The organism is Limisphaerales bacterium (assembly GCA_014382585.1).
In the GTDB taxonomy this organism is placed as follows: Bacteria; Verrucomicrobiota; Verrucomicrobiia; order Limisphaerales; family UBA1100; genus JACNJL01.
In genome coordinates this window covers 1-57671 of sequence record JACNJL010000058.1, presented here as the reverse complement: position 1 = coordinate 57671, position 57671 = coordinate 1, and the positions used below count along the sequence as shown (strand labels likewise).

The 57671-nt window shown below is 55.5% G+C and carries 52 protein-coding genes, 2 tRNA genes and 1 pseudogene (1 of these 55 running past the window's edge); 32 read left to right on the top strand and 23 right to left on the bottom strand.

Translation table 11 applies throughout. The features are described 5' to 3' along the window. On the bottom strand, window positions 1–289 hold the start of the coding sequence (locus H8E27_13450; protein ID MBC8326619.1) for a VCBS repeat-containing protein. The gene continues 1292 nt to the left of window position 1, outside the view; the window shows 289 of its 1581 coding nt (coding positions 1–289); it begins with the start codon at window positions 287–289; its stop codon lies off the left edge, out of view. Window positions 290–361: 72 nt separating this feature from the next. On the opposite strand from H8E27_13450, the gene H8E27_13445 reads away from it, so the two are divergent. After that, window positions 362–3379: a PDZ domain-containing protein gene (locus H8E27_13445; protein ID MBC8326618.1), complete on the top strand. Its 3018-nt coding sequence runs from the start codon at window positions 362–364 to the stop codon at window positions 3377–3379. 123 nt (window positions 3380–3502) lie between these two features. On the opposite strand, the gene H8E27_13440 is transcribed toward H8E27_13445, so the two are convergent. Then, a complete protein-coding gene (locus tag H8E27_13440; GenBank protein ID MBC8326617.1) occupies window positions 3503–3808 on the bottom strand; it encodes a hypothetical protein in 306 nt (101 codons plus the stop codon). 123 nt (window positions 3809–3931) lie between these two features. On the opposite strand from H8E27_13440, the gene H8E27_13435 reads away from it, so the two are divergent. Together H8E27_13435 and H8E27_13430 are read left to right on the top strand one after the other, a co-directional pair. Further along, window positions 3932–4612, top strand: coding sequence for a sigma-70 family RNA polymerase sigma factor (locus H8E27_13435; GenBank protein MBC8326616.1), 681 nt, complete (start codon window positions 3932–3934; stop codon window positions 4610–4612). A gap of 229 nt (window positions 4613–4841) precedes the next feature. Continuing rightward, the gene (locus H8E27_13430; GenBank protein MBC8326615.1) at window positions 4842–6404 is read left to right on the top strand and encodes a protein kinase; all 1563 of its coding nucleotides are present in this window, start codon (window positions 4842–4844) and stop codon (window positions 6402–6404) included. Window positions 6405–6469: 65 nt separating this feature from the next. Here the strand turns inward: H8E27_13430 and H8E27_13425 are convergent, their stop codons facing one another. From H8E27_13425 to pckA, 4 genes and pseudogenes are all read right to left on the bottom strand, one after another. Beyond that, entirely contained in the window at window positions 6470–6946 is a 477-nt protein-coding gene (locus H8E27_13425) for a hypothetical protein (GenBank protein MBC8326614.1), read from the bottom strand. Between the two features lie 13 nt (window positions 6947–6959). Continuing rightward, a complete protein-coding gene (locus tag H8E27_13420; GenBank protein ID MBC8326613.1) occupies window positions 6960–7595 on the bottom strand; it encodes a hypothetical protein in 636 nt (211 codons plus the stop codon). An 808-nt stretch (window positions 7596–8403) separates the two neighbouring features. Next, a pseudogene (locus tag H8E27_13415) lies at window positions 8404–8505 on the bottom strand (prepilin-type N-terminal cleavage/methylation domain-containing protein). 220 nt (window positions 8506–8725) lie between these two features. Further along, the gene (pckA, locus tag H8E27_13410; GenBank protein MBC8326612.1) at window positions 8726–10366 is read right to left on the bottom strand and encodes a phosphoenolpyruvate carboxykinase (ATP); all 1641 of its coding nucleotides are present in this window, start codon (window positions 10364–10366) and stop codon (window positions 8726–8728) included. Window positions 10367–10553: 187 nt separating this feature from the next. Between pckA and H8E27_13405 the strand changes: the two genes are divergently transcribed. The 3 genes from H8E27_13405 to H8E27_13395 are packed head-to-tail and all read left to right on the top strand — an operon-like array spanning window position 10554 to window position 14285. After that, a complete protein-coding gene (locus H8E27_13405) occupies window positions 10554–12128 on the top strand; it encodes a hypothetical protein (GenBank protein ID MBC8326611.1) in 1575 nt (524 codons plus the stop codon). A gap of 3 nt (window positions 12129–12131) precedes the next feature. Next, window positions 12132–13172: a DUF3500 domain-containing protein gene (locus tag H8E27_13400; GenBank protein ID MBC8326610.1), complete on the top strand. Its 1041-nt coding sequence runs from the start codon at window positions 12132–12134 to the stop codon at window positions 13170–13172. A 12-nt stretch (window positions 13173–13184) separates the two neighbouring features. Next, entirely contained in the window at window positions 13185–14285 is a 1101-nt protein-coding gene (locus H8E27_13395; protein MBC8326609.1) for an exo-alpha-sialidase, read from the top strand. A 134-nt stretch (window positions 14286–14419) separates the two neighbouring features. Here H8E27_13395 and H8E27_13390 read toward each other — a convergent pair whose 3' ends face one another. Genes H8E27_13390 through H8E27_13380 form a run of 3 tightly spaced genes read right to left on the bottom strand, consistent with a single transcriptional unit; the run spans window position 14420 to window position 19195 of the window. After that, window positions 14420–15820 carry a DUF1501 domain-containing protein gene (locus H8E27_13390; protein ID MBC8326608.1) on the bottom strand — a complete coding sequence of 467 codons (1401 nt, stop codon included), beginning with the start codon at window positions 15818–15820 and terminating at the stop codon, window positions 14420–14422. Between the two features lies 1 nt (window position 15821). Continuing rightward, complete coding sequence (locus H8E27_13385) at window positions 15822–18587, bottom strand: PSD1 domain-containing protein (protein MBC8326607.1); 2766 nt, start codon at window positions 18585–18587, stop codon at window positions 15822–15824. Further along, entirely contained in the window at window positions 18587–19195 is a 609-nt protein-coding gene (locus tag H8E27_13380; protein ID MBC8326606.1) for a GntR family transcriptional regulator, read from the bottom strand. The genes H8E27_13385 and H8E27_13380 overlap by 1 nt, the downstream gene beginning before the upstream one ends. A gap of 106 nt (window positions 19196–19301) precedes the next feature. Here H8E27_13380 and H8E27_13375 point away from each other — a divergent pair, with 106 nt between their 5' ends. Genes H8E27_13375 through H8E27_13355 form a run of 5 tightly spaced genes read left to right on the top strand, consistent with a single transcriptional unit; the run spans window position 19302 to window position 24222 of the window. Then, complete coding sequence (locus H8E27_13375; GenBank protein MBC8326605.1) at window positions 19302–20546, top strand: hypothetical protein; 1245 nt, start codon at window positions 19302–19304, stop codon at window positions 20544–20546. Then, entirely contained in the window at window positions 20543–21358 is an 816-nt protein-coding gene (locus H8E27_13370; GenBank protein ID MBC8326604.1) for a sugar phosphate isomerase/epimerase, read from the top strand. Before H8E27_13375 ends, H8E27_13370 begins: the two co-directional genes overlap by 4 nt. 1 nt (window position 21359) lies before the next feature. Then, window positions 21360–22289, top strand: a complete 930-nt coding sequence (locus H8E27_13365; protein MBC8326603.1) for an aldo/keto reductase — start codon at window positions 21360–21362, stop codon at window positions 22287–22289. Between the two features lie 6 nt (window positions 22290–22295). Continuing rightward, entirely contained in the window at window positions 22296–23321 is a 1026-nt protein-coding gene (locus H8E27_13360) for a zinc-binding alcohol dehydrogenase family protein (protein MBC8326602.1), read from the top strand. Between the two features lie 49 nt (window positions 23322–23370). Further along, window positions 23371–24222 (top strand): dienelactone hydrolase family protein, encoded by an 852-nt coding sequence (locus H8E27_13355; protein MBC8326601.1) that lies wholly within the window; start codon window positions 23371–23373, stop codon window positions 24220–24222. A gap of 8 nt (window positions 24223–24230) precedes the next feature. Here the strand turns inward: H8E27_13355 and H8E27_13350 are convergent, their stop codons facing one another. From H8E27_13350 to H8E27_13330, 5 genes are all read right to left on the bottom strand, one after another. Next, window positions 24231–25565: a sulfatase-like hydrolase/transferase gene (locus tag H8E27_13350; protein ID MBC8326600.1), complete on the bottom strand. Its 1335-nt coding sequence runs from the start codon at window positions 25563–25565 to the stop codon at window positions 24231–24233. A gap of 86 nt (window positions 25566–25651) precedes the next feature. Continuing rightward, complete coding sequence (locus H8E27_13345) at window positions 25652–25975, bottom strand: 30S ribosomal protein S20 (GenBank protein ID MBC8326599.1); 324 nt, start codon at window positions 25973–25975, stop codon at window positions 25652–25654. Window positions 25976–26027: 52 nt separating this feature from the next. Then, window positions 26028–26645, bottom strand: coding sequence for a dTMP kinase (gene tmk / locus H8E27_13340; GenBank protein ID MBC8326598.1), 618 nt, complete (start codon window positions 26643–26645; stop codon window positions 26028–26030). Window positions 26646–26773: 128 nt separating this feature from the next. Then, on the bottom strand, window positions 26774–28186 hold the full coding sequence (locus tag H8E27_13335; GenBank protein ID MBC8326597.1) for a cysteine--tRNA ligase: 1413 nt from the start codon (window positions 28184–28186) through the stop codon (window positions 26774–26776). A 228-nt stretch (window positions 28187–28414) separates the two neighbouring features. Then, window positions 28415–31573 carry a c-type cytochrome gene (locus H8E27_13330; protein MBC8326596.1) on the bottom strand — a complete coding sequence of 1053 codons (3159 nt, stop codon included), beginning with the start codon at window positions 31571–31573 and terminating at the stop codon, window positions 28415–28417. 164 nt (window positions 31574–31737) lie between these two features. Between H8E27_13330 and H8E27_13325 the strand changes: the two genes are divergently transcribed. The 5 genes from H8E27_13325 (at window position 31738) to H8E27_13305 (ending at window position 37852) form a co-directional block, all read left to right on the top strand. Then, window positions 31738–31953 (top strand): hypothetical protein, encoded by a 216-nt coding sequence (locus H8E27_13325; protein ID MBC8326595.1) that lies wholly within the window; start codon window positions 31738–31740, stop codon window positions 31951–31953. Window positions 31954–32031: 78 nt separating this feature from the next. Next, a complete protein-coding gene (locus H8E27_13320) occupies window positions 32032–33594 on the top strand; it encodes a citramalate synthase (GenBank protein MBC8326594.1) in 1563 nt (520 codons plus the stop codon). A 4-nt stretch (window positions 33595–33598) separates the two neighbouring features. Then, on the top strand, window positions 33599–36268 hold the full coding sequence (locus H8E27_13315) for a valine--tRNA ligase (GenBank protein ID MBC8326593.1): 2670 nt from the start codon (window positions 33599–33601) through the stop codon (window positions 36266–36268). Window position 36269: 1 nt separating this feature from the next. Further along, on the top strand, window positions 36270–37055 hold the full coding sequence (locus H8E27_13310; protein MBC8326592.1) for a YdcF family protein: 786 nt from the start codon (window positions 36270–36272) through the stop codon (window positions 37053–37055). Beyond that, window positions 37052–37852, top strand: coding sequence for an inositol monophosphatase (locus H8E27_13305; GenBank protein MBC8326591.1), 801 nt, complete (start codon window positions 37052–37054; stop codon window positions 37850–37852). The genes H8E27_13310 and H8E27_13305 overlap by 4 nt, the downstream gene beginning before the upstream one ends. Here H8E27_13305 and H8E27_13300 read toward each other — a convergent pair. The 5 genes from H8E27_13300 to H8E27_13280 all read right to left on the bottom strand — a co-directional run bounded on the left by H8E27_13300 (window position 37849) and on the right by H8E27_13280 (window position 40514). Then, window positions 37849–38601, bottom strand: a complete 753-nt coding sequence (locus H8E27_13300; GenBank protein ID MBC8326590.1) for a gamma-glutamyl-gamma-aminobutyrate hydrolase family protein — start codon at window positions 38599–38601, stop codon at window positions 37849–37851. The genes H8E27_13305 and H8E27_13300 overlap by 4 nt on opposite strands. Continuing rightward, window positions 38598–38870 (bottom strand): hypothetical protein, encoded by a 273-nt coding sequence (locus H8E27_13295; GenBank protein ID MBC8326589.1) that lies wholly within the window; start codon window positions 38868–38870, stop codon window positions 38598–38600. The genes H8E27_13300 and H8E27_13295 overlap by 4 nt, the downstream gene beginning before the upstream one ends. A 1-nt stretch (window position 38871) precedes the next feature. Then, window positions 38872–39351: a 2-C-methyl-D-erythritol 2,4-cyclodiphosphate synthase gene (locus tag H8E27_13290; GenBank protein ID MBC8326588.1), complete on the bottom strand. Its 480-nt coding sequence runs from the start codon at window positions 39349–39351 to the stop codon at window positions 38872–38874. A 31-nt stretch (window positions 39352–39382) separates the two neighbouring features. Next, the gene (locus tag H8E27_13285) at window positions 39383–40432 is read right to left on the bottom strand and encodes an NAD(P)-dependent oxidoreductase (GenBank protein MBC8326587.1); all 1050 of its coding nucleotides are present in this window, start codon (window positions 40430–40432) and stop codon (window positions 39383–39385) included. Window positions 40433–40437: 5 nt separating this feature from the next. Next, window positions 40438–40514: transfer RNA gene (locus H8E27_13280), tRNA-Pro, on the bottom strand. 88 nt (window positions 40515–40602) lie between these two features. On the opposite strand from H8E27_13280, the gene H8E27_13275 reads away from it, so the two are divergent. Next, window positions 40603–41841: a DEAD/DEAH box helicase gene (locus H8E27_13275; protein MBC8326586.1), complete on the top strand. Its 1239-nt coding sequence runs from the start codon at window positions 40603–40605 to the stop codon at window positions 41839–41841. Here the strand turns inward: H8E27_13275 and polX are convergent. Next, window positions 41838–43583 carry a DNA polymerase/3'-5' exonuclease PolX gene (gene polX / locus H8E27_13270; protein MBC8326585.1) on the bottom strand — a complete coding sequence of 582 codons (1746 nt, stop codon included), beginning with the start codon at window positions 43581–43583 and terminating at the stop codon, window positions 41838–41840. The two genes, H8E27_13275 and polX, sit on opposite strands and share 4 nt — an antisense overlap. Window positions 43584–43800: 217 nt before the next feature. On the opposite strand from polX, the gene thiD reads away from it, so the two are divergent. From thiD to H8E27_13210, 12 genes are all read left to right on the top strand, one after another. After that, on the top strand, window positions 43801–44544 hold the full coding sequence (gene thiD, locus H8E27_13265; protein ID MBC8326584.1) for a bifunctional hydroxymethylpyrimidine kinase/phosphomethylpyrimidine kinase: 744 nt from the start codon (window positions 43801–43803) through the stop codon (window positions 44542–44544). 95 nt (window positions 44545–44639) lie between these two features. Then, window positions 44640–45551 carry a diacylglycerol kinase family lipid kinase gene (locus H8E27_13260; protein MBC8326583.1) on the top strand — a complete coding sequence of 304 codons (912 nt, stop codon included), beginning with the start codon at window positions 44640–44642 and terminating at the stop codon, window positions 45549–45551. Between the two features lie 115 nt (window positions 45552–45666). Then, window positions 45667–46092: a 30S ribosomal protein S16 gene (gene rpsP, locus H8E27_13255; protein MBC8326582.1), complete on the top strand. Its 426-nt coding sequence runs from the start codon at window positions 45667–45669 to the stop codon at window positions 46090–46092. A 19-nt stretch (window positions 46093–46111) separates the two neighbouring features. Next, complete coding sequence (locus H8E27_13250; protein MBC8326581.1) at window positions 46112–46357, top strand: KH domain-containing protein; 246 nt, start codon at window positions 46112–46114, stop codon at window positions 46355–46357. Window positions 46358–46387: 30 nt separating this feature from the next. Next, the gene (trmD, locus tag H8E27_13245) at window positions 46388–47056 is read left to right on the top strand and encodes a tRNA (guanosine(37)-N1)-methyltransferase TrmD (GenBank protein MBC8326580.1); all 669 of its coding nucleotides are present in this window, start codon (window positions 46388–46390) and stop codon (window positions 47054–47056) included. 35 nt (window positions 47057–47091) lie between these two features. Continuing rightward, window positions 47092–47442, top strand: a complete 351-nt coding sequence (gene rplS / locus H8E27_13240; GenBank protein ID MBC8326579.1) for a 50S ribosomal protein L19 — start codon at window positions 47092–47094, stop codon at window positions 47440–47442. A 127-nt stretch (window positions 47443–47569) separates the two neighbouring features. After that, entirely contained in the window at window positions 47570–47776 is a 207-nt protein-coding gene (locus H8E27_13235) for a hypothetical protein (protein ID MBC8326578.1), read from the top strand. Then, window positions 47773–48036: a hypothetical protein gene (locus tag H8E27_13230; GenBank protein MBC8326577.1), complete on the top strand. Its 264-nt coding sequence runs from the start codon at window positions 47773–47775 to the stop codon at window positions 48034–48036. Before H8E27_13235 ends, H8E27_13230 begins: the two co-directional genes overlap by 4 nt. A gap of 169 nt (window positions 48037–48205) precedes the next feature. Continuing rightward, window positions 48206–48853, top strand: a complete 648-nt coding sequence (locus H8E27_13225) for a ribonuclease HII (GenBank protein MBC8326576.1) — start codon at window positions 48206–48208, stop codon at window positions 48851–48853. Window positions 48854–49023: 170 nt separating this feature from the next. Further along, window positions 49024–49416, top strand: coding sequence for a YraN family protein (locus H8E27_13220; GenBank protein MBC8326575.1), 393 nt, complete (start codon window positions 49024–49026; stop codon window positions 49414–49416). A gap of 41 nt (window positions 49417–49457) precedes the next feature. Then, complete coding sequence (mutM, locus tag H8E27_13215) at window positions 49458–50306, top strand: bifunctional DNA-formamidopyrimidine glycosylase/DNA-(apurinic or apyrimidinic site) lyase (protein ID MBC8326574.1); 849 nt, start codon at window positions 49458–49460, stop codon at window positions 50304–50306. A gap of 47 nt (window positions 50307–50353) precedes the next feature. After that, a tRNA-Asn gene (locus H8E27_13210) sits at window positions 50354–50428 on the top strand. 8 nt (window positions 50429–50436) lie between these two features. Here the strand turns inward: H8E27_13210 and H8E27_13205 are convergent. Continuing rightward, the gene (locus H8E27_13205; protein ID MBC8326573.1) at window positions 50437–52221 is read right to left on the bottom strand and encodes a trypsin-like peptidase domain-containing protein; all 1785 of its coding nucleotides are present in this window, start codon (window positions 52219–52221) and stop codon (window positions 50437–50439) included. 192 nt (window positions 52222–52413) lie between these two features. Further along, entirely contained in the window at window positions 52414–53199 is a 786-nt protein-coding gene (locus H8E27_13200; GenBank protein MBC8326572.1) for an SDR family oxidoreductase, read from the bottom strand. A 185-nt stretch (window positions 53200–53384) separates the two neighbouring features. On the opposite strand from H8E27_13200, the gene H8E27_13195 reads away from it, so the two are divergent. Continuing rightward, a complete protein-coding gene (locus H8E27_13195) occupies window positions 53385–53993 on the top strand; it encodes an SOS response-associated peptidase (protein ID MBC8326571.1) in 609 nt (202 codons plus the stop codon). A gap of 263 nt (window positions 53994–54256) precedes the next feature. On the opposite strand, the gene H8E27_13190 is transcribed toward H8E27_13195, so the two are convergent. Continuing rightward, window positions 54257–54448: a hypothetical protein gene (locus H8E27_13190; GenBank protein ID MBC8326570.1), complete on the bottom strand. Its 192-nt coding sequence runs from the start codon at window positions 54446–54448 to the stop codon at window positions 54257–54259. Window positions 54449–55126: 678 nt separating this feature from the next. On the opposite strand from H8E27_13190, the gene H8E27_13185 reads away from it, so the two are divergent. Both H8E27_13185 and H8E27_13180 read left to right on the top strand, forming a co-directional pair. Then, on the top strand, window positions 55127–55762 hold the full coding sequence (locus H8E27_13185; GenBank protein MBC8326569.1) for a sigma-70 family RNA polymerase sigma factor: 636 nt from the start codon (window positions 55127–55129) through the stop codon (window positions 55760–55762). A 22-nt stretch (window positions 55763–55784) separates the two neighbouring features. Continuing rightward, window positions 55785–57671 (top strand): protein kinase (locus H8E27_13180; GenBank protein ID MBC8326568.1); only part of this gene is annotated, 1887 nt, incomplete at its 3' end.

The window sequence follows — 57671 nt, the reverse complement described above, 5'->3', positions numbered from 1 at the left end:
GCGGCACCAAGCCCACCCATGGTAACATTCGGGCAAGCGTCAAATCCCACGCGCCGCGATCGAGCATTTCCGGCGTGGGCAGCGTGTGGCACGCGACGCAATGCTGCTGAGTGAGCACCTCCCCGCGCGCGAGCAATTGTTCCACGCGTTCATCCAAATTCGCGGGTTGTTTTTCCGGCACCTCCGGCTCAGTTAAATCGTGAATCGCTTCTCGTTGGGTCCAGAGAACCATTGTTACGGTCGCGATGCCGAAAATAATCACGATGTATTTTTGCAGTCGGTCGCTCATGATGGGTTGAGGCGGGGAACAGGTTAAGCCCTTTTACTTTGCCCCCCCGGAGGCGAATGCTACACTCGCTGTATGCAAAGTAAAGCATGGCTGATGCTGCCGCTGTTGGCCTGCGCCGCGATGGCTCAGGATGAAAATAAAACCGATGCCCCGATTGCTTCGGAACCGGTGAGATTTGAGGAGGCGTGGGTGGCGCAAATGCAATGGCGGTCGATTGGGCCGGCGAGTATGGGCGGGCGGATTGTGGATTTGGAGGTGCTGCCGGATGATCCGTTTACATTTTATTTGGCGACCGCTTCGGGCGGGCTCTTCAAGACCACTAATAATGGCACAACGTTTACGCCGGTTTTTGAAAAACAATCCACCGTGTCCATCGGCGATGTGGCGGTGTCGCGGAGTAATCCGAAAGTCATCTGGGTGGGCACCGGCGAACACAACGCCCGCAACTCGGTGAGCTGGGGCGATGGCGTTTATAAATCCACCGACGGCGGCAAAACGTGGGCCAATATGGGTTTGAAAAAATCCTTTCAAATCGGGCGCATCGCCATTCATCCAAACAATCCGGATATCGTTTACGTGGGTGCACTCGGTCGTTTATGGGGGCCGAATGAGGAACGCGGCGTTTACAAAACCACCAACGGCGGCAAGACGTGGAACAAGGTTTTACACGTCGATAACAAAACCGGCTGCGTGGAATTAAAGATGCATCCGACCAATCCCGACACGCTCATCGTGGCGATGTACGAACGCGAGCGGGACGGCTTTGACTCCAACGATCCCGCCAAGCGTTGGGGCCCCGGCAGCGGCATTTACAAGACCACCGACGCCGGCGCGAATTGGACGAAGCTGCAAAAGGGCTTGCCGACACGACCGCTCGGCCGCGTGGGCATTGCGTTTTATGAAAAAAATCCTGCCGTGGTTTACGCCATCGTCGAGACGGATAAAATTGGCGACGGCCCCGCCACGGCGTTCATGGGCATCAGCGGCGGCAACCGCGTGAGGGAAGCACTCATTCAAGGCGTGACCCAAGATGGCCCCTCAGCTAAGGCGGGCATCCAAGCCGGTGATCTTGTTTTGCAGGTGGACGGGAAAAAAGTGAACAGCTATAACGACCTCATCGTCGCCATTCGCGCCCACAAGCCGAAGGATAAAGTGAAAGTGAAACTCAAGCGCGATGACGGGGAATTGGAAGTCGAACTCACCTTTGGCAAACGGGGCGGCGACAGCAGCCGGCCTTTCGCCAGCTACCTCGGCGGCCAGCGCGCCAACGCGATGAAAGAGCAGGGCGCGGTGGGGAACGAAACGGGCGGCATTTATCGCAGCGAAGATGGCGGCGAAACTTGGAAGCGCATCAACAGCCTCAACCCGCGTCCGTTTTATTACAGCCAAATTTTCGTGGATCCCACTGACGACAATTTCATTTACGTGATGGGCATCCAATTTCACACCTCCACCGATCGAGGCAAAACCTTCAAGGCCGGCGCGCGCGGCGTGCATCCGGATCACCACGCGCTGTGGATCAATCCTCGCGACGGTCGCCATCTCATCCTCGGCTGCGACGGCGGCTTGTACATCACGCACGATCGCGGCGTCACGTGGGATTTCCATAACGTGATGGACATCGGCCAGTTTTATGATATCGGCGTGGACACCCGCGCACCCTATTGGGTGTACGGCGGTTTACAGGACAACGGCTCCTGGGGTGCGCCTAATCGCAAACGCGGAACGCGCGGAACGGTCAATAGCGATTGGCTGCGCATCGGTGGCGGCGATGGGTTTTTATGCCGGGCCGATCCCGAAGATCCATTCACCGTCTACTGCGAAATGCAGGGCGGCCGCATCTGGCGCGTCAATATGAAAACCGGCGAGCGCTACACACTCCGCCCGCCGGGTAAGGACGTGAAGTTTAACTGGAAAACGCCGTTCACACTGAGCCCGCATAACTCGCGCATTTTTTACAGCGCGGGAAACTACGCCTTTCGTTCACTCAATCGTGGTGAAAATCTTCAGCGCATTTCGCCCAAGCTCGGCCTCACCGATCGCGGTACGGCCACCGCTCTTGCAGAATCACCCCGCAAATCCGGTGTGCTGTGGGTAGGCACCGATGACGGCGCGCTGTGGCTCACGCGCGATGGTGGACAGGCATGGACGAATCTTGTCAAACAAGTTGGTCTGGCAAAACCCTTTCACGTGGCCAGCATCGAGGCTTCGCGCTTTGCCGAAGGCCGCGCCTATGTGGCTTTCGATGGCCATCGATCCAACAACGACGCGCCGCATATTTATGCGACCGAAGATTTCGGCGCCACGTGGAAATCGTTAGTGGCGAATTTGCCGAAGGGCAGCACGCGTTGTTTGCGCGAGGATGTGGTGAACGAAAATCTGCTCTATTGCGGCACGGAGTTCGGCGTATTCGCCAGCGTGGATCGGGGCAAAAGTTGGCTTCGCCTGAAGAATAATTTCCCCACTGTGGCGGTGCACGAGATTGCAGTGCATCCTACCGCGGGCGAAATTGTCGCGGGCACCCACGGCCGCAGCGCGTGGATTTTGGAGATCACTCCGCTGCGTCAGTTCACCCAAAAAGTGGCGGCGGCCACAGCACATTTGTTTCAACCGCGCGAAGGCGTTTTGTGGGGGGGCGCGCTCGGGTTTTCACGCTCGGGCCATCGGAATTTTGCTGGTACAAATCCGGCTTTCGGCAGCCGGATTTTTTATCACCTTGGTGAAAACGCAAAAACGGCGTCACTGGAAATTCGCAATGCCCGCGGCCAAGCCATTCGGCGGTTGCCCGTGGAAAAATCTAAAGGCCTCCACGCCGTTCGCTGGGATTTGCGCGCCGCCGCCCGTCCTCCCGCCCCGCGCCCCGCACCCGGCAAAGGGACAGCCGGCGGCCGTCCCGGCCGTCCCGCGCCCAACCTCACTCGCCCCGGCGCATCGGCCGGCGCGGGCACCTTCATCGTCATCCTAACGGTGGATGGCAAAGAATTCGTCCAGGAAATCAAAGTCACCGCCGACCCGGAATTTCCAACCGCACTATTGCAGGAAGAATTAGAAGCCGAAACCGCAAAGCAACGCCAGGAAGTGATTGAGTAGCGGAGCGGCCTTTGGCCGCGGTTGATAGTTGAGGGTTGATGGGGAGATGTAGCCCGGGCCGGTGGCCCGGGGGGGTGATGGGTGACGATTGGTTTTGATTCGTAAATCGTAAATCTGAATTCGTCATTTCAAAAGAATCCAACCCGCCAGCGCCAGCAATCCCGTCACCAATCCAATTAGCCACGGTAATTGTTTCCTTCGCGCCTGCCATTTTGTGTAGTGGGCCAGCTTACATTTTTTGCAGCGTTCGGGGCTTTTGTGCTGCACTTCATCCGGCATCTCCATGTGCAGCCGTGTATTGCCCGGCGCAAGGGGCTTGGACGCTTTCCCTGTAAAAGGTGCCGGCGAAAACTCCACCGGCCGCCCGCAGTCCACACAATTTCCGTGCACCACAATGTGCGAGGGGAGGGGGTTTGAGGGTGTGGTCACAGGTTGAAGATAGCTCAACAGCCCAAAAACCGGAAGGATGGATTTGGTTTTGAGCTTTCGCCAGATCAGCGCATAATGACCGCCAGTACATTTCTCAATCTTTCCTCAACTATTTTGTAAGAAATGAATCCGCGCCACGTATTCCTGTTGAGAGAAGTTATGGAGGAGGCCGGTTCGAAGAATGCCACCCACGTCGTTAATGCCACGCGCAGCTCGTTGCTCGAGCGCTTGCGGGAGTTGGACGATGATGAATCGTGGTCGGAATTTTTCAATCTCTACTGGAAACTCATTTACAGCACCGCACGCAAATCCGGCCTTGCGGATGCTGAGGCGCAGGATGTCGTGCAGGAAACGCTCATCACCGTGGCGCGGCATATCCGGGATTTTGAATACGACCGAGCGCGCGGCAGTTTCAAGGGTTGGCTGCTCACCCTCACTCGTTCGCGTATCACTGATCACATCCGCCACCGCCAACGCCGCGCTGTGGTGGATAACGCCCTCGGCGGCGAGCTTGCCGAGGAATTAGAAAATTTTCCCGACCCCACCGTTATTTTGCCCGACGCACAATGGGATGCCGACTGGCACAAAAACCTCGCCGACACGGCCATGCAACGCGTGCAACAAAATGTTTCCGCCAAGCATTTTCAGATTTTCCATTGTTACGTTATCGAGAAATGGAGTGTCGCGGAGATAAGCCGCGCGTTGCGCGTGAGCGCGGGGCTCGTGTACGTCACCAAACACCGCCTCGGCCGGATGTTTGAGCGCGAGCTGGAAACCCTTCGGCGCGAAGAGGATAGCCGATGATTGAATGCCCCGCTAATTGGATTCGATGTTTGGCGTGCCGATGGTTCGCGATCCGATGCGTTCAAGCCTTTGCCCAACACCCACCCCGCCGCGGTCACGACCGCCTGCGCCGCAAACTCTGGCATCGCTTCCGCGCAACCCTGCACAAGGAGGCGATATGAAAATAGTTGAGGAAACGACGCGCACCAATGTAGCCCGGCTCACCGAGCCGGGCTACAAATAAAATCCAATGACCGATTCACTCGAACCCAATCAGCCAACCATCCCCGAGCACACACTCCTGCGCTGCATCGCCAGCGGCAGCTACGGCGATGTGTGGCTCGCGCGTAATGCCACCGGCACTTGGCGCGCGGTCAAAATTGTCCGGCGCGATCGCTTCGAGCACGACCGCCCGTTCGAGCGTGAGTACGAAGGCATCCAATCTTTTGAACCCGTTTCCCGCGAACACCCCGGCCTCGTTAACGTCCTCCAAGTCGGCCGTGTGGAAGGCGATGCCGGTTACTATTGCGTGATGGAACTCGCCGATCCACGCGAAGGAGATCGTGAAGACATCGCCCCCAAAACCTACGCCCCCCGCACTTTACAGGACGACATCGACGCCCACGGCGCGCTCACCCTGTCCGACACTCTCAATCACGCCCGACGCCTTGCCGAGGCACTTGCTCATTTGCACGCCGCCGGTCTCGTCCATCGCGACCTCAAACCCGCCAACATCATATTTGTAAAAGGTGCCCCCAAGCTCGCCGACATTGGCCTCGTCGCCCCCCTTAATAGCTCCCGCTCCGTGATGGGCACCCACGGCTACATCCCCCGCGAAGGCCTCGGCCAACCCCCCGCGGACGTCTACGCAATGGGCAAAGTGCTGTACGAAATGATCACCGGCCACGACCGCCACGCCTTCCCCTCACCCCCGCCTGCCCTGCGCGATCCCGCCTGCCCGCCCGAACTACACGCCCTAAACACCCTCATCCTCCAAGCCTGTGACCCCGACCCCGCCACCCGCCCCACCGCCGAAGATTTCGCCCAAATCCTCGAAGCCATCCTCCAAGGGCAAATCCAAACGCCCCATCGCAATCCTGTCCTCGCGTGGGTTGCCGGGTTGGGAATTGTGCTGCTTGTTCTTTGGGTTGGCTTCGGTAAACCCTCTTCTCAGCCGGCCACGCTACCGCAGGTGGATTTGGAGGCCGGCCTCATTTGTCGTTTTGATTTTAACGGAAACACCCGCGACCAGTCGCCTTACAGAAATCACGCCGAGGCTCGCGGGGAAATTACTTTTGGTCCGGGGCGCAAGGGGAAGCTCGGCCAAGCCTGCATTTTTGATGGTAACCAAACCCATCTTATCGTCGCGCCCTCAAAAAGTCTGGAGACGTTAACCAATCTAACGATTACCGCGTGGATTAACATTGCTGATGTGTCACGCAGTCTTGAGCAAGAAGATTTTGGCGGTCTGGTGGATCGTATTCCTGAGCCTGGCTTTGCTTTTTTTAGGTTGTGGAATGACCAGCTCGATTTTGGTAGCAACACGCCATATCACCAGATTAAACATTTGCACGCCCTTCAGCGAGGCGAATGGCATCACGTCGCGGCCGTGTACAATGGCGAGACAAAGCTGCTGTATCTTGATGGAATTGAAATAGAGAGGGAAAACGTGGGCCCCGGAAAACTCGCCTGGGGTTCCTCCGGCCTCCGCATCGGCCATGAGGCAGCGGGAAGTTTTGTGGGAGCGATGGATTCCCTGCGGATTTACAATCGTGGATTGACAGGCGTGGAGATAAAGATTCTCAGCCACTGAAAATATTTTTCCGAGATTATCAGAAGAAGCACGATTAACTGAACGAATATCATTCCCATCTGAAATTAACGGATTTTAACAAACGTTTTCTGTGAAGATGGATTCAATTTAGTTCGTTTTTCTCCAATAATCATTCCAATACATTTTAACCCGCTGGGAACCGTATTGTATATCATTGAAATGTTTAGAAATTTTATCGAGTTTTTCTCTTCGGTGGTCGCATTGCTGGATGCAGTTGGAGTGAAGTGAATCTCATTTCCATAAATTCTCCATTTACCATGGGTGCCTGATGCAGTTTCCCTCATGCCAAATGAATGGGATTCAACTGTGCCGTTTCCAAGGAAAACAAGTGTCAGATTGGGGAAGGTGGGGTTTTGATATGTGCCGATGACGTCACGTGGACTGATGGAATTTAGAATTCCGGAATAAGGCCTGCCGCCGGGTACAGCACAGCCGAAGATCAGGAGGCTCAGTGATACTGAAATTAGAGGCAATATGATTGAGTGCTCAACTTTATGCTTTTGCTTCAGTGGGTTATGCATAATAATTAGCGTGTCAATTATTAATAACTGGATTGTTTCTGGTTTCCTGCCTGATGACATCGGGTAACAATACTTGGACCAATACCTTGACGTACTCGTTTAATTCCTTCATGTGCATAAAACTGGTTGAAGAATCGAAACCTTTGGGAAATTTAGAAGGATGCGTAAACCGCCGCATACGAGTGTTTTCTGAAATGACTTGGCCTGTGCTTGGATTTCGCCATCGAAACCTGAGTTCAACGAAGAAAGTGAGATGATTATTTTTAGCGAATCCCGTGCTCGATTCCCGGCAGCTAAACTGTAGAATATCACATTCAAGAATTACTTGAGGCTTGTGCGAGGCTGTTGGGTGTTGGATAATCATCATCCCGAATTTCCTAAGCTCGACTCTGAGTGCCTTGGCTACAATATCGGAAACGGGCACATTGAATTTGGCTTTGAACGGGTCGCGATCATTTATAAAAAACACCTCTGGGTCAGCGTTGCCGCGATTGTCGGTGATTTCCGAAATTTGTACCGCATGAGTAGATTTTTTTGTGTAGTACACGGGGGAAATCGGGCTGTAAAATGGTGCAGGCAGTGTGGAGGAACACCCAATGCCCATTTGTAAAATGATCACGATGGGGCAGAATCGGATAAGTTTCTTCATTGCAATTAATTTAATGAATCTGGTCAAAAACTTAGAGGGTTTGGAACATCGCAGATTTTAGGCTGGGCGATCAATCAAGTCCAACTCCGCGCATAGTAATCATACTCGTATCGCCCATAGCCACTCCACCGGAGCAACCCCAAGAGAGACGGGTGATTTTGCCTTTATCCCCGAAATCTGCATCGGTGGATTGTCTGGCGCTGCCGTCCATCATTACCAATTGGCCCTGCGAGGCATTCAGGCCCGCCATCGTCCTACGGTTGCTCGAATCTGAGTCGGCCCCCAGCCAATACGTGCCGGTGGAGGTTAGGTTGTTGTGGGATCGGTTTCGGGTGACTGCCAAAGGGGCGGACGGGCGTTGAGTGTCAGCGCCGCGCACTAAGTTATAGCTGGAGCCTTTGCCCACCTCGGCACTTGGGCCTTTGGTCTTGGTGTCATACGTGGCCCAATTATTTTGCACGACTTCATTGGCTGCTTCCCGGGTGGGGTCGCAGGGGGACAAAATAATTTTTGGGGTTTGCAGTTCCTGTTTCATCGCCGCGATGGTGTACACGCCGGCGGTGTGGAGTGATTTGACATGAGCGTGCAATTCATTGACAGCCACGTTGACATAAGGGCCTGCGATTTTAGCACCAAATCGGTTTGCTGGGGTGGTGCTGGAGTCCAAGTGGTTTTGAACACCTCTAGAGGTGAGCTGCCATGGCATACGTTCATCGTTATTTTGGGCGAATCCAAGGTGCGCCTTGTAGATGCTGGACAAGTTGTTAACGCATTTAATGCGCCGTGCCTTCGCCTTTGCCCGGGCAAGTGCTGGCAATAGCATCGCAGCCAAAATGCCAATAATGGCGATGACGACGAGGAGTTCGATGAGGGTGAACCCTCGTTTTTGGATTGGATCGGGTGTTTTCATATTTTGTCCTTTTTTGCTGGGTAGGTAATTTGAGTTTCAGGGTGGAGCGCACTTTTGCCGCTAACAGGGTTACGCCTGAAAAGTGGGATTCTTACAAAAAGAATAGATAATAATTTAAGCTAAACTGGAGGCGGAGGAGGGAGTGATATGGATTTCACAAATTCACACGGATAACGTGTTCATCCGTGTGAATCGGCGGAATCCGTATCTTTTAACTGTTTTAGGACTGGGACAAGGTAGAGCTCGTCCCTGCCGGCCCGGCGTTGCGGATGGGGGCGGGGGTGTCGGGGGCGTATTGTTGGAAGTTGTCGCGGAACATTTGGGCGAGGTGGTCGGCTTGGGTGTCGTAGGCGGTGGGGGATTCCCAGGTGTCGCGGGGGGGCAGGATTTCGCTTGGGACGTCGGGGCACGCTTGCGGAATTTGGAAGCCGAAGCGGTTATCGGTTTTGTAATCGACGTTGGCGAGGTGGCCTTCTAATGCGGCGTTGAGGAGGGCGCGGGTCCACTTGATTTTGATGCGGTCGCTTTGGCCATAGCCGCCGGCGATCCATCCGGTGTTGAGTAGCCAGCATTGGGACTGATGCCGGGCGATTTTTTCGGTGAGGAGCTTGGCATAAACTCCGGGGTGCCGGGGCATGAAGGGGGCGCCGAAACAGGTGGAGAAGGTGGCGGTGGGGGTGACGATATCCATCTCGGTGCCGGCGACTTTGGCGGTGTAGCCGCTGATGAAATGGTAGGCGGCTTGCTCGGGCGTGAGGCGGGCGATGGGGGGAAGCACGCCAAAGGCGTCGCACGTGAGGAAGACGATGTTTTGCGGATGACCGGCAGTGCCGCTGGGTTCTCGGTTTTCGATGTACTCAATGGGGTAGGCGGCGCGGGTGTTGGCGGTGAGTGAATCGTTGGTGAAATCGGGCGTGTCATCGGGGCCGAGGATGACGTTTTCCATAATGGTGCCGGGCATTCGGGTGGTGGCGAAAATAGCAGGCTCATCTTTTTCTTTGAGGTTGATGAGCTTGGCGTAGCAGCCGCCTTCGAAATTGAATATGCCGTGGTCGGTCCAGCCGTGTTCGTCATCCCCCACGAGGCGGCGGTTGGGGTCGGCGGAGAGGGTGGTTTTGCCGGTGCCGGAAAGGCCGAAGAAGACGGCGGTGTTGTCCCCCGTTGTGTTGCACGAACAATGCATCGGCAGCTGACCGGTGGCGGGCAGCAGATAGTTCATTATGGAAAACAAAGATTTTTTGATTTCCCCAGCGTATTGCGTGCCGCCGATGAGAACGAGCTTGTGTTTGAGCGAAAGTAAAATGAAAGCGTTGGAGTCGAGGCCGTCCACGCTGTCGGGATCGGCCAAGAGATATGGCGTGTGCAGCACGGTGTATTCCGGCTCGTGCGTGGCGAGTTGGTCGGCGGTGGGGCGGATCATCATCGTGCGCGCAAAGGCGGCGTGCCACGCGCTTTCGGTGACCACCCTCAGGCTGATGCGATTTGCCCCATCGGCCGCATCAGCCCCACAAAAAAGATCCTGCACAAACAGCTCCTCGCGATGCGAAAGAAACCACTGTGCGTGACCGAGCATTTTATCAAACAACTCCGGCTCGCACGGCTGATTGATTTTGCCCCACCAAATGGTGTCCTCGCTGACGTCATCGCACACGGTGAATTTGTCCTTGGGCGAGCGGCCCGTGCGCGCGCCGGTACGGCTGGTGAAGACGCCGTGCGCAGAAAGATCGCCTTCGCCGCGGCGCATCGCGTGCTGTTGTAGCTCGGGCGTCTCGTAATTCCAACGCACCGTGCCGCGCGGTTCCAATCCGTGCGCTTCCAGCCCGGTGGGGCCGTGCAAATCGGCGGTGCCCAGCAGCGGCAGCGGAAACTCTTTTTCAGTAAGCGACACAGTCTTCACACGCAGAACTCTTGCGCCAAAAAGCCCGCCGATTCAAACCAAAATCAGGGGCTGACACGGGAAAATCCCCGCCATCGGCAGCCAAACTTTTTGGTGGCGTACTTTCGTTTGTGGCGTACACTTTATGGCAAGCACTCCAAACGAAAGGAAAATGATGACACAATCCACACCCCTCACTCAAACCCATCGCCGTGAATTTCTATCAAACGTTGGTCAAGGCATGTTGGTCGCCAGTCTCGGCACTTCGTTGGCCGGGGAGCTTGGCGTGTCCACGGCATTTGCCGCTGAGGAAGATCCGCGCCTTTCTTTTGGCAAGCTCGAGCCATTGGTCGGGTTGATGCAGGAAACGCCCACCGCGAAAATTTTGTCTATGCTTGTTGGCAAGCTCAACGCGGGCGTGCCGTTGCGCCAATTGGTGGCCGCCGGGACGTTGGCCAATGCGCGCACATTTGGCGGTGAAAACTATCACGGCTTTCATACCTTTATGGCGCTTGCACCGGCGTTTGATATGTCGCGCGAAATGCCGAAAGGCCAGGAGGCGTTGCCGGTTTTGAAAGTGCTTTATCGCAACTCATTTTATACGGAAAAAAACGGCCTCCACGGGAAGGATGTGCTCAAGCCATTGAAGGCGGCGAAGTTGTCTGAAAATTCAAAGGCCGCGCAAGCGTTGCACGCTGCCACGCTCGCGGGCGATAAGGCGAAGGCCGAGCAGTTGCTTGCCGCGCTCGCCGGGCAAACGATTGAGACGGCGCTCAACGGTGTGCTGCATCACGTGGAAGATAACCACAACGTCCACACCGTGGTGATGCCGTGGCGCGCGTACGATGTGCTGGAGCTCACCGGCAAGGAACACGCGCTCACGTTGCTCCGGCAATCCATCCGCCAATGCGCGGGCGGGAAATCGCGGTCCTCGCAAGTGCCGAAGTTGCTTGAAAAATATAAATTGCTCAGTCGTCCCGTCGGTACGCGCAAGGCCGATGACACGTGGGTGGAAACATTCGCGCTCAATTTGCTGACGCTCAACCGCCCCCAAGCCAGCGAGGCAGCGGCAGCGGCGTTGGCGGAAGGCATTCTGCCCGAGCACGTGGGCGAAGCCATTTCGCTCGCGGCTAATCAACTCATCCTGCGCCAAGTGGAAGTTTGGAAGGGTAACTATTATGGACGGCGCACGCACGGCGATTCAGCGGGCGTGCATGCCAGTGATATGGTGAACGCGTGGCGCAACATCGCCCGCGTGAGCAGTCGCCGACACGCGATGGCCGGCCTGATTTTAGCCGCCGGCAACGTCGCCCAAAGCCACAGCAAAGAAGGCCACAAACCAAAACCATTCCCCGAGCCCGTGCAACTCGAGCGCGTTAAAGCCACCACGCCCAAAGCGTTGCTCACCGAGTTGGACGCCGCGATCCGCGAGAACAACCAACTCCGCGCCTGCGCGCTCACTCATCGTTACGGCGCGCTCGGCCATCCGCAACGCGCGCTGCTGGATTTGCTCATTCAATACGGCACCAGCGAAGATGGCCGTTTGCACGCGGAGAAATATTACCGCACCGCCAACGAAGAATTCGCCACGATGCGCAAGGCCTTCCGCTGGCGGCAAATGGTTTCGCTCGCCCGCGTCACCGCCAGTTGCTACGGCTACACCGTCAACGACAAACGCGGCCAAGGCCCCGGCCACCGTGCGCCGGGTTATGAAGAGGCCAAGCGATTATTGAAAGTGAAAGTGTAACCTATGATCAAAAACCAACCAGAAATCAACCGACGCAATTTTCTCCAAATCACCGGCGCAGCAGCACTCGCGGGGACAGCATTGCCGGCACTCGCCGCGCGCAAGGCCACTTCGGAGTCGCTGGTGAAAACGCTGTACAAGACCTTTGACGTCAAGCAACGCAAGGCGGTTTGTTTTCCGTGGGATTACAAAAATCACAATGGCCTGTTGCGTAAACATATCTCGAACAATTGGCTTATCACCAAGCCGCTCATTCGCAGTGAGTTTTTCACGAACGACCAACAGGATATCATTCGCGCCATTTGGGAGGGATTGCTGAATCCCGATTGGATTGACCGCTTCGACCTCCAGCTCAAGCACGACATGAAAGGCTGGGGAAAACGTCAGGCCATCGCCATCTTCGGCGAGCCGGGCTCGGGCAAATTTGAGTTTGTGCAGAGCGGTCGGCACGGTACCTTGCGCTGCGATGGCGACTCCGCCGATCACGTCGCCTTTGCCGGCCCCATTATGTATGGCGACGAAGGCTCCAGCGGTTATTTTGAAAAGGCCGATCATCCCGACAACATTTTTTGGCATCAAGCGCTGGAGGCCAATAAGCTGCACAAAATGCTCGATGGGAAATTGCGCCAACAAGCGATGCTGAAGGAAGCGCCCGACGAGGGGGAGATTGCTTTCCGCGGACCGAAAGGCCAATTCACCGGCGCGCCCGTGGCCAATATGGCGCGCGATCAAAAGGCGCACCTGCAAAACATTCTGCGCCTGTTGCTCGAACCTTTCCGCCAAAGCGATCGGGACGAAGCGGTGGCCGCGCTGAAAAAGAACGGCGGCCTCGACTCATGTCACCTCACCTTTTACCAACGCGACGACCTGGGCCGCGACGGCATTTACGACAACTGGCGTCTCGAAGGCCCGGCGTTCGTTTGGCATTGGCGCGGTGCGCCTCACGTGCACGTGTGGGTGCACGTGGCCGATTCGCCCGATGTGGAGCTGAATTCCCGCAACCGTTCCGGCTTGCTGCGGCGCAAAGGCGACACGGGGCTTTAGGCTTTCACTTTGTTGCGGCAACGGTTAAATCGCGGGATGAAGCTGTTGCTCGCATTGCTCTTGAGTTCCATTTTTTCATCCGCTGCCGGGTTGGTTCAAACGCCGGTGTTCGTCAGCGGCAAGGATGGTTATCACACGTACCGCATCCCGGCACTCATTGTGACCAAGAAGGGCACGCTGCTTGCCTTTTGCGAAGGCCGTAAAACCGGGCGGGGCGATCACGGCGATTTGGATTTGCTTGTGAAACGCTCATCCGATTTCGGCAAAACGTGGAGCCCGCAATCCATCGTGTACGAAGAAGGCGGCGACGCAAAAGTCACCATTGGCAATCCGTGTCCTGTGGTCGATCAATCCACTGGGTTCATTTGGATGAGCCTATGTCGCGATAACAAAAAAGTGTTCATCACCCACAGCAAAGACGACGGCCGAACGTGGTCCAAACCAAAAGACATTTCTAATGTGGCCATTAAGCCAAATTGGACATGGGTGGCCACTGGTCCGGGCAATGGCATTCAGCTCACTGGAGGCAAACACGCTGGTCGCCTCGTGATGCCGTGCGACCACCGGCGTGGCGGGCGCAACACCTATAACACCAACGGTCATTCCCACAGCCTCTACTCCGATGACCACGGCAAAACGTGGAAAATGGGCCAGCCCACCGATCGCGGTATGAACGAATGCGCCGTGGTGGAATTGGCCGATGGACGCTTAATGATGAATATGCGAAGCTATCGCGGAAAAAATCTTCGCGCCATCGCCATCAGCAAAGATGGCGGCGAAACGTGGGGGCGTTCCGTCGACGACGCCACGCTCATCGAGCCGGTTTGTCAGGCTAGTTTCATACGGTTCGATGGAAATCGGTTGCTGTTCTCCAACCCAGCCAGTCAGTCGCGCAATCGAATGACCGTGCGGCTCAGCCGCGACGAAGGCAAAACGTGGCCCGTCAGCCGTCAGCTTTATGCCGGTCCCGCCGCATATTCGAATCTTACCGTGATGTTGGATAATTCGATCGGCATCATTTACGAACGCGGTGAAACGAGTGCGTACGAGACAATCACCTTCGCGCGCTTCACGCTGGGGTGGTTGACGGGCGGGAAGCGAAACCGGAGATAAAATTCAATTCGCGTGCGTGGGTTTGTGGGTTCAATTCGTCACCGTCAACGACGAACCCGGCCAAAGCGCTGGCTATAGCGCGCTCGGCTACGAGGAGGCCTAAAGTTTTGCGTTTGAGAAGAACAGTTCGCAAATCACGCGATTAGTTCCTTAATGACCTTCCCGCCGAATTGGCTGAGTTGTTTGTAGCGGCCGGCGTGGAAGTAGGTGAGCTTGTTGTCGTCGAGTCCAAGCAGATGGAGCAGCGTCACGTGCAGGTTGCGGATGGGGTGAACGACCTCCGAGGCCTTCGCGCCAATCTCGTCGGTGGCACCAACGACTGAGCCTTTTTTTGTGCCGCCGCCTGCCATCAGCATCGTCATTGCATCGATGTTGTGGCCGCGGCCGAGTGCGTAGACGCCGCCCCGACGGTTGTTGTCGGGGGTGCGGCCAAACTCGCCGGTCCACACGACTAACGTGTCGTCGAGCATACCGCGTTGCTTTAAGTCTTTGATGAGGGCGGTTATTGGTTGATCCACGCTTTTGATGCGCGAGGCGTGGCCGCGTTCCAGATAGTCGTGGCTGTCCCAGCCGCCTGAAAAAACCTGCACGAAGCGAACACCTTTCTCAACGAGGCGACGGGCCATTAAACATTGGCGGCCGAATTCCGCTGTCTCCTTTTGATTCATGCCGTAAGCTTCGCGGATGTGTTCGGGCTCGCTCGTGAGATCAATAACGCCCGGCACTTCCATCTGCATGCGATAGGCCAGCTCGTAGCTTTCCATGCGCGCAGCAAGGTCGGCGTGTTCCGGATGTTTTTTTGCGTGGCGTTGATTCAGAAATGCCAGCTCATCAAGTGCCTTGCGTTGGTGGTCGCGGGTTTTGTGTTTTGGCGCGTGTAGATCCAGAATTGGGGAACCGCTTGGCCGTAGGCGTGTGCCTTGATAATGCGCAGGTAAAAAACCGTTGCCCCAATTGCGCGCCCCTCCCTGTGGCATGGCCAGCTCGGTCATCACAACGTAGCCAGGCAGGTTTTGATTCTCAGTGCCGAGCCCATAATTCACCCACGACCCCAAAGCAGGATCGCCGCCCAGTCGGCTGCCGGTATTCATATGGAAAAGCGCCTCCGGATGATTCAGTGACTCTGCCTGGCAACCCCGATAGTTACAAAGTTCATCGGCAACCTCCGGCAAATGCACCCACGGATCACTCATATCCAATCCCGACTGGCCGACCTTGCGTGACTTGAATGGACTGCCAACATAAAAACGAAACCCATTTGCAAGCCCCGCCGTGCGTTTGGATTCTGTTTTATGTTTCGCGTTCAAAGCGGGTTTCGGATCAAATGTATCCACCTGACTCGGCCCGCCCTCCATGAAAAGCATAATCACTGCCTTGGCTTTGGGCGCGTGCATCGGCTTCTTGGGTGTTAATGGGCCCGTGGCTTCTTTGGCCAAAAGGTCGGTCATTGCCAGCGCACCTAATGATGAGCCGAGGCCATAAAGGAAATCACGGCGGCGGAGTGAGGCTGTGTTCAGCGAGAAGGGTGCGTTCATATCAGTAAACGTAAATAAATTCGTTTGAGTTGAAAAGCAATAGACACAAATCGGCGAGGGCGCGGGTGTTTGCGTTTACGTTGGCAGGTTTTTTGTCCGGCACATAGTTTTCAAAAACGGGTAAAATTTCTTCGTACCTGAAGGGTTGTCCGGTGAGTTCTTCAACGAGTGAACGTGTGATGCGGGTGGGATATTTCACCGGCTCGGGTTGTTGTTTCGCGTGGTAGGCGCGCATTTTGAGAATGTATTGTTCGAGGCGTTGCTGTTCCACTTTGTCTGGCACGCGTCCGAAGGTCAGTTGAACAGCGTGCTTTATTTGCAGCTGCAGCGTGGCCATTTCTTTCTCTACGCGCAGGGCCAAGGCAATGGCTCGGTCGCTCATCACGTCGCTGTTGAGCAATGTGAGAGCCTGTGGCGTGACGGCAGCCGCATCGCGTTCTTCGCAAGAGCTGTTGGAATTGGGTTGATTGAACAATTCAAGGAACGGATCGGACTGGCCGCGGACGCGGTAGGCATAAATGGTACGCCGGTTGCGCTCGGGCGGTGTTCGCGAGGGCTGATACGCCGGCGCGATAGAGAACTGGATCATGCGCGGTTGGAGTGCAACCTCCATGTTAATCTCCGGCATAACCGGCAGGCCGCCGATGGTAGGATTCAATTCACCTGTGACCATTAGCAAACTATCGCGTAGCTCCTCAGCCGTAAGGCGGCGCGGTGGATGGTAGGCAAAAAGGTCATTGTTCGGATCCTCGGTTTGCAGTTTCTCCAATAGCGGATGACGGCCGGATTGCCGATAGGTTTTCGAAAGCATGATCATCCGGTGCAACCGCTTGAATTTCCAGCCGTGCTCCACGAAGTCCGCCGCCAACCAGTCGAGCAATTCCGGATGGGTCGGCTTGGCACCTTTGGCTCCGAAATTGTTCGGGTTGCCCGCGAGCGGTTTGCCAAAATGATGCTGCCACACGCGATTTACGATAGAGCGCGCCGTGAGCGGGTTTTTCGGATTCGCAATCCATTTGGCCAATGCCAACCGCGGGCGCTGCAGCGGTTGATCACCCGAGGTGGAGACTGGGATGCCCGTGGCACTTAACCCGCCTGGATTCACTTTCTGGCCCGGTGCCTGCAAAGAGCCTCCCATGTAAATGTGGCTGTCTGGCCGCCAGTTGCCATTGGGCGTGGCTTTTGAGCGCAATTTCCGCGCGTTCAAATATTTCGGGTCGGGCCCGTTGTAAACACTCTGCACCATCGGCTGAAAACGTTCCAACCGACGCTCCCAAATCCAGGAATCTTGCTCGCGCACTTTCAGGCGGCCTTGTTCCATTGGATCGAGCCCCACGTGGCGCGGCGGTTTTTTCTCATCCGCAAAACTCTTTCGTTTTTCAAGCGGGACATAATCCAACCCGGATTTTTTGTACCACGCAGCGGCCGCCGCCTCGCGTTTGTCAGTGAGCTCCTTTGTTTTCTCTTTCGCAAAACTCAAGAGGCCCTGCACGTGTTTTTTCTGCTCGGCAAATCGGTCGAGATTTTCATTCTTCAAAAACGGCGCGGGACGTTCAGCCATCTGCGTGCCGGCGAAGGTCGCGTACATTCGGTAATAGTCGCGTGTGGGCAACGGATCAAACTTGTGATCGTGACATTTGAAACATCGCATCGTGGTGCTGAGAAAAGTCTGCCCAACGGAATTCACAACGTCATCGAGAAAAATTTGGCGCGCTTCGGGCACCTTCACCATCGCCGGATCCCATGGCCCCATGCGCAGGAAACCGGTGGCCACCAGCAATGCCGAATCACGTTTTCCTATTGGCGCTTGCTCCCACAGCTCGTCGCCTGCGATTTGTTCAATCACAAATTCATTGTACGGCTTGTCTTCATTGAAGGCGCGGATGACATAATCACGGTACCGCCAAGCATTGGAACGCTCGTAATCGTTGGAGTAACCGCCCGTGTCGGCGTAGCGGGCGACGTCCAGCCAATGCTGCCCCCAGCGCTCGCCGTAATGCGGGCTGGCCAACAGTTCGTCGATGAGCGTGCTCCACGCCTTGTCGGGATCCTTATCCCACGCTTGGCGGAATTTAAGAATTTCAATCGGTGTCGGTGGCAGGCCGGTGAGATCGTAATTCGCGCGCTTCAGCAACGTGCGAAAATCCGCCGCCGGCGCGGCAGCAAAACCGTCTGCTTTTAGCTTGCGACCGACGAACGCATCAATGGGATTCACCGCGCCCTTCGGCACCGCCGGTTTTTTCAATGGCTGAATAGCCCACACATCCTCCGGTTGATAGCGGCGAAAGGTCCAGTCCTCCGACAGCCCGCCGCTGGTTTTGATTAGCACGCCTTCGTCGGTCATCGGCTTGGCGCGTTCCTCGGCGATGTAGCGCGCCTGCGTCTTGGCATTTGGCCACGGCGCGCCCAATTCAATCCAACGTTTGAGTGCGGCCAACTGCGCCGCCGAAAGTTTGTCGTTCTCCTTCGGCGGCATGGCGGACCAATCATCTTCATGCGCCCGTGTGGATGCCAGGTAAAGTGGGCTGGCCAACGGTTTGCCGGGCACGATGGAGGGTGTTTCACTCTCACCGCCTTTCAACATTGCCGCACGCGAGGACAGGTTCAGTTCGCCTTTCAGCTTGTTCGTCTCCGCGCCGTGGCACGCAATACATTTGGAATTGATTATCCCGCGTACTTTCAGCGCAAATAATCGATCTCCTTCGCGGTTGTCTGCAAAGGCAACCGCGGTCGTGAGGCAGATAAAAATGAATGTCAGTCGTCGCATTAAATGATGTTCGCGTGGAGCGCTTTTTGGGCGGCCTTGAGATTGCGTTTTTTTACCGCGCGCACAATTGCCTCGTGTTCGGCCACGATTTGATCGAGGCGTTCAATGCGCGAATAATCCATCAGCAAACGCGAGGCGATGCTTTGCCACACTCCTTCCAATTCACGCGAAGCGCGCCGCACGAGGTAACGGTGTAGCGCTAAATCGCAATCGGCAATGGCACTGAGATCAGCGCGTTCGCACACGCGGTAAAGTTCGGCCAGAATGCCTTCAAGCTGATTATCGTCCGCCTCAGTCAAATGCTCGATGCATTGGCCGATGCAAAATGTCTCCATCTCACGCCGCATTGATTGCAGCAATAGCCGCTCAGCCTCGGCGGGCGGTGTGTTGACGCGCACGCCTTTGTTCGGCGAATACACCAACACGCCTTCTTGCGAAAGCTGCAGCAGCGCATCGCGAATCGGCCCGCGACTCACGCCAAACCGCTCAGCCAACGCGTGTTCGCGCATCGGCACCTCATTCGTCCACACACCCGCCAGCACTTCCGACCGCAGTACATTAGTAATCTGCTCCCGCAATGAGCGAACGGGTTTGTTGATAATCATCACCGGCAAATTGTTGCCCCACCTCTAAACCGCGTCAATCACAATTGTTAACAATTTACAAAGAGATGCTTGCTTCTGTTTCGCGTTCCGCTAAATTCCGCCCTTCGGTATGTTGACTCTTGAAAAATACACCATCGGTGTGGGCGATCGCTTTGCTCATCAGGCAAAAGCGCAATTACAAGCCTGCGTGAAGCTCGCGGAAAATGGCATCGACGTGATTCCGGTTTGGAACAAATCCAACCGCGAACACAACTTCATCGGCTCTGAACCACAAAGTGTTTTCGACGCCGCGAAGGCTGCAGTGGGGGCACTCGGCTGGGTTAAAGGATGGCATGTGGATGCTGATCACATCAACATGGACACGGTCGACAAGTATCTCGACTGCTCTGATTTTTTCACCATCGACGTGGCCGATTCCATCGGCCATGCGCCCGAAGGCGATGCGGTGGCGGTGTTTATTGGGAAACATCCCGAGTTGATCGGCAGCGTGACCCTCGCGGGCATTGACGAGCCAATCGAAATCACCCGCGAGTACGTGGAAAAAGTCGCCGCCAAATATCTCTCCGCAGTTGCCGAGGCGGCGAAAATTTATCGCCACATTGAATCGAAGAAAGGCGAGTTCATCGCCGAGGTTTCGATGGACGAAACTGACGCGCCACAGACGCCGCCTGAGCTATTGATCATCCTCGCCGCGCTCGCCGATGAAGGCGTGCAGCTGCAGACCATCGCGCCAAAATTCACGGGCCGTTTTAATAAGGGCGTTGATTACGTCGGTGACCTTGCGCAGTTCGAGAAGGAATTCAATGATGACCTCGCCGTCATCGCGCACGCGATTGCGAATTATGGTTTGCCAGAAAACCTAAAGCTCAGTGTGCATAGCGGCAGCGATAAGTTTTCCATTTACCCGATCATCGGCAACGCCCTCCGCCGCACTGGCGCGGGCGTTCACGTAAAAACTGCGGGCACCACTTGGCTCGAAGAACTCATCGGCCTTGCCGAAGCCGGCGGCGAAGGCCTCACGTTGTCCAAAGAGATTTACGCCAAGGCACTGGAGAATGTGGACGCGATGTGCGCGCCGTACGCCTCGGTAATTGACATTGATTCTGCCAAGCTACCCACCGCCGAGGCAGTCAATGGCTGGGCCGGTGACCAATACGCCAACGCGCTGCGGCACGTGCAGGAGCATCCGGAGTACAACCAACACTTCCGCCAGTTACTGCATATTGCCTTCAAGCTCGCCGCTAAAGAGGGCGCGCGCTACACCGATTTACTGAAAGCCAACGCTGAAGTCGTTGGTAAAAATGTCACCGAAAATCTTTATGACCGCCACTTCAAGCGGTTATTTGTCGCATGATCAAATCCGCAGTCACCATCTCACTCGTCAAGGAAGCCGAAGGCGGCCCGTTCATTTTCTGGCACGATCTCGCCGCCGGTTGCGCCAAAGCCGCTGAGTTGGGCTACGATGCCGTCGAGGTATTCGCGCCCAATGCCGATGCGATTCCCGTCGATGAACTCCGCGCGCTCACCGCGCAGCATAATCTCAACGTCGCCGCCGTGGGCACGGGCGGCGGATGGGTCATCCACAAATGGCACCTTTGTCAGCCGGACGCCGCCTCGCGCGACAACGCCAAAAATTTCATCTGCGCCATCATCGACGCCGGGGCAAAGCTCGGCGCGCCCGCCATCATCGGTTCAATGCAAGGCCGCTTCGAAGGTGACGTGAGCAAAGTGCAAGCGCACGATTTTCTGCGCACTGCACTCAACGAACTCGGCGAACACGCCAAAGCCGCGGGCGTGCCTTTAATTTACGAACCGCTCAACCGCTATGAAAGTAATCTGCTCAATCGCGCCGAAGACACCGTGGATTTTCTCGGCACACTCGACACCGACAACATCGTCATCCTCGCCGATCTCTTCCACATGAATATCGAGGAAATCAACATCGCCGACGCGTTGCGCACTTATGGCAAACACATCGGTCACGTACATTTTGTGGACAGTAACCGCCGCCCCGCCGGGTGCGCTCACATGGACTATGCGCCAATCGCTGCTGCTTTGAAAGAAATCGGCTACGATCAGTACGCCTCCGCCGAGGCCTTCCCGTGGCCGAATTCCGATGAAGCGGCCAAGGCCACCCTCGACGCTTTTAAAAAACACCTCGCCTGATATGAAGCGCCGCAAGCTGGGCAACACGGATCTTGAATTGCCGGTCATCTCGTATGGCGCGTCGTCATTGGGGCAGGAGTTTCGGCGGGTGACGATTGAAGAGGCATTGCGGTCTTGTCGCGTAGCGCTGGATTTGGGGATGAACTTCATTGACACCTCGCCGTTTTACGGGCGCGGTATGAGTGAGGTGTTGCTTGGGCAGGTGTTGCGTGATTTGCCGCGTGAAGAGTTTATACTCGGCACAAAGCTGGGCCGGTACGATTTGGCGCATTTCGATTTCTCCGCCAAGCGCGTGGTGGAAAGTATTGACGTTAGTCTTCACCGTATGGGAATTGATCATCTCGACATCATTCTTTGCCACGACATTGAATTTGTGGACTTGCAACAGATCGTCGACGAAACCATTCCCGCGATTCAAAAAGTCCGCGATGCGGGCAAGGTGCGCTACATTGGCTTCTCCGGGTATCCAATGAAAATTTTCCCGTTCATCCTCGACCAAATCGATGTGGACGTGGTGCTCTCTTATAATAATTATCATTTGCAAAACACCCGCTTCGCCGAGCACTTCGATTATCTCAAACAAAAGAAAGTCGGCATCATGAACGCCGGCCCTTTTTGCGCGCGGCTGCTCACGAATGCGACCTTGCCCGCGTGGCACAAAGAGCCGGAAGAAGTCCGTGCCGCCTGCAAACAGGCTGCCGACCACTGCGCCAGCAAAGGCGTGGATATCGCGCAGCTCGCCGTCCAATTCTGCGTGGCCAACAAAAACATCACCACCACCATCGCCGGCAGCGCCAACCCCGATAACGTTCGTAACTGGGCCAAATGGGCGGCGTCTCCGATGGATGAAGAGCTGCTCACCGAAGTGCTGGCCATTATTGAACCAGTCAAAGACATTGGGCACATTGAGGGCTTGCCGAACAATAACTAGATTTTTATGAAAGCAATTATTCTTGAAAAGCCTGAGCAATTCACCACTGCAATTATTGATGAACCGGAATTGCCGCGCTCGTGCGAGGCGTTGGTGGAGGTGTCCCGGGTGGGGATTTGTGGTACGGATGTGTCGGGGTACCTTGGAAAGATGCCGTTTTATACGTATCCGGTGATTCCCGGACATGAGTTGGGGGTGACGGTGTTGGCGGTGGGAGAAGGAGTGCACAATGTGCAGGAGGGCGATCACTGCGCGGTGGAGCCTTATATGAATTGTGGCGAGTGTTTTGCCTGTCGCAAGGGCGCGACGAATTGTTGTGAATCGTTGGAAGTCATTGGCGTGCATAAGAATGGCGGGATGTGTGAGCGGTTTATTTTGCCGGCGCGGAAATTGCATCCATCAAAAAAAATGACGATGGATCAGTTGGCGCTGGTGGAAACGCTGGCGATTGGTTGCAACTGTGTAAATCGTGCGGCTTCCAGCAAAGGCGACAAAGTTTTGGTGATTGGCGCGGGGCCAATTGGAATGGCGGTGATTGAGTTTTTGAAAGTGGCCCAAACCGAAATCACAGTAATGGATATGAACGAAACGCGTCTGCAGTTTTGCAAGGGCAAGCTCGGCGTGGATCACACGGTGATTTTCAAAAATGATGGCACCGAGGTCGAGCGATTACGGGAAGTGAACGGCGGGGAGTTGCCGACCACGGTCATCGACGCCACGGGCAGTCACGTCTCGATGTCCAACGCATTTCAATTTTGCGCGTTCACGGGGCAGGTGTTGTACGTGGGCATCACCACGCAGGAGTTGAGTTTCAAACATGTGACCATTCACCGGCCTGAAATCACTATCAAAGCATCGCGCAATGCGTTGCCAGGCGATTTCCAGCGCATCATCGGCCTCATCGAAGAGGGCGTCATAGACACCGATCCATGGCTCTCGCATCAAGCCAGTTACGACGATTTCATCGGTGAGTTCCCCAACTGGCTTAAGCCGGAAACAGGGGTGATCAAGGCCGTGCTGCATATGAATTAAATGCACGGGCAATGTAACCCTTATCCGAGAATTGCCGTATTTTAATCCAATGATGAAACACATCTTTGTTGCTCTGCTAATTGCCGCCTCTTTTTCTTTGAAGGCGGCAGCCCCCCTCAAGCCCGCTGAAGCAGCTTGGAAGAATACGCGCGATTACAAAATCATCACGCCCAAGAATTACGATCCGAAGAAAAAATATCCCTTCATCCTGTCGCTACACGGATTCACCTCTAACGGTCGTGGTCAGGCGGCATTTTTCCCACTGGCAGACTTGGCGGAGAAATACGGGTTTCTTTATTGCTTTCCCAGCGGGTTAGACCGCAGTTGGAATGCGACCAATGCCTGTTGTGACTTTAGGAATAAACATGACGATTCAGCCTATCTGCGTGACCTGATCCTATGGGCCCGGAAAGAATACAGTATTGATAAGAAGAAAGTGTATGTGACGGGTTTATCCAATGGCGGGTTTATGAGCTACCGAATGGCTCAGGATCATGCAGATCTGATTACCGCGATTGTTCCTTTCGCCGGGGTAGGCTTCAAAAAATGGCCAAAGCAACCGAACAATCCGTTGAGCGTGTTGCATATTCATGGAACAAAAGACAGCACGATCAAGTGGAAAGGCGGAAGTATAATTGCTCGTGCCTACCCCTCTGCGGAAGAGAATTTTGAGAATTGGCGCCGGTTCAACAAATGTGACAAGGCTGTGGACGCCAGTAAGGAAAAGATTGATTTGGCAAGGCGGGTACTTGGAAAAGAGACGACCATAACGCGGTTTACCAACAAGGATGAGACTGTAACCACTGAGCTTTGGAAGGTGAATGGGGGGGGGCATGTGACCCCACCAACTGCCGAAGCGCGTGAACGCATTATCCAGTGGATGCTGGCACAGTCGAAGTAGTGTCTAATTTACTTTGTGTTATTATTCGCCCAGTCGTCGTGAAGTTTTTTCAGGCGTTGGGTAATGTCCGGGTGATTCGCTGCCAGATTTTTCATCTCGCTCACACTTTCCCTTAAATTTACGAGGAAGAGTTGGTCTTTTGCCGTTAAGGGTGCCTTGTTGCTAGTGTCTTGCGGGTTGCCGATTAGTTTCCAGTCACCCTGACGTACTGCCCAGCGCGGCTGTTTTCCACGTCCTGTCTGCCAATGCAACACATCATGCGGTGTCTTGGCTTGATCATTTTTGATTACACTCACAATGCTTTTGCCGTCGATATCCTTTTGTAACAGCTTGGACCCTGTAAGCTCAGCAATGGTTGGTAGCCAGTCGCAGCTATGGGCTATCTGATTTCGCACTGCACCTTCCGGTAAACTTCCCGGCCAGCTGATGATTGCAGGCACACGTAAGCCTCCTTCAAACATGGAAAATTTTGCCCCGCGATACGGGCCTGAACTTCCCCCTCCAAAATGAGCGCGTTCCTCGTGACTATGGCCATGATCGCTTTGGAAAATAATGATCGTATTCTTACGCAGTCCAAGCCGATCCACCGTGCCGACCAGTTGGCCTATCGCCTCATCCTGCGTGGATAGAAACGCGGCGTAAAGATTGCGGGGGGAGGGGAGATTTTTGTATTGCTTGAGCCATGTTGCATATCCCTGATATGGGTAATGTGGCGTATTCAAGGCAAAATACATAAAGAAAGGTTTGTCTTGGTTTTGCTGGATAAACTTCCCCGCTTCCGCAGCCATAAGTTCGGGAAAGAATTTACCGTCCTCAAAAACTTCTTTACCGTTACGCCAGAGATCATGCCGGTTAGGGCCTTGCCAATAAAAGAAATGGGAATAATTGTCGATGCAGCCACCCATGTGCCCGAACGAATAATCAAAGCCCTGATTGTTTGGCATCGTTTCAGGAGTGTAACCCAGATGCCACTTGCCAATGTGGGCTGTTCTGTAACCGTCTGCTTTCATAGTCTCAGCGATCGTGACTTCACTGGCGGCGAGGCCGGCTTTGCCTTTAGTAGAGCCGGCATTGCCTGGCATGCCCGCGCGCAACGGATAACGGCCCGTTAAAAGTCCGGCTCGTGAAGGGGAGCATACCGGTGCTGACGCATAAAATTGTGTAAAACGCACACCGCGCTTAGCCAGCTCATCCATGTGCGGCGTGACAAGGTCTTTCGAGCCGTAGCAATTCAAGTCTACCGATCCCTGATCATCAGTATAAATAATGATGACATTCGGTTTACGCGCAGCAGCTGTTAGAGAAAGTGCACAGAGGGTCAGGGCAAACAAAGTGATTCGCATAAACGAAACTTACCACGCCACAGAATTTGGACGATAAAAAAACGCCCGACTGTTCATCGGGCGTTTGAATTTTTTTTGCTAACCGGTTACGCAGTTTTCAGCGCGGCCACGCTTTTGCTGAGGCGACTCTTGCGGCGGGCAGCGGTGCGCTTGTGCATCACGCCCACCTTCGCGGCTTTGTCCAGCGCGCTCTGCAATTTCTGCAGCGTCTCGGTTGCCTTGGCTTGGTCGCCATTGGCGGTCACTTGACGCAGCGTGCGGCGGAGGTTGGAGATGTTCTCTTTCACGCGCAAATTGTGCTCGGTCTTGCGGCCGGTTTTGCGTGAAAGATAATCGCGCCGCCAAGCGAGGCGTTCCTCGGATTTGAGGTCTTTGACCTTCTTGATTTTAATGTTTACCTGATTAGCCATACGAAAAGGGAGCGGGAAATTAGCGGAACTAGCGGGAATGTCAACGGCTTTCTCAACTTTTCAGTAAACTGGAAACCGTCGTCCAAATGTCCGCTTGCACGGCATTGAGCGGTCGATCGGCGTTAATAGTGTGGATGCGCTCCGGTTCGGATTTCGCCAGCGCGGCATAACCGGCCTCGATTCGCTGGAAAAATTCCCGATTTGCGGACTCAAACCGATCGGTGCCTTGCCGATTGGCGCGGCGTTTTTCGCTGATTTCCAGCGGAATTTGCAGAAAAATCGTCAAATTCGGTCGTGTTTCGCCCACGGCAAAATCGATAATCGCCTGCACCTGCGCCGCATCCAGCCCGCGCCCCGCGCCTTGATAAACGGTGGTGGAATCATAAAATCGATCGCACAAAACTACCTCTCCCGCCGCCAATGCGGAGCGGATGACTTCCCGCACCAACTGTGCGCGACTGGCGTTCATCAGCAATAGCTCAGCCTCGGCGGTGAGATTTTTCGGGCCGTGCTTGAGCAGTTTACGGATTTGTTCGCCACTCTCTGTACCGCCCGGCTCGCGCACGACGCGCACCGTGTGCCCCGCCGCCTGCAAGCGCTCAGTGAGCTTGTGAATGTGCGTCGATTTGCCGCAGCCTTCGGTGCCTTCGAATGTGATGAAAAGAGACATTTTTTAATTCCCAATGAGCAATGAGCAATGACCAAGGAATGCCCAATGAATCAATGCCCAAATTTTCCCTCCGTCAATTGGGATTTGGGTTTTGGTTTTTCCTTGGGATTTGGTCATTGGAGGCTTGGTCATTTTGCCCGCTTCAGTTTCGCTCCCTTTGCCGTATCCTCAATTGCCCATCCCTGTTCTGCCAACTCATTACGAATCGCATCCGCGCGTGCGAAATCTTTTGCCGTGCGCGCTTCGGCGCGTTCTTCGAGCAGGGCGGTGAGTTCCGCTGGTGCTTCCTCTTCGGCTTTGCCCACAGCGAGGACGGTGTCGATGCTTTCCCACGCGGCCAATTCGGCGGCGGCGGTGGTGGCGTCCATTTGGTTTTCGGCAAGGCGGCGGTTGCAGTCGCGCACCCAATCGAACACCACGCCCCACGCGCTGGAAACATTGAGGTCGTCGTCGAGTGCAGTGGTGAATTTTTTGATGACTTCCGGTGCGGCATTCGCAGTAGCACCCTCAGCCAGCTCATGGAGTTTGCTGACGCATTCGTCGATGCGATTCATCGCCGTGCGCGCGCCGTCGAGGCCGGACATTGTGAAATTGAATGTCTCGCGATAGTGCGCACTGATCATTAGTTGGCGCACCTCGCGGCCGTCGTAGCCTTTATCGATGAGATCGCGCAGCGTGTAAAAGTTGCCGAGGCTTTTGCTCATCTTTTTGCCTTCCACCAAAAGGTGCGCGCCGTGCAGCCAATGCTTCACGAACGGCTTGCCTTCCTCCTGAACGCCCGCGCCTTCGCTTTGGGCAATTTCATCCTCGTGATGCGGGAAGGCCAAATCCTCGCCGCCGAGGTGCAAATCAAAACTTGTGCCGAGCAATTTCATGCTCATCGCGCTGCACTCAATGTGCCATCCCGGACGGCCTTCGCCCCATGGGCTGGGCCAATAAACGTCGCCATCATCCGGCACCCGCGCTTTCCATAGGGCGAAGTCCGCCAGCGATTCCTTTTCGTATTCGTCATCGCTCACGCGCTCGCCTTGCCGCATTTCGTCAAAGTTGAGATTCACCAGCCGCCCGTATTGGCAGCCGCAACTCTGATAATTTTCGATGGAAAAATAAATCGACTGATCCGCCGCTTGATACGCAATGCCACGCTCCATGAGTTTACTAATGAGATCGATCATCTCCGGAATGTGATCGGTCGCCTTTGGAATGTGGTGTGCCTCGGTGCAGTTAAGCACTTTGAGGTCAGCAAAAAATGCCTCCTGATATTTCGTGGTGTATTCGGCAAGCGTGGTGTTTTGCTCGCGCACACGCCGGATGATTTTATCTTCCACATCCGTGATGTTCATCACGTGGTTCACTTCGTATCCTCGGAATTCGAGGTAACGTCTCACCAGATCGGCAAACACAAATGTCCGGAAATTCCCAATGTGCGCGAAGTCATGAACCGTTGGCCCACAGCAATACATTCCGACCGCGCCGTTGGGGTTCAACGGTTCAAACGGGTTCACCTTTCGCGAAAGAGTATTATGCAAGTGCAATGCCATACGCGCGGCAACCTAGCGGGGCAGGGGGGAAAGCGAAAGAGAAATTCAATTCGAGCCCGGATTGCGCTCTGTTCCATTAACCGTGATCTTGATCAATCGATCCAACGTCCGGTGAATGTCCCCAAGCGCCTGTGCGTATCCACGTTGCCACGTCCTGTCTTCGCCCTTCACGGCCACGTTGAGGGCCACAAGGGTTGCGTGGTTTTTGGGCTCAAACCTAATGAAGATCTATTTGTTGTGGGGATGTTCCTTCAGTAAATCGGCCGGATTATAGAGTCCCCTCATATCCTTTACCGAATTGCGTACACGAGATACCTGCGCAGGGCTGATCACTGAGGCTTCATTCCCATAGGAATTACGAACAAAGGTAAGCACGGCAGCGATTTCATTATCATTCAATAGCGATTCAAAGGGGGTCATCGGCACCTGGCCGGGATATTTTTTGCCCTTCACTTCAATCGGCCCAAGTAATCCCTTGAGAGTTAGTTTAATTAACCGTTCCGGATCTCCATTGGACCATAATGTGCCAGCCAATGGGGGGAATCCCGATTCCGGCAAGCCTTTGCCATTGGGTTGGTGACAGGTGGCGCAGTGGGCATCCCGATTATAAATTTCCTCGCCCAGGACATAGAGTTTTGCCTCCGCCTTGGAGAGATGCGCGGGGGGTTGGAGCCGTGACCTATGAACGGCAGGAGGTACGGGGGTGTTTTCAAGGACGCCTTTGGCGAAATCCATAGTTTGCTTGTAGGTGGGAGCAATCCCTTTGGGCTCGGCCGCTGCCAAAACTTCTAGGCCATCTTTTTTGCCAAGGAAGGATGCGGCAACCGTCGCCTCTATGCGTACCCGACCGTGGGAATCGGTTGCCGCCTTGGTGAGTAGTTCCTTGTGATTCTTTACCTGCTTGAGGTTGAAGCGCAATACGCGGACTGCTGCGGAACGAACGCGGTGATCTCCAGAGCCAAGTAATTGTTTTAGGAGTGCTACATCAATTTGCCCGGCACCCCATGTGACCCACAGGGCTTCCAGCTTCAGGCGTTCATCTGCATCTTTCGGCAAGTTCTTTACCCAGGCACGCGTGGCTTTGACCACCGAGTCCGCATCTCTGCCGCGCAACTCCCTTCGCGTCCGGTAACGCGAACGGTACTCGTGGAGCTTTAGGTTTTCCAGTAACTGGGGGATGGCTGCCCCGGCAATTTTTGCCGGCTTAACTAAAGGGCGGGATGGGTAGGTGATACGGTAAACACGACCATGAGCGTGGTCACGATTGGGATCCCGCGCACTATGCTGCATGTGTCCGATCAATGCATTGTGCCAATCGACCACGTAAAGTGAACCATCCGGAGCGAATTCCAAGTCCGTGGGGCGAAAGTTCAGGTCCTTGGAAACAAACAGGTCGTGTCGGAACTCCGTTGTGAAGCCCGGATCCGTATCGATTATCTTGTGCTGCTTGGCCCCGAGAAAGCCAATGTTGTTGTTGATTAAAACGTCGCCTTGAACTTCTTCAGGGAAATGCCGGCTGGAAACAAATTCCACACCGGAGGTCGGGCGAACATTATTTGAAGTAATGATATTGGGGGCTTTTAAATTAGCTCCATACCGTGCCTTGACTGACCCGGGAAGCATCCAGGACAAGCTTGTGCCTGATGTATGAAGGAAAAGATCCTGCCCATAGTTGTCAAAGGCAACGCCCCAAGGGTTGGGGATACTGAACTGAGAGTAGCGGATGATTGTCTTGCGCTGCGGACTGTACCGGAAAAATCCGCCATTGGTTCCGCGTTGCGGACCAAATACCGACTCCACATTGCTGTGAAGAAACACGCCTTCACACATGATAAAGGCACCGGAAGGGTCGGCGCAGAACGCTGAGATGGCGTGGTGGGTGTCGTGATCATCAAACCCGGAAAGCACCACCTCCCGAGTATCATAGCGGTCGTCGCCGTTGGTGTCTTTATACCGCACAAGGCTTCCGCTTTGGGACACGTAAACTCCGTCGTGAGAGATTTCAAAACCGATGGGGATATGCAGATCATCGGCAAAATTAATCTGCTTGTCGGCTTTGCCATCATTATTGGTATCCTCAAAAATGATCAGCTTATCCTTGGGGCGCGGATCCCCAATTCGGTAATGCGGATAACTGGCCATGGTCGCAACCCAGAGCCGGCCCTTGTTATCAAAGGCCATTTGTACGGGGTTAGCCAAATCCGGGAATCGCCCTTCATCGGCGAAGAGCTCTATCTTATATCCTTCAGCAACCTGAATCTTGGTTTGAGTTACTTTGCCGGGATTATAGTTAACATTACCATTTTTGCCTCCCGGACGGTAGTTACTTTGCACTGCCGGTAATTTTGATGTCTTGGCATCTGCAGCGTTCACATCAAAAGCCTGCCCTTTAAGCGTCGCCCAGATCGCCTGATCGCGAATTTCAGTCATCTCGCGAGTCTTCTTGAGCTCAAAGGGATAATTCTTTGGGCCAAAGGGATTATAACGACGCCCATATACGTGGACGCCATTGGGGATCTTAAAATCATTTTGCCAATAGAAGTTTTTATCCATGACGGCTTTGTGAACGGCCGAACGCAGATTTTCTGATGGGTTTTCTTCCTGAAAAAGAGCCTTAACCAGAAGGCTCGCCAGTTTGCGATATCCCAACCCGTTTAGTAGAGCTCCATCGACAGTGTGAGCTTCACCGGCCGAGTACCATTGGCTGGACGGACTAAAGGCATCCACGAACAGCACGTTGTTTTCGCGGGCCACCGCACGCATCGCCTCAGTGTAAAGAATGAGGTTGGTGTTTTGCTGGACTCCATCGGTAACCCCCTTGGTGGACTGCACCGCCGTGGGAGAAACCAAGACCAGACGAGGAGCGCTCTTCCCATTGTATTTCTGCGCCAGCGTGTGTTTTAAGAATGCATCAAGCTCCTTCTTAAACCGACCCAGCTCGCCAGCGCCGTCAAAGGAAGAATTAAAACCAAAGAAGGCAATAATCACATCAGTCTTTAAACGGGTTAGCCATTGGTCGGGCGTTTCAAAATGGCCGTTAGGGCCGGATCTTGCCTTTAGTTTTTGGCTGATCATTTCCTGTGCCCCCGGGAAGGCATACTGGCCTCCTTGCCCTCGACCAGGATGCGGGCGAAACCCCGGAGTATTTCCTTCATCACACAAGTTCCGGATCGTTAAGTCTTTTAAAGGGAACCGCAGATAAAGTTCTGTTTCAAGATGCCCATAGTGAATCATACGAGAACCCATACCCGCGCCTACCAACGTAATGCGGTCGCCTTTCTTTAATGAAAGATTTGCCGGAGCCGCCTCCACCTTGGGCACAATAACGACAGGGATAAGGGGCCAAATTACGGATAAACAAAATCGGATGAATTTATGGGGAAACATTTCTTTGAGCGTTTTAATTTTTAATGACTAAGACAAAGGCGGGTTTTATTCCATGCCGGACGGCGAATCAACGTATTTGAGAATTAATTTCATATAGGACAGTAAATGTCCCATGTTCGTGAGATCCTGTTTGCAGAGTTTGAACACAAACCAAGGAGAACAAAATGTACAATGAACTAAATGAACAACTGGAGCTGGGTTTTGATCGCAATGTGATTCGCGCGGAAGTACCGCGCACGCGTCGGCGGGTGGCGCGGGCCGGGTGGTGGTTCGATCAAATCCGCAAGATGATTGATGCAGATGAGGTGTTGCCTACGCCACGGGTGGTGCAGGGGCGATTGGAGTTTTCGCCCACGCGGACGGTCTCCTTTCCGGCGTAAATTGCCGGAAACAAGCCGTTTGGGGTTTGCAAGGCAAGTGCCTTTGGCGTAGAACTCGCCTCCCGCTTGGCGGGAGTGATGAGCAAGGAACTGGTTGAAATCTATGACACGACGCTGCGCGATGGCACGCAGGGCGAAGGTGTGAGCTTTTCGGTCGCGGACAAGCTTCGCGTGGCCGAGCGGCTTGATGCCTTTGGCGTGCATTACGTGGAGGGCGGTTGGCCGGGGAGCAATCCGAAGGACATCGAGTTTTTCAAACAAGCGGCCAAGCGCAAATGGAAGCACGCGCAGATCGCGGCCTTTGGCTCCACGCGCCGGAAGAAAGTTTCGGCGAAAGATGATCCGCAAGTGAAATTGCTGATCGATGCCAAGACGCCGGTGGTCACTATTTTTGGCAAGACGTGGCTGTTGCACGTGAAGGAAGTGCTGCGCACCACACCGGACGAAAACATCGCGATGATCGCCGACACGATTGCGTTTCTGAAAAAAAACAAACGCAAAGTCATCTACGACGCCGAGCACGCGCTCGATGGGTTTAAGGACGACCCCGAATACGCGATGGCCACTTGGAAAGCAGCCGAAGCGGCAGGCGCGGATTTCGTGGTGTTGTGCGATACCAACGGCGGCACGCTGCCCAGCGAAGTGGCGGCCATCACCGCGGCGGCGCGCAAAGAACTTTCGTGCCCGATCGGCATCCACACGCACAACGACATCGGGCTCGGCGTGGCGAACGCCTTGGTGGCGGTGGAGCAGGGTGCCACACAGGTACAAGGCACCATCAATGGCTACGGCGAGCGCACGGGCAATTGCAATCTCACCAGCGCGATTCCAAATATCGCATTGAAGATGGGACGACGCTCGATGCCGAAAGCGCGTTTGAAAAAGTTGCGCGAGGTTTCGCGTTTCGTCGATGAAGTGGCCAACCTCGTTCCCGATCGCCACCAGCCGTGGGTGGGCGGAACGGCCTTCGCCCACAAAGGCGGGATGCACGTGAACGCCGTGCAAAAAGTGGCGTCCAGTTTTGAACACACCAATCCGGAAGTGGTCGGCAATGCGCGGCGCATTCTGGTGAGCGATCTCGCCGGGCGCAGCAACATCGTGATGAAGGCGCAGGAGATGGGGATCCGCATTGCCAATGATGCGCCGGAGCTTAAAGACATTCTTGCGCGTGTGAAAGAGCAGGAACATCTCGGCTACGATTACGAAGGCGCGGAAGGTTCGCTGGCGCTGCTCATCCGCAAAGCGCTCGGTCGCGTGGAGCCGGCATTTGATTTGGAAGCGTATCACGTCTCGATGCGCGGCGATGCAGCGGATCACGTTTGCGAAGCGACGGTGAAAGTGCGCGTCGGCGACAAATCCGCCCACACCGTAGCCGATGGCGATGGCCCCGTGAACGCGCTCGATCAAGCGCTGCGCAATGCGTTACGTGGATTTTATCCGGCGCTCAAGCAAGTGCGGTTGACGGATTATAAAGTGCGAATACTCAACAGCACCACCGGCACCGCCGCCAAAACCCGCGTGCTCATTGAGTCCACCGACGGTAAGGACCGCTGGTACACCGTGGGCGTAAACGAAAATATCATCGAAGCCAGTTTGCAGGCACTGCTCGACAGCATCGAATTTCGTTTGTTGAAGAAATAGTTTCATGGCCGAAATTCCAAAAGCATACGAACCGCAATCGGTTGAAACTAAATGGTATTCGTTCTGGGAGGAACACGGTTGCTTCACTGCGGATCCCGCGCGCGTGAGTGAGGCGCGCCCGGCTTATTCGATTGTCATTCCGCCACCGAATGTCACGGGCGTGTTGCACATGGGGCACGTGCTCAACAATACCATTCAGGATATTCTCGCGCGCAAGGCGCGAATGGATGGCAAAGAGGTGCTGTGGCTGCCGGGCACGGATCACGCGGGCATCGCGACGCAGAACGTGGTGGAGCGCGCGCTGCGCAAGGAAGGCGTGATGAAGCATCGCGATGATCTCGGGCGCGAGAAACTGCTCGAGCATATTTGGGAATGGAAGGAGAAGCACGGCGGCATCATCATCGATCAGTTGAAAAAGCTCGGCGCGAGTTGCGATTGGTCGCGCCTGCGTTTCACAATGGATGAGGACTACACGAAGTGTGTGCAGCGCGTGTTCGTGGATCTTTACAAGAAGGGTTTAATTTATCGTGGTAAACGAATGGTGAACTGGTGCCCGAAATCGCTGACAGCCCTTTCGGACGAAGAGGTCATTATGAAAGAGCAAAACAGCCAGCTCTTTTATTTCAAAGTGCAAGTGGTCGAGGAGCCGGACACGTGGCTCGAGATCGCCACCACGCGGCCGGAAACCATTCCCGGTGACAGCGGCATCGCGGTGAATCCGAACGACCCGCGCTACGCCAGCCTCATTGGCAAGCACGCCGTGCGGCCGTTACCCGCGGAAAACCAAGCGCACCTGCCCATCGTGGCCGACGAGCATATCGACATTGAGTTTGGCACCGGCGTGCTCAAGGTTACGCCCGCGCACGACAAGGCGGATTTTGAAATCGGTCAACGCCACGGGCTGGAGGTCATTGACGTCATCACTGCTAATGGAAAAATGGACAAGTTGGCCGGCGCGGATTTGGCCGGTTTGGATCGTTTTGAAGCGCGCAATGTCGCCGCCGCTCAGCTCGAAGAAATGGGCGCGTTGCTTAAGGCCGAGGATTACCAAAACAATGTCGGCTTCAGCGAACGTGCCGATGTCCCGATTGAGCCGCGGCTTTCGGAGCAGTGGTTTTTGAAATACCCGAGCCAAGCGCAGTCACGCGAATGTGTGGCCAACGGCGCGCTGAAGTTTTATCCCGAGCGCTGGTCGAAGACGTACGATTACTGGATGGGCGGCCTCCAAGATTGGTGCATCAGCCGCCAACTTTGGTGGGGGCATCGGATTCCGGTTTGGTATCGCGGCGAGGAAATCCACTGCGGGCTCGAAGCGCCGGAGGGCGATGACTGGGAACAGGATCCCGATGTCCTCGACACGTGGTGCAGCTCGTGGCTGTGGCCTTTTGCGACAATGGGCTGGCCGGATGACACGGAGACGCTCAAGAAATTTTACCCCACTACCGACCTCGTCACGGGGCCGGACATCATTTTCTTTTGGGTCGCGCGAATGATTATGGCCGGCTACGAATGGAAAGGCGATTTGCCGTTTCGTAATGTTTATTTCACCGGAATTGTTCGCGACAAAAAAGGCCGAAAAATGTCCAAGAGCCTCGGCAACTCGCCCGATCCGCTGGAGCTTATCGCGCAATACAGCGCGGATGCCCTGCGGTTTGGCACGATGCGCAGCGCGCCGTTGGGGTCAGATGTGCTCTTCGACGAAAAGGATGTGGAGCTCGGCCGCAACTTTTGCAACAAACTTTGGAACGCCTGTCGTTTTCGCCAAATGCAAGGCGGCGAAACTGAAGGCGAGATCGACCCCACACTGCTCACCAGTGATGACCGCTGGATTCTCCGGCGGCTCGACCAAGCCATCACCGAGGTTTCAGCAGCATTCGCGGCGTATCGCTTCAACGATGCCACGGCGACGTTGTACCGTTTTTTCTGGAGCGAGTTTTGTGATTGGTACGTGGAATCCTGCAAAGCCACATTCTTTAGCGAAGACGCAGCGCGCAAAGCCAACGTGTTGGCGGTATTTGATTTCGTAACCGGTCACACGCTGCGGTTGTTCCATCCATTTATGCCGTTCATCACCGAAGAACTTTGGCAGGGGCTTGGTTTCTCGGCCGAGATGCCCGCCGACCAAGGCGGCCAAACCATTATGACCGCCCATTGGCCGAAAGCCTTTCAGGATGATTTCAAAGAGCATTATGCACTGGACGAAACCATTGACGAACTCGTCGCCGCCAAGCACGAACTCGTCACCGCCGGTCGCAACTTGCGCGGCATCGGCAACATTCCATTTGCCAAAAAAATTGATTACATCATCAAACCCGCTGCCAAGCTTGATGCGTACGAAGTGGACGTCATCCAAAGTTTGCTGAACGCCGAGAGCTTGAAAGTGGATGCCGATTACGCGCCGCGCAAAGGCACGCCTGTCGCGCGTTCGGCACTGGGTGAATTGTATTTGCCGCTCGATGGATTGATTGATGTGGATGCCGAAAAAGTGCGCCTGGAAAAACAGTTGGAAAAAATCGCCAGCGAAATTCAGAAAGCTGATGCCAAATTAAACAACCCAAAATTCACCGAGCGCGCGCCGGAAGAAGTTTTGCAAGAGGCCAAAGATCGTCTGGCCGAGTGGCAGGAAAAAGAGCAACAAACCCGCGAGGCCATCGAATATCTCGCCGACGCCTGAGATGGCCGCGCTCGCAAAAGCCTTGCTGCAGCCGGTGGCGCTTTTGTGGCTCACGCTGCTGGGTTTGGCCGGTTGGTTTATTTATAAACGCAAATACCGCTTGGCGGCGATGCAAGGTGGACTGGCGCTGGCACTTTTCTTTGTTGGCAGTTCACCGTTAAGCGATTGGTTGCTTTCGCGTTTGGAAGCGCCGTACGGCCGCACAAGTTGGGCAACGCTTCCGGAGGCTGATGCGGTGCTGGTGCTCGGCGGCATCGGCGGGGGGGCTGAGGTTGAAATCAACGGGATCGATTTCAGCGCCGCGGTGGATCGCGTGCTGACGGGCATCGAGCTCACTCGCCGAGGCAAAGCGCCGGTGTTGGTTTTGGGCGGAGGCGGTTACTGGAAAAATGGAAAATTGGAGCCGGAAGCCGAGTGCATTCGCCCGTGGATTGAAAAGTGGAAACTCGCCGAAGATATCCCCGTGCACGACCTCGGCGTGTGTGCCAACACTTTTGAGGAGTCACAAAAATTTGCAGCGTTAGCGCGCAAGGAGGGATGGGAAACAATTTTGCTTGTCACCTCCGCCAGCCATATGAAACGGGCTGAGGCGGTGTTTCGATCATCAGGCGTGGATGTCAGGCCGGTGGCTTGCGACTTTGCCGCTTGGCCGTATCGAGGGGATTGGAATTTTTTCCCGAGCATTGATCGGCTCAAGGCCGTCCAAATTTGGATGTACGAGTCCGTCGGCTGGATGTATTACCGCTCGAAGGGCTGGATTCAGCTCGAAGCATTGCCCGAAAAATGAAACCGCCGAATATCACCGCCGCCGCTCGATGCGCCAAAGATGTTGCGCACAAAGTCGGTGTGTTTCTCAGAAGCCAACTGCGCACCCCAAAGCACATCAACCTCCAAACCGCGCACGACATCAAGCTGGAGTTGGACAACCGCAGCCAGGCGATGATCGAGCGCGGCCTGCGCAAGGGCTTTCCGCACGTGCCTTTTCTCGGCGAGGAAGGCGAAGTGGGCGATACCACCGGCGAGTGGCGTTGGGTGGTGGATCCCATTGACGGTACGGTGAATTTCAGCCGCGGCATTCCGCACGCGTGCGTTTCCATTGCCTTGCAACAACGCCGCGCGGATTCCACTGGACACTGGGCGGATTACGATTCCGTGATTGGCGTGGTGTACGATCCCTTTCTAGATGAGATGTGGACCGCCCGCGCCGGCGGCAAAGCGAAGCTCAACGGCCACGCCATTCACGTCAGCGAAACAAGCACGCTGGAAACCTCGATCGTCTCCATCGGGTTTTCTAAAAGCCGCACCACCATCAAAAAAAATCTGCCGCTCTTTGCGCGCCTTTATCAACGCGTGCTCAAAGTGCGGTTAATGGGCAGCGCCGCGCTGGCGATGACTTGGACGGCGGCCGGCCGGCTGGACGCCTATCGGCAGCTTGGCGTGTATCTGTGGGACGTCGCCGCGGGCGGGCTCATCCTCGAATGCGCCGGGGGCGATTTCTGGCACAAACCGATGCCGCGCAAGTACACCTACGAAATGATCGCCACCAACGGCCGGTTGCGAAAAAAAATCCAGCGGTTGCTTTAAGCGCACGCCTTCACGAACGCTTTGAACACGCGCAGAAATTCAGGGTGCGTGTCGATGAGGCGTTCGGGGTGGAATTGTACCCCCAACAAAAACGGCGCGTCTTGGGCTTCGGTCTCACTCAACTCAATCGCTTCGATGATGCCATCTTTAGTTTGCGCCGTGGCGCGGAGCATCGGGGCCAATTCGCCGACGGCTTGATGATGAGCACTGTTGATGCGCAGCGTTTCGTGCCGGAAAATTTTTCGCATCAACGACCCTTTCGACAGTTGCACGGAGTGTACGCGTTTGTGGGCTTCGCCCTTGCGGGCATGATTCATTGAGCGCGGAAGTTCGGTCGGAATATCGGTGACGAGCCCTCCGCCGAGGGCGACGTTGAGCACTTGCGGGCCGCGACAAATGGCGAGTATCGGTTTGCGCTGTTGCAGCGCTTGTTCGATGAGTTGGAACTCAAATAAATCGCGCGCCGGATCCACGCCGCCGGCCTTGGTTTTGATGTGGCAGGGCAGGGCGGGGTCGTATAATTCCGGCTGCAAATCGTCACCGCCGGTGAGCATCACGCCATCGGCGCGGGCCACCATGTCGCGTGCGAGGTTTTTTTGTTCAGGGAAATTTGGGGCGAGCAAAGGTAAGCCGCCCGCGCGCGCGATGGCGCGTGTGTACCAAAACGACAAGCTCGTGGATCGATCGCGAAATTCCGCACCCTTTTGCTCGGTCATGGTTGACACCACAATAAGCGGTGCGCGCTTCATAGCGTGGCCTCCGGATAACGCTCGCGGATGGTGGCGGTGAGGCGAGCTTCCTCGTCGAAAGGAACTTTTTTGCGGGCGATGCGGCGCCTTACGTTGTCGAGTAGCTCCAGCCAATCTTCGAGCACGGGTTCGTCGTATGCCTGCCACGTATCGTAGCGTTTGTCGCGCAATCGAAACAGCCAGCGGTTGCCCACTTTTTTTGCGGAAACCTGCACGCGCTCGCCATCGGCGTCGCGGCGTTTCCAGCCAATGTCGCCTTTGCTCGCCACGTTAGTCCGTCAGCTCCACGCTTGCCACCGCGTGCGCCGCCATCCCCTCGCCGCGGCCCACGAAGCCCATCGTTTCGTTGGTGGTGGCTTTGATCCCCACCGCGCTCGCGTCAATGCCCAGCGCGGCGGCGATGTTCTCCCGCATGGCGGCAATGTGGGGACCAATTTTGGGGGCTTCGGCAATGAGCATCGCGTCAACATTGTTAATGCGGCCGCCGCGTTTTTCAACTTGCCGCGCGGCTTCTTCGAGGAAAATTTTACTGGCCGCATCTTTCCACTGCGCCTCGCTTGGCGGAAAAAATGAACCGATATCCCCCTCGCCAATTGCGCCGAGCACTGCATCGCAAATGGCGTGCATCAGCACATCCGCATCCGAATGCCCGTCGAGGCCGGTGTCGTGCGGGAGGGTAACGCCGCCCAAAACGAGCGGCCGCCCGGCCTTCAACTGATGCACATCGTATCCGATTCCTACGCGATTCACGGCGGCAGTGTAAAGGAGTGGGGCGCGTGGCTCAATACTTCCCGTCGCGGACTTCGAAATGCGTGGGCTTGCCGTGGCTGCGGCCTTCGGTGCGCGTCCAATGGGCAGTCCAGCGCAGCATAGTATCCAGCGAGGTTTCCGGTGTGCCGAGGATTTTAACTGCGGCGGTTGGGTTGCTGAGCCAGGCGGTTTTGGCTTCGGTGCCGATGAATTGTACTTGGCGTTTGAGCAGGTCGCCGAGTTGTTGAGCCACCGTCTGCACGGAAAGTGTTCCGGGGGAGGTGAGGTTTATGAGGTGCGGCGGGTTGTGGCACAGGCCGAGGCTGCGGAGGATTCGCTCATTGGCGTCGCCTTGCCAAATGCAGTTGAAATATCCCATGGAGAGATCGACGGGATCACCGCGCCAGATTTTTAGGGCGATGTCGTGCAGCACACCGTAACGCAAATCAATCGCGTAGTTGAGCCGAACCAAGGTGATGGCGGTGCTGTTTTGCTGCGCGTAAAATTCAAACAACCGCTCGCGCGCAAGGCATGCGCTGGCGTATTCGCCAACCGGCTCCGGCGTGGTGGATTCGGTGGCGCCGCCGCTATCGGTGGGGACGTGCGGGTAAACGCATCCGGTGGAAAGGGCGACGAGCCGCGCATTGGAGTAGCGTTTGCAGGCGGCGGCAGGCACGAGCGTGTTGAGCGCCCACGTAAGGCCGGGGTTGCGCTCGGTGCCGAATTTTTGGCCCACGAGAAAAATGACGTTCTCCGAGTCGGGCAGCGTGGGCCACGTGGCGTCATCCACAAGGTCAGCGGTCACCGTTTGCACGCCGTTGTTTTCCAGCCACTGTCGGGAGGCGTCATTGGAATAGCGACTGACGGCAATGACTTCTAGTGGATGCCCGGCGAGATCAGCTGCGTGTTTGGCCAGCACCGCCAGCGTGGGCCCCATTTTCCCGCCCGCGCCGAGGATAATCAGCGGGCTGCTCACTTGGGGGATAAACTTTCTCAACTGCGCCGAAGATGTCGTGAGCACGGAGTCAAGTTGCACTTCATCGGTGATGAAATCTGGAGTATTTTTGGAAAGATCCACCATGAAAATGGTCGGAACGAGAGGATTCGAACCTCCGACTTCCTGCTCCCAAAGCAGGCGCACTACCAGGCTGTGCTACGTTCCGTGCCGCCACCATACGCAAAACCGGCGCGCGGCTCAATGACGAAATAGTTTGCACCATTCGCACGCCTCTGCTTTAGTCTCGCTCCTTTATGCCATTTAACAAACTCGGCCTTTCCAAACCGGTCCTCGACGGCGTCAAAGCTATGGGCTGGACCGATCCTTCGCCCATCCAGTTGCGGGCCATCCCGCTCTTGTTGGAGGGTAACGATGTGATCGGTAGCGCGCAAACCGGCACCGGCAAAACGGCGGCGTTTATGTTGCCCATTATTTCCAGAATCAGCAAAGGCTCAGGCAAATCCAGCGTGCTCATTCTCGAACCCACGCGCGAACTGGCTTCGCAAGTGGAAACCGCCGTGCGCGATTACGCACGTTTCACCGGCCACACCGTGGCGGTGATTTACGGCGGCGTGGGTTACGGAAAACAAGTCGATGCCCTCAAAGCTGGAGTCGACATCATCGTCGCCACACCCGGCCGTTTGCTCGATCTGATGCAGCAAGGCAATGCCAAGCTCGGCAATATTTCCCACGTGGTGCTGGATGAGGCCGATCGGATGCTCGATATGGGCTTCCTGCCCGACGTGCGGCGCATTCTCGACAAATGCCCGAAAGATCGCGTCACCGCGCTCTTCAGCGCCACCATTCCGCCCGCCATCGAGACGCTGATCTCATGGGCAATGAAAGAACCCGAGACCATCGAGATCGGGATGCGCCGTTCGCCCGCCGATACGATTAAACACGTCATCTATCCCGTGGCTGAAAAACAAAAGAACGAGCTGCTCTTTGAATTGCTCCAGCGCGTGAATTACGATTCGGTCATTATTTTTTGCCGCACCAAATATGGAGCTGACCGCGTCGGGGCGGAGCTCAAGCGCCAAAACCACGCCGTCGCCATTCTTCACAGCAATCGCACGCAAAGTGACCGCGAGAAATCACTGCGCGGTTTCCGCGATGGTAAATACGAAGTGCTCGTCGCCACGGACATTGCCAGTCGCGGGCTCGACGTCACCAACGTCAGCCACGTCATCAACTACGATGTGCCACAGCACCCTGAAGATTACGTACACCGCATCGGCCGCACCGGCCGTGCGGAGGCCACTGGCGATGCCTTCACCCTAATGGTCGCCGAAGACGTGCAACACGTGGACGCCGTCGAGCGCTTCATCGGCCGCCCCATCGAGCGCGCCAAGCTGGATGATTTCGATTACACGTATACGACCATCCTTGATGAAAAACGTTTCAAGGGCGTGAGCGTGCGCGATCGCAAAATGAAAACCGCCCGCATCGGCAAAGGTCAACACTTCGGCTTCGGCGGCCGACGGCGGCGTTAGTTTTTTTTCTTCCCCAACTCTTTCCGCAATTTCGCCAAGGGCAGTGTGTTCATTACGTCACCTTTGGTGAGCCAGCCTTTGCGGGCGATGCCGGTGCCGATTCTTAAGAAGCCCGCGTGCTCGTTGCGGTGGGCATCGCTGTTGATGACGCATTTTACGCCTTTGCTTTTCGCGTATTGCCAGTGGCGCCAGTCGAGATCGAGGCGGTGGGGGTTGGCGTTGAGTTCAATCCACGTGCCGGTGGCCGCGCAGGCGTCAATGACGGCTTGTTGGTTGAGCTTCTGCGGCGCGCGGCCGAGCAGCAAGCGGCCGCTGAGATGGCCGATCATATGGACGTTTGGATTCTCGGCGGCGGTGATGAGCCGTTGGGTGTTATCGGCTTCATCACTGCCGGCGACGTGCATGCTGGCGACGACGACTTCCAGTTGCGCGAGCAAATCGTCTTCAAGATCGAGGCCGGTTTTTAGCACATCCACCTCGATGCCGGTGAGCAAGCGGAAGTCGTCGCCGTCGTCTTTGAGTTTTTGGTTCACGGCGGCGACGGCTTTGAGTTGTTTTTTGACGCGCGCGGCGTCGAGGCCATTGGCTTGGAAGGAAGCCTTCGAGTGGTCGGTGATGGCCCAGTAAGCGCAGCCGAGGCCGCTCATGTATTCGGCGATTTCCTCGAGGCTTTCGTGGCCGTCGCTCCAGTTGCTGTGATTGTGCAGCGAGCCTTTGAGATCGGTCCATTCAATGAGGCGTGGGATTTTGTTTTGCTCGGCGGCCTCAAACTCGCCGCGGTCTTCACGGAGTTCCGGCGGCACGTAGGCGAGGTCCAGCGCTTGAAAAATATCCTCCTCCGTTTTGCAGTCCAGCCGCAGCTTGGGGTCACGCGTTTCCTCTTTGCTATTGAACAGGCCGTATTCGTTGAGCCGCAATCCGCGCGCGATGGCGCGGCTGCGCATCGAAATATTGTGCTCTTTGCTGCCGGTAAAATACGCGAGCGCGCTGGCGAACTCCGAATCGTCCACCACCCGCAGGTCCGCCTGAATGCCGCCTTCGAGCAACACACTGGCTTTGGTGCCGCCGGCGGCGAGTACGCTGAGGGTGCCGTCGCGTGTGGTGAAGGCCTCAATGATGTCCGTGCTGTCCTTGGCGGACACGAGAAAATCGATATCGCCGCTCACCTCTTTGGCGCGGCGTAAACTGCCGGCGATGTCGCACCGGATCACATCCGGGTGGCTCCGCAAATCATCGAGAATTGGCTCCGCCGCGATCAACATTTTATGCCGATGATGATGGCTCGCGTGTTGCCGTTTGAACGCAATGCTTTCTAAAATTTTTTCCTCACTCTTTTTGCCGAACCCATCCAGCTCGGCCACCTTGCCCGCCTCGCACGCCGCTTCCAGTGCCTCGATGGTCTCGAGTCCGAGCTTCTCGTGCAGCGCCTTGACCTTCTTTGGGCCCATGCCCTGCACGTCGAGCATCTCGATGAGCCCCGGCGGGATGGAGGCCTTGAGCGTGTCGTAATATTCCAGCTCGCCCGTCTCCACCAGCTCCGTGATCTTTTCCACCAACGCCTTGCCGATACCTTTGATATCGCCCAGCCGTTCCTCGGCGATGAGCGTTTCCAACGGCTCCGTCAGTCCCTCCAACGCCCGCGCTCCGTTCACATACGCCCGCGTCTTGAATGGGTTCTCCCCCTTCAACTCGAGCAACACCCCGATTTCCTTTAGCACTTCGGCCACCGCATCCTTGTCCATGGGCGGAAGTTGACACGGATTCCACAGAATTTCACGGATGAAAAATTCCGTTGAATCAATGTTGTCCAATTTTACCACAGAGACACTGAGGGCACAGAGAATGAAAACGAGTTCATTGGGGGCAGTGTTTGAACACAGATATTTACGATGCACAGGATTTTTCATTCATTATCCTGAATATCCTGACCATCTGTGTTAAAACCCGCGCGTGCCTTCGGTGAAACAGCCAGTTGCGTTGACGATTGCGGGGAGTGATTCCTGTGGTGGGGCGGGGTTGCAGGCGGATTTGCGGGTGTTCGCGGTGTTGGGCGTGCGAGGGGTTTCGGTGGTGGCGGCGGTGACGGCGCAATGCCCCAAGCGCGTGCGCGCGGTGGAGGCGGTGAAGCCCACGATGGTAGGTGAACAATTGGCGGCGGTGTTTGAGGGAGACAAACCGAAGGCGGCCAAAACGGGAATGTTGCTGACGGCGGGTAATGTGGAAGTGCTTGCAGAATGGTTCACCAATCGCCGGTTGCCGTTGGTGGTGGATCCAGTGATGCTTTCGACAAGTGGGACGGTGTTGTTGAAACCATCGGCCATGAAAGCCCTGCAAAAGAAATTGTTGCCGGTGGCAAAGTTAGTGACGCCGAATGTGCCGGAGGCGGAGGCTTTCACGGGACTGCGCATCCGTGAGCCGGAAGATTTACGAACCGCCGCTCGCGCGATTTACGAAAAGCACGGGTGTGCGGTGCTCGTCAAAGGCGGTCACTTGCGCGGGCTCAACGAGGCGGTGGATGTCCTCTTCGATGGCCGCGACGAATCGATGCTGTCGCTCCCGCGCGTGAAGGGCCGCGGGATGCATGGGACGGGTTGTGTTTATTCGGCAGCAATCGTAGCGGGCTTGGCAAAGGGTCTTTCGCTTCAAAAAGCAGTAGGGCAGGGGAAGGAGTTTGTGACGAGGGAGATCATGAATAGTGAGTAGAATTTGCAGCCCACACTATTCCCAACTCCCTATTCACGACTCCCCAAACCCACAACTCACTAGACACCCGCCTTCTTTGGCTTCACCCTCCGGCGATGCGCATTGGCCTTATTTTTAATCCCACCGCCAAGGGCGATCAGGCGCGGCATTTGCGCAGGCAACTCGATGAGATTGCCGACGAGTGCACATTGTTGCCCACGGAAGGGCCGGGGCACGCGGAGGATTTGGCAGAACAAGCGGTGGCCGATGGCATCGAATTACTCGTGGCCGCCGGCGGCGATGGCACGGTGCACGAGGTGGCCAATGGCTTGGCGCGCGAGACCGATGCGCTTGCAAAAACGGCGTTGGGGATTTTGCCGTTGGGCACGGTGAATGTTTTGGCGCGGGAGTTGGGCATCCCTTTGGATTTCGATGCAGCATGGCGTGTGATTCGGCGCGGCTTCACGCGGCAAATTGATTTGCCGTGGATGGAACTCCAGCGCGAAGGCAAAACGCAGCGGCGCTGTTTCCCTGCACTCGGCGGCGCGGGGATGGATGGTCGCGCGTGCGAGTTGGTGAATTGGGAAACCAAAAAGCGCAGCGGTCAGTTTGCCTATCTCACCGCGGGCTATCGCGCGGCGATGGAGCCACTACCGGCGATGCGCGTGGTGGCCGATGGCCGAGTGATCGAAAGTGCGGAATTGATTATGCTCGGCAACGGGCCGTTTTATGGCGGCCCCTTCGATGTCTTCCCCGCCGCTCGGCTGGACGACGGCAAGGTGGACGCCATCATCGCCGAGCGCGTGCAAAAATGGCGCACACCCGAATATCTTTGGGGCGTGCTCACGGGCAATTTGCCGAGCCTTGCGGGGGTGCATTATGTGCAAGCGACGAGCATCAAACTCACGCCCGTGAACGGCAAGCGCGTAGTAGTGCAGCTCGATGGCGACGCTACCGGCGAATTGCCAGCTACGATTAGTGTGTCCCCGAGCACTCTCCGCATGGTAGCCCCTGCGCCGACGGGTTAACTTAATGGAAAAATAACCCAAAAGAGGGCTTGCTTTCCCCTTCTGCGGCGGCTAAATTCCCGCCCCTTTTTGATGGTTCAGGCCCCATTTGGCTCTGGAAAATAAGCTTAAGATTATGGCAGTAAAGATGAGATTAAAGCGGATCGGCATGAAAAATACGCCGGTTTTCCGCATTGTAGTAACCGATGGCCGCAGCCCGCGCGATGGCCGGTTCATTGAAGAAATTGGCACCTATTGGCCCCTGAAAGAGGGCGCCGAGAATTTCAAGATTAACCTCGATCGCACCAAATACTGGCGTGGCGTGGGCGCGCAGCCCAGCGAAACGGTCGCCAGCATCATCAAACGCGCTCTCCGCGCCGAGAAAGGTTTGGAGCCCAAAGCGAAAAAGGTTAAAAAAGTCAAGGAAGAGCCCAAAGCGGAAGAGGCCGCGCCTGAGGTAGTGGCGGGAAAATCCGAGGAACCCGTTGCTGAAAAGGCCGGCGAAGCAACCGAGGAGCCTAAGGCTGAAGATAAACCTGATGAACCTAAGTCGGACGGTTAATTTTTAATCAATTTTTGTTATGCTAGATTTTGTGGAATATGTGGTCAAAGGGTTGGTCGATGAACCCGAAGCAGTTAACGTGACCGAAGTGGAAAACAACGGCACCACCGTTTACGAACTGCGAATGGATCCCGATGATATCGCCAAAGTGATTGGCCGACGCGGCGTGACAATCAACGCCATCCGCTCGCTCATCCAAGCTGGGGGCGCCAAAAAAGGAATGCGCTGCGGTCTGGAAATCATTGAGGACGAAGACGACGATTAGGCGCGCTCGGCGTGCCACGCAGCCACAGCAATGAAGGTGGACGTGCTCACGCTTTTCCCCGCGATGTTCGCGGGGCCGATGGATGAAAGCATCCTGCGCCGTGCCCGCGAAAGCGGCCGGCTGGAGCTCGCCCTCCACGATTTGCGGGAATGGACACACGACCGACACCGCACGGTGGATGGCCCCCCTTACGGCGGCGGCCCGGGAATGGTGCTCAAGCCCGAACCGATCTTTGAAGCGATAGACGAGCTGGCAAACGACACCACGCAAGTGGTGATGCTCACCCCGCAAGGTGAGCCATTTCGCCAAGCCACGGCAAGTACGCTGTCGGCGCACGAGCATCTGCTCCTGCTCTGCGGCAGTTTTGAAGGTTTTGATGAACGCATCCGCACGCGGGTGCATCACGAAATCTCCATCGGCGATTACGTGCTGACCAACGGCGCGTTGCCCGCGATGGTGGTGATCGACGCGGTCACGCGATTGCTGCCCGGCGTGTTGGGCGATGACGCCAGCAGCGTCGAGGAAAGTTTTAGTAAGAACACGCTGGACTATCCGCAGTACACGCGGCCGGCCGAATATCGCGGGTTGGAAGTGCCCGTAGTGTTGCAAAACGGCAACCACGCAGCCATCGAACAATGGCGCCGCGAACAAGCCGCGCAACGCACGCGCGAACGCCGGCCGGATTTATTGGAAGAATAGAAAACAATTTGTAACAATTTAACGAAGGACAAAATATGAATCAGGCATTGATGGACAAAATTGAGTCGGAGCAACTGCGCGCCGAGGCACTGGAATTTAATGTGGGCGACATCGTCAAGGTCCACACGCGAGTGAAAGAAGGCGCCAAGGAACGCACGCAGGTTTTCCAAGGCATCGTCATCGCCCGCCGCGGGCGCGGACTCAATGCCACCTTCACCGTGCGCCGCATCAGCTACGGCCAGGGCGTCGAGCGCGTGTTCCCCGTCAACAGTCCTAACGTTGAAAAAGTCACCGTCGAGCGCCGAGGCAAAGTCCGCCGCGCCAAGCTCAACTACCTCCGCGAACGCATCGGTAAACGCGCCATGCTCGTCAAAGAGCGCAAGTAGTTCAAATTTGAGACACGGATTCCACGGATTCACACGGATTGATCATCTGTGAAATTCGTGGAATCCGTGTCTGAAAAAGGGGCGGTTTGGCTTGAGATCCTTCCATCCACACGTTAGTGTTTTCCCTATGAGTACGGTTAAGGAAATCCAGACCGCCATTCGCGATCTGCCCGAGGAACAGGCGCTGGGACTTTTGGGATGGATGGAAACCGAATTTGGCGGCGACGCTTGGGATCGGCAAATGCAGGCCGACGCTGCAGCCGGTCGGTTGGATCACTTGGTTGAGCAGGCCAAGCGCGCGGTGGCTGATGGAACCGACCGACCTTTCCCGTGAACTCCACCGCCGCACCGGAGTTTTGGGCTCTGTATAATCAACTCACGCCCGAGTTGCGCAAACTGGCCGACAAGAATTATCGACTGTGGCAGGGTAACCCGCGTCATCCATCGCTTCGCTTCCTGAAGGTTACTCCACAAATGTGGTCGGCCCGCGTCGGCCGAAATTATCGGGCCGTGGCCATTTTCGAGGCTCAGCGATTTGTTTGGGTTTGGATTGGTAAACACACTGATTACGATGCAATGCTGAAACAGGGCTGAAGCGAGGCGGTTAAATTTTCTTTGTCTCTGTGGGCAAGTTCCACCTTGCCGCAAATCAAGACACAGATTTCACGGATTGATCATCTGTGAAAATCTGTGAAATTCGTGTCTGAAAAAGCGCGAACAACTTTCCATTTCAAATTCACCCTCCATCCGCCACAACGGGTCCGTGGATTACTTCCAATTCGAACGTGAACATCACGCGCAAGGCCTCAGCCGCCTGGTGGGCATTGATGAAGCCGGACGCGGCCCATTAGCCGGCCCCGTAGTGGCTGCCGCCGTGGTTTTGCCAATGGAGTGGGCGCAAACAGATTTGCCCGAATCTCTCGCACACCTCAATGATTCCAAAAAACTTACCGAGAAAACGCGCGAAGCATTATTCGCCGCCATCCACGAGGAAACCCAAATCCATTTTGGCATCGGCATCATCGAAGCGAATGTCATCGACGAAATCAACATCCTGCAAGCCACCCACCGCGCGATGAACGCCGCTCTCACCCAACTCTCCCCGCCCGCTGCTCACGCCCTCGTCGATGGCCTTCGCGTCCCGACGCTCGCTATCCCACAAACGGCCATTGTGAAAGGCGACCAAAAAAGTTTCTCCATCGCCGCCGCCAGCATCCTCGCCAAAGTCACCCGCGACCGCCTGATGCGGGAACACGACGCTCGCTGGCCTGAATACAATTTCGCCAAACACAAAGGCTACGGCACCGCTGTGCACCTTGCCGCGCTCGAAGCTCACGGCCCGTGTCCCATTCACCGGCAAAGTTTTGCGCCGGTGCGTGCGGCGCAAGAACCAATGCCCAAGTTCCAGTAATCAGGGAGTTGCCAATTCCCAATACACGTCCTGAACAGGTTGAAGATCGTAGATTGGGTTTTTCTTAGGGTTTGGGCATTGTTCATCGGGAATTATTATTTATTCAATATTTTCATTGCCTCTCCATTCCTCTCCCTTACGCTCTTGGCATGGTCTGGTCCGATGGTTTTATGGATTGGTTTCGGCGTGCGGAGCCCGAGCACTTGCATCGAGGCCGGTTAGGGGAACGGGCGGCCAAGCGTTATTTGAAAAAGGCGGGCTTGAAATTTCTCTACGCCAATTACCGCACCGCAAAAGGCGAGATTGATCTCATTTTTCGCGATGGCGAGGCGTTGGTGTTTGTGGAAGTGAAAACGCGCTCGTCGGAAAGTTGGACGCGCCCCGCCGCCGCCGTAAACGCCGACAAGCAACGCAAGCTCATCGCCACTGCGCGAAATTATTTGCGTCTTCTTCACGATCCGGAAATCGCCTTTCGCTTCGACATCGTCGAGGTGCTGCTCAATCGAGGTGCTGTGAATGAGATCCGGCATCAACCCAACGCCTTTGCACCGGGTCGGCGATAATTCATCCTGCAAATTCCGCTGATCTTTGTTAAAATCCGCTTGTGCCAGAATTGCCTGAAGTTGAGGTGCTCACGCGCCATCTTGGCCCCGCTTTACGCGGGAAGACTGTTTCCGAGGTGCGCGTCCATCGCACCAAAAGCACGCGTCCCACTTCCGCCCGAGCTTTGCGCGCCAAATTGGTTGGCGCAAAATTCATCTCCGTCACTCGGCGCGCCAAGTATCTTTTGTTCAAACTAAATCAACCGCTCCACGAGCCGTTTATTTTGCTCGGTCATTTGGGCATGACCGGTCGCATATTTGTCCAACCCACTGCCGCGCCTTTGCCGAAACATGCTGCAGTCACACTGGGCTTGGGTCGCCACATTTGTGTTTTCGAAGACACCCGTTATTTTGGTCGCCTCACGCTTGATCTTTCACCGTTGGAATCTCTCGGGCCCGAGCCCTTGGGCGATGCTTTTGATGGCGCGATCCTTCACACGGCCTTGCGTCGCAGCGCTCAAGCCATCAAGCCAAAATTGCTCGACCAAAAAACACTGGCGGGTGTGGGCAACATTTACGCCAGCGAATCCCTGTGGCGTGCGGGCATTTCGCCACGCAAAGCCGCCCGGCGCCTCACCCGTGCTCAATGTGTGGCTTTGGCTGCGAGCATCCGCGAAGTACTCACCGAGGCCATTGTATGCGGCAGTACTGTGCCGCTGGATTTCGCAGGGGCGGAGAAGCGGAATCATCTATTCTATTACGGCAGCCTCGCCGGCCCCCAAGGCTTCGAGGAGCGCTTGCGCGTTTACAACCGCGCCGATGAACCCTGCGATCGCTGCGCCACGTCCATCCGCCAAATTACCCAAGCCGCCCGCAGTACCTACTATTGCCCCCAATGCCAGGGTGGCTGAATCGCTTGACGCGCCCCCGCGCCTTCGGTAGCCTCCCGCCTTCGAGTTCCAGAGTAGCTCAATGGTAGAGCATGCGGCTGTTAACCGCAGGGTTGAAGGTTCGAGTCCTTCCTCTGGAGCCATTTCTATTCTACGGGAGAAGCGCCTTGATGTGTTCGGCGGCAATGGCAAAGTTGAGCCCTTCGGATTTCTTAATGTCACCGTTAGGTTGCAGAACGTCATTACGTGCATAGGTATTGACTCCAATGACGTGGCCTCTGTTATCCACTAGTGGTCCTCCGCTGTTGCCGGGGTTTATAGCGGTATCGGTAACAATGATCGTGTCACCAGGTCGACCCGTATCTAGCATTGGGTTGCGCGGGTCATATTTTGGGAGGCCTGATATTAAACCTTTTGATATGATGTCGGTCAATTCATACGGGTTTCCCAGCGCATAAACGTCATCGCCTTTTCCGACGGAGTTAATTGGGCGAATAGGCAAAGGGCGTGGGCTGGGGCCATTAAAGTTTACCCTAAGAATAACCAGATCACGTCTGGCATCTTGAGCCAGTGGAGGGAACTGAATTGTAAATTGATTTTGTGATGAAATCTGGGTGGCTGTGCCACGAGTCGCGCCTTTGATTACATGTATGTTGCTGGCGATAATGCCATCGGCCACGACAAAACCAGTGCCTTTTGAGCTATTGTTGCAGTTAATCTCAAAGGTGGAGGCACTAATATTTCGGTAAACTACAGCACCCTCTTGTGGTTTGAAATTGGCCGACATTTTTTTGCTGATAGCATCGGCTTGTTGTCGGATAGCGGGATTCGGACTTAGCTGAAGGCCGGCAATTTTTGCTGTAGCTGTGTCAAATTTTTGTTTGGCAATTAAATCTACGACTTCCTTGACTTCCATGTTTTCAATGTACCCCTTGGCTTGGGGATCGTTGTATTTTCCAGCCTCTTTGGCATGGAAGATGGCAAGTTGATAATCGCGATTCAATTCGGCATCACTTGCTAGATCCATTCGGATGGATGCAATAAACCGTTCGGTGGCGGCTTGGGCATTTGGGGCTAGATTACGGTGAGCTACCTCTGCCAAATCGATTGCCCTCAAAGGGGCTCCCTGCCGTCGCGCAAGATTGGCGGCTTCCTGCATCACCCGGGGATTCTGGATGCCGGCGATATGCCACGGCTTTACTTGGTGGCGAATATTGTCAAACGCAAGCTGCATGGCATGGGGAAGAATCCGTTCCATCTTGGTTCTAATTTGCAGGTTGTTTGGGTTGAGAGATGCTGCTTCAGAATATGCATCCATCGCATCGGGATGATTCTGGTCCGACCGGATTAATCGGTCACCTTTGGCTACTAAATCGACGGAAAAAGATTTGCGCGCGTGCGAGTTTCCGTTTTTTGCCAGTTCGGAAACTTGTTGTTCAGCAAGAGGTTGTTCACGGTTCTTCCACCCAACCACGCCTGAATTTTTAGCAATGGACCAGGCGCGAACGCGATATTTTGCGGCCTCATCTGGAAAGGCCTGGATTGTATGGTGGCCTAAAAGACGACCTGTGGAATATACATCCCCGAGAATTTGAGCACTTTCATAATCTCCTAAATCACTTGCACGCCGGAGGTGCCACATTGCATTCAGGCAGTTTTGTTTGGAGGGTATTTGTTGCCCACGGTTGTAGATCCCATATCGGTTGTAATCGAAGCCTATACGGGGCCCTCCGGAATGGGAGGGTTGCGAGAGGAAATTTTGGGCAGAATCACGGCATTTTTTGATTTGCTGAAAACGGGTATGGTAACTCCCCTCATTTTCGCCCTTGTCTTTAAGGATGGGTGAGGCGGGGATACGAAGTTGAGCGTTAAGGGGTTGGGCTGCGTTTACACTGAAGAGGAGAATGATCTGAAAAGTCCGGATAATCTTATTCATGAGGAAGTCCTTTCTCTTCTTACAACTTACATCACTTTTAGAAATATGCTACGAAAAAAGAAAAATAATTTCCGATGAAGGGTTGTGTGTGGTCGGCCAACAAAAATGAAGCGGGGCAAAGAAGTCGTCAAGGCGCACTAAGCCGAGGGATTGTTCGGGCTTGTATCGCAGGTTATTAAGTTCTCAACTCCTTCAATCCCACTTTGAATGATCCGCGTTCACCGCACGGTCCAGATGCGAGTAGCCGCCGTCCACAAATACGATCTGTCCCGTTGTGTGACTGCTGCACGGGGAGGCGAGGAACACGATCATAGCCGCCAGTTCTTCCGGAGTGGTCATGCGGTTACCCAGTGGAACCAATCGCTCGATTGCCGCGCGTGTCGCGGCGGGGTTTTCCAGTGAATCAAACCAGCGCTGATATTGCGGTGTGATGCATTCGGCGGGGATCACGCAATTGACGCGCACGTTGTCCGGCGCAAGCGCCACGGCCCATTCGCGGGTGAGCGCATTCATCGCGCCCTTCGCCGCCGCGTAGCCGGAAGTGCCGCCCTGACCGGTGACAGCGACTTTGGAGCTGACATTCACAATGGCCCCCGCGTGCTTTGCTAACTCCTCCCGGCATAAATGCGCCAGCGTGTAAACGTGCGATAAATTCAAATGCACCGAGGCCATAAACTCCTCGGGCGAGGTGCTCAAATCCTTGCCGTCATTAACTCCGGCGTTGTTCACCAAAACATCAATGCGGCCAAACGCCGCCAGCGTTTCATCCACCACCATACGGCAGGCGGATTCCTCCGCCAGCTCGGCTTCGATAAAAATTCCATTCACCTCCTGCGCCAATGCCATGCCCTCCGCCGACCCGTGCCCCGCGATGGCCACGTGCGCCCCCTCCGCCGCAAAGGCACGCACGGCAGCCGCACCAATCCCTTTCGCGCCGCCGGTGACGATGACGGTCTTGTCTCGCAGTTGTAAATCCACGCGCGGAGCTTTCCGTGCAGAGACAAAAGGAGCAAGGCGCAAATTGTAGTCCGAGCCGAGGGCCCGGGCTACCGGGGGCGAGCGCAGCGCTTCCCTGCCGAGGATGTTTGCTTGTGACTTTTGGCCTGTGTTTTTGGCAATTTCCTTTTTACCTTCCAACCGTGTGTTGTCGCTACTCCGAAACTGTGGATCCGATGGAATTGGCCGAGGTGTTGCCCATTGACCTCTGCACTTACGAATTCACCCCGCGCCCGATGATTTGGCCCAAGGAGACCGCCCCCGTCATCGTGCGCGACAATGGCCGCACCGAACTGCGCCCCATACGCTGGGGCCTCATCCCGCATTGGGCCGAGGACGAAAAAATCGGCACTAAAATGATTAACGCCCGCAGCGAAACCGCCGCGCAAAAACCCGCCTTCCGCGAAGCGTGGCAAAGCCGCCGCTGCCTCATCCCCGCCACCGGCTTCTACGAATGGAACCGCTCCGCCGACCCGAATGGCCGCGGCCAAGCTTATCATTTCACAAATCCCACCCGCCCACTCATCTGCTTCGCCGGTCTCTGGGAACGCTGGCACCGCCCGCCCAGCAAACAACCCGAGCTATTCGAAAACACTTTCGAGCCCCCGCCACCCATCCTCGAAACCTTCACCCTCCTCACCACCAAGCCAAATGAAGTCGTCAAAAAATACCACGACCGAATGCCTGTGATGCTGGAAAGGGAATTTGAAGGATGGCTCGGGAACAAGAGTGAAATCTCCAAGTATAATGGGGTTTTGGATGTGGATCGGGTGTAGCTTATTTGGGTAGACTGTCGATTGGGAATTGTTCTAGGGCCTTGATTGTTGACCTCCGCTGGCTTGGGAAGATGAGAAGGTCGAAAATCCGCGTTTTCCGGTTCTGAATCTAGCGCCGGCTCTGAGGTTGAGGCGCATCGAACGAGCGGATGCACCGGAATATGAGTTTGATGAACCACCGCTACCTAGCTGTACTAAGTTGCGAATTTTGCTATTGTAGGAGTTTCTTATCCCAAAAAATGAACCCCGTCCCGGAACTACATTCATTCGAGAATTGGAATAACTGGAGCTGAATCCAGCTGAACCACTTCCGCCTGGGTTACTTCCGCCTGAGTTACTTCCGCCTGAGTTACTTCCGCCTGGGTTACTTCCGCCTGGGTTACTTCCGCTTGAGTTGCTTCCGCTTGAGTTGCTTCCGCTTGAGTTGCTTCCGGCAGTTTGCGAGAGTGTGCCATTTATGCAAGTTACAGTTGGGGCTGTCCCAGAAGTGTTAAATTTTGTAGTAACACCATCCACTGCCTGTGTGGCAGAAGCCGATAGTTTCCAAACTACTTGATCGCCTCGGGTGGAAGATGCAGCATTTACTCCACCAGGAAAATTTTCCATTTTCATTTTCAATGCTGTACCGCTCTGAACTGGTTGAGTTGCATTATTGGAGTTGGATGAAGTCCAGCTATAAGTCAAATTCTCTGGGCTAGGCCTTGGGGGCTTGGTTGGGTCGACGCAAGTATATTTTACCCTCAAATGAATATAGGGATTACCGGAACCGCTTTGAGACTTGTATTCATTGAAGCTAGTCGCAAAGGCACCGGTACTTGCGATTACTTTTCTGGTGCAACTCCATGAACTGGATATGACTACTTCGGGGGAGCCTGGGTTTCCAGCTGATGTTCCCTTAATGAATTCAACCTGAATACTTGTTATTTTATTAACTTGTGTTTGCGCGTGACAATTGAATTGTCCGATTGAATGGAGCACGGCAGCAGAGATCGCTATTACAATTTGATTCGAAGAACTTAGCTCTTTATAAATCATATGAAATTCAATACGCTGTAAAACCTCTGTTTCTCACAAATATTCACAAAATAATTTTTTTATGGGAATTTTATGGTCATTTGCGAAAGACTCCTGCGATGCGGCGTACTGATAGGAAGAGGATGGTGAAAGATGGGGAACAGCCGCCTTTGGCGACGCGGAGTAGTTTGTTGTTGCGGCTCAAGGATTTGGGGGATGAACGGAGTTGGCGGGAGTTTTATGATTTGTACTGGATGCTGCTCTACAACGTGGTGCGTAAGGCGGGCTTCGGTGCGGAGGATGCGGAGGATGTGACACAGCAGACGGTGTCAAAGGTGTCTCAGAAGATGCCGGGGTTTGTGTATGATCGCGAGAAGGGTTCGTACAAAGCGTGGCTGATGACGGTGCTGCGCTCGCGGATGGCGGATCACGCGCGCAAGAACGGGCGGCGGGTGCCGACGGTGAGTTTGGAGTTTGAAGGGTTGCCGGCGGTTCGTGGGCGGGATGAATTTAAACAATTATGGAACAACGAATGGAACAAACGAATGGTGAGCCTCGCTCTGGAACGGGTGAAGCGGCGGGTGGGGCCGAAGCAATTCCAGATTTTTCACGCTTATATGATGCAGGAATGGACGATGCGGGAGGTGACGGAAACGCTGGGGGTGAGCAATCGGCAGGTGTATATGGCGAAGTATCGGGTGGGGGAGAAATTCGAGGAGGAGCTGGTGCGGCTGCGGGAGGAGGGGGCGGATTGAACGTATCGCGTCCTTTGCGCCGGTGGCATCCGTGGCGTCGGCGGATGTACGCGTGGGTAACGCGGCTGGCGGAGCGTTGGCTGAAGCCGCCGCCGGAGCCGCGTGTGTATCGGACGGATTGCGGAGGAGAGGAGAGGTTGTTGCGGGCGCGATTGATGAAGGGCGTGGCGCGGACGTGCGTCCCTACTGGAAAAATTTGATTGAAATGGCGGGAAAGAATTTTAGTGAATCTAATGAAGACGCACCCCAATTGCCGGGGTTGACTTTGCTGCGTCAGATTGGCGGAGGCACTTATGGCGAGGTGTGGCTGGCGCGGGAATCGGTTGGGGAAGAGGGCGCCTTTCGCGCGGTGAAGCTGGTGCGGCGCGATCGCTTTGAGGATGCGCATCCGTACGAACGCGAATGGCGCGGCCAACAGCGATTTGAATCGTTGAGCCGTAGTCACGTGGGCATTGTGGATGTGCTGCGCTTGGAACGCGATGACGCGCGCGGATTATTCTTCAGCGTGATGGAGCTGGCGGATGACGCGGACGTGGACGCCAATGAGGTGAATCCAAAAACGTACGAGCCGCGCACGCTGCAAGGTCAACTCGCCGCGCACGGCGCTTTGCCCCCGGCGAAATGTTTGAAGGTGGGCGTGAGCCTCGCACGCGCGTTGGCGCATTTGCACACGCACGAGTTGGTGCATCGCGATGTGAAGCCTTCCAACATTATCTACGTGGACGGCAAGCCGAAGCTGGTGGACATTGGCCTCGTGGCGCGAATGGATAGCACACCCTCGGCGGTGGGCACGTTCGGCTACATCCCGTACGAAGGCCCGGGCAAAACCACGGCGGACGTGTTCGCGCTCGGCAAAGTGCTCTACGAAATGGCCACGGGCAAAGATCGCTACGACTTCCCCGAATTGCCTGCGCCGAATCCGGAACTGCGCGGTCTCAACGCGGTGATCCTCAAAGCCTGCGCGGATTTGCCCAAAGAGCGCTACGCCAATGCAGCAGAAATGGCCGAGGACCTCGAACGCGTGCGCGATGGCCATCGGCCGCTGGAAGAAAGCACCGCGATTTTCAATAAACTGCTGGCCACATTGGCAGTGTTGTTGGTGGGCACGCTGGCTTGGAATCAATGGGGCGAATCAGATTCACCGGAAACGTCCGAGCCCAGCTGGCGCGATGGCGTGGAGGCGCATTGGCCGATGGACGGCCACGCCCGCGACGCCACCGGCCACGGCTACGACGGCAATGCCACAGGCGTGACGCCCACCACCGACCGCTTCGGCCGCGCCGATCGCGCGCTGCATTTTGATGGCAATGCCTCCATCGACATCGGTGATCGGCTCGACATTCGTACCAACGATTTCACCGTGAGTTTGTGGGTGAAAACCACGGATGATGCGTTCGGGTTGGTCGGTAAAAAAAGCGAATTGCGGTTGCCATGCTGTTGGGGTTTAGCGGCGTATCACGAGTATGAACAGCACCAAAATTTGCTGCTGGTGCTATTGCAATCCACGGGCGGTGATGGGAATTCCGGTGTTGTCCATTTGGGCTTGCGGGACATCGGCCTCAACAACGGCAAATGGCATCAACTGGTGGCGGTGTTCGATCGGGATCAAACGTTAAATGTATTTCTGGATGGCAAGTTGTTAACCCAAAAAGATATTTCAAAATCCAAAACGGTGGATTTTGATTCCGATTATCATCTGCTGCTCGGCGCAGCCAATGGCGAGGGAAACGCAGAGGTGCATCCGCGCAAACAGCTCACGGGCGATATGGACGACGTTCGCATTTGGCGGCGCGCACTGTCGGCGGCGGAAGTGGGGCAAATGTATCGTGACGAATCCGCGCCCGGTACGCGTCCTCCCGCGCGATGGGATTTTAATTACAGCTACCCCCACGTGTTCGAAACCAATGCG

What these genes read in the sequence shown, in the direction of transcription:
- trmD (MBC8326580.1), top strand. Translation starts at nt 46,388, where the DNA reads ATGAAGGTGGACGTGCTCACGCTTTTCCCCGCGATGTTCGCGGGGCCG.
- H8E27_13190 (MBC8326570.1), bottom strand. Translation starts at nt 54,448, where the DNA reads ATGGCACACTCTCGCAAACTGCCGGAAGCAACTCAAGCGGAAGCAACT.
- H8E27_13335 (MBC8326597.1), bottom strand. Translation starts at nt 28,186, where the DNA reads ATGGCATTGCACTTGCATAATACTCTTTCGCGAAAGGTGAACCCGTTT.
- rplS (MBC8326579.1), top strand. Translation starts at nt 47,092, where the DNA reads ATGAATCAGGCATTGATGGACAAAATTGAGTCGGAGCAACTGCGCGCC.
- polX (MBC8326585.1), bottom strand. Translation starts at nt 43,583, where the DNA reads ATGGACAAGGATGCGGTGGCCGAAGTGCTAAAGGAAATCGGGGTGTTG.
- H8E27_13375 (MBC8326605.1), top strand. Translation starts at nt 19,302, where the DNA reads ATGTTGACTCTTGAAAAATACACCATCGGTGTGGGCGATCGCTTTGCT.
- H8E27_13390 (MBC8326608.1), bottom strand. Translation starts at nt 15,820, where the DNA reads ATGAACGCACCCTTCTCGCTGAACACAGCCTCACTCCGCCGCCGTGAT.
- H8E27_13315 (MBC8326593.1), top strand. Translation starts at nt 33,599, where the DNA reads ATGGCCGAAATTCCAAAAGCATACGAACCGCAATCGGTTGAAACTAAA.
- H8E27_13420 (MBC8326613.1), bottom strand. Translation starts at nt 7,595, where the DNA reads ATGAAGAAACTTATCCGATTCTGCCCCATCGTGATCATTTTACAAATG.
- H8E27_13365 (MBC8326603.1), top strand. Translation starts at nt 21,360, where the DNA reads ATGAAGCGCCGCAAGCTGGGCAACACGGATCTTGAATTGCCGGTCATC.
- H8E27_13425 (MBC8326614.1), bottom strand. Translation starts at nt 6,946, where the DNA reads ATGCATAACCCACTGAAGCAAAAGCATAAAGTTGAGCACTCAATCATA.
- H8E27_13285 (MBC8326587.1), bottom strand. Translation starts at nt 40,432, where the DNA reads ATGGTGGATCTTTCCAAAAATACTCCAGATTTCATCACCGATGAAGTG.
- H8E27_13325 (MBC8326595.1), top strand. Translation starts at nt 31,738, where the DNA reads ATGTACAATGAACTAAATGAACAACTGGAGCTGGGTTTTGATCGCAAT.
- H8E27_13185 (MBC8326569.1), top strand. Translation starts at nt 55,127, where the DNA reads ATGCGGCGTACTGATAGGAAGAGGATGGTGAAAGATGGGGAACAGCCG.
- H8E27_13220 (MBC8326575.1), top strand. Translation starts at nt 49,024, where the DNA reads ATGGATTGGTTTCGGCGTGCGGAGCCCGAGCACTTGCATCGAGGCCGG.
- H8E27_13400 (MBC8326610.1), top strand. Translation starts at nt 12,132, where the DNA reads ATGATCAAAAACCAACCAGAAATCAACCGACGCAATTTTCTCCAAATC.
- H8E27_13300 (MBC8326590.1), bottom strand. Translation starts at nt 38,601, where the DNA reads ATGAAGCGCGCACCGCTTATTGTGGTGTCAACCATGACCGAGCAAAAG.
- H8E27_13260 (MBC8326583.1), top strand. Translation starts at nt 44,640, where the DNA reads ATGCGCATTGGCCTTATTTTTAATCCCACCGCCAAGGGCGATCAGGCG.
- H8E27_13370 (MBC8326604.1), top strand. Translation starts at nt 20,543, where the DNA reads ATGATCAAATCCGCAGTCACCATCTCACTCGTCAAGGAAGCCGAAGGC.
- H8E27_13305 (MBC8326591.1), top strand. Translation starts at nt 37,052, where the DNA reads ATGAAACCGCCGAATATCACCGCCGCCGCTCGATGCGCCAAAGATGTT.
- H8E27_13405 (MBC8326611.1), top strand. Translation starts at nt 10,554, where the DNA reads ATGATGACACAATCCACACCCCTCACTCAAACCCATCGCCGTGAATTT.
- H8E27_13430 (MBC8326615.1), top strand. Translation starts at nt 4,842, where the DNA reads ATGACCGATTCACTCGAACCCAATCAGCCAACCATCCCCGAGCACACA.
- H8E27_13310 (MBC8326592.1), top strand. Translation starts at nt 36,270, where the DNA reads ATGGCCGCGCTCGCAAAAGCCTTGCTGCAGCCGGTGGCGCTTTTGTGG.
- H8E27_13350 (MBC8326600.1), bottom strand. Translation starts at nt 25,565, where the DNA reads ATGCGAATCACTTTGTTTGCCCTGACCCTCTGTGCACTTTCTCTAACA.
- H8E27_13445 (MBC8326618.1), top strand. Translation starts at nt 362, where the DNA reads ATGCAAAGTAAAGCATGGCTGATGCTGCCGCTGTTGGCCTGCGCCGCG.
- H8E27_13385 (MBC8326607.1), bottom strand. Translation starts at nt 18,587, where the DNA reads ATGCGACGACTGACATTCATTTTTATCTGCCTCACGACCGCGGTTGCC.
- H8E27_13435 (MBC8326616.1), top strand. Translation starts at nt 3,932, where the DNA reads ATGAATCCGCGCCACGTATTCCTGTTGAGAGAAGTTATGGAGGAGGCC.
- H8E27_13355 (MBC8326601.1), top strand. Translation starts at nt 23,371, where the DNA reads ATGATGAAACACATCTTTGTTGCTCTGCTAATTGCCGCCTCTTTTTCT.
- rpsP (MBC8326582.1), top strand. Translation starts at nt 45,667, where the DNA reads ATGGCAGTAAAGATGAGATTAAAGCGGATCGGCATGAAAAATACGCCG.
- H8E27_13250 (MBC8326581.1), top strand. Translation starts at nt 46,112, where the DNA reads ATGCTAGATTTTGTGGAATATGTGGTCAAAGGGTTGGTCGATGAACCC.
- H8E27_13330 (MBC8326596.1), bottom strand. Translation starts at nt 31,573, where the DNA reads ATGTTTCCCCATAAATTCATCCGATTTTGTTTATCCGTAATTTGGCCC.
- H8E27_13235 (MBC8326578.1), top strand. Translation starts at nt 47,570, where the DNA reads ATGAGTACGGTTAAGGAAATCCAGACCGCCATTCGCGATCTGCCCGAG.
- H8E27_13345 (MBC8326599.1), bottom strand. Translation starts at nt 25,975, where the DNA reads ATGGCTAATCAGGTAAACATTAAAATCAAGAAGGTCAAAGACCTCAAA.
- H8E27_13205 (MBC8326573.1), bottom strand. Translation starts at nt 52,221, where the DNA reads ATGAATAAGATTATCCGGACTTTTCAGATCATTCTCCTCTTCAGTGTA.
- H8E27_13275 (MBC8326586.1), top strand. Translation starts at nt 40,603, where the DNA reads ATGCCATTTAACAAACTCGGCCTTTCCAAACCGGTCCTCGACGGCGTC.
- tmk (MBC8326598.1), bottom strand. Translation starts at nt 26,645, where the DNA reads ATGTCTCTTTTCATCACATTCGAAGGCACCGAAGGCTGCGGCAAATCG.
- H8E27_13320 (MBC8326594.1), top strand. Translation starts at nt 32,032, where the DNA reads ATGAGCAAGGAACTGGTTGAAATCTATGACACGACGCTGCGCGATGGC.
- H8E27_13360 (MBC8326602.1), top strand. Translation starts at nt 22,296, where the DNA reads ATGAAAGCAATTATTCTTGAAAAGCCTGAGCAATTCACCACTGCAATT.